General features: G+C 37.4%; 53 protein-coding genes and 1 tRNA gene (1 of these 54 only partly in view). 23 read left to right on the top strand and 31 right to left on the bottom strand.

The genetic code is table 11. The annotated features are described in order from the left end of the window. Nucleotides 1–205, bottom strand: partial view of a tetratricopeptide repeat-containing sensor histidine kinase gene (locus tag E4635_RS10230; RefSeq protein WP_135526569.1) — the 5' portion only. 1,613 nt of this gene lie to the left of the window's left edge; 205 of the gene's 1,818 nt are visible here — the first part of the coding sequence; the start codon lies at nt 203–205; its stop codon lies beyond the left edge, outside the window. Between the two features lie 150 nt (nt 206–355). On the opposite strand from E4635_RS10230, the gene E4635_RS10225 reads away from it, so the two are divergent. The 3 genes from E4635_RS10225 to E4635_RS10215 all read left to right on the top strand — a co-directional run bounded on the left by E4635_RS10225 (nt 356) and on the right by E4635_RS10215 (nt 4,691). After that, nucleotides 356–1,522, top strand: coding sequence for a vWA domain-containing protein (locus tag E4635_RS10225; RefSeq protein ID WP_135526567.1), 1,167 nt, complete (start codon nt 356–358; stop codon nt 1,520–1,522). A 69-nt stretch (nt 1,523–1,591) separates the two neighbouring features. Next, nucleotides 1,592–3,208, top strand: coding sequence for a DUF4139 domain-containing protein (locus E4635_RS10220; RefSeq protein WP_135526566.1), 1,617 nt, complete (start codon nt 1,592–1,594; stop codon nt 3,206–3,208). Nucleotides 3,209–3,323: 115 nt separating this feature from the next. Next, nucleotides 3,324–4,691 carry a PQQ-dependent sugar dehydrogenase gene (locus tag E4635_RS10215; protein ID WP_135526564.1) on the top strand — a complete coding sequence of 456 codons (1,368 nt, stop codon included), beginning with the start codon at nt 3,324–3,326 and terminating at the stop codon, nt 4,689–4,691. A gap of 5 nt (nt 4,692–4,696) precedes the next feature. Here the strand turns inward: E4635_RS10215 and E4635_RS10210 are convergent, their stop codons facing one another. The 3 genes from E4635_RS10210 to E4635_RS10200 all read right to left on the bottom strand — a co-directional run bounded on the left by E4635_RS10210 (nt 4,697) and on the right by E4635_RS10200 (nt 7,667). Beyond that, entirely contained in the window at nt 4,697–5,737 is a 1,041-nt protein-coding gene (locus E4635_RS10210) for an aldo/keto reductase (protein WP_135526563.1), read from the bottom strand. Between the two features lie 157 nt (nt 5,738–5,894). After that, nucleotides 5,895–6,860, bottom strand: coding sequence for an OmpA family protein (locus E4635_RS10205; RefSeq protein WP_135526561.1), 966 nt, complete (start codon nt 6,858–6,860; stop codon nt 5,895–5,897). 45 nt (nt 6,861–6,905) lie between these two features. Further along, on the bottom strand, nt 6,906–7,667 hold the full coding sequence (locus E4635_RS10200; RefSeq protein ID WP_135526560.1) for an exodeoxyribonuclease III: 762 nt from the start codon (nt 7,665–7,667) through the stop codon (nt 6,906–6,908). A 196-nt stretch (nt 7,668–7,863) separates the two neighbouring features. Between E4635_RS10200 and E4635_RS10195 the strand changes: the two genes are divergently transcribed. Next, complete coding sequence (locus E4635_RS10195) at nt 7,864–9,666, top strand: GNAT family N-acyltransferase (RefSeq protein ID WP_135526559.1); 1,803 nt, start codon at nt 7,864–7,866, stop codon at nt 9,664–9,666. Nucleotides 9,667–9,738: 72 nt separating this feature from the next. On the opposite strand, the gene E4635_RS10190 is transcribed toward E4635_RS10195, so the two are convergent. The 4 genes from E4635_RS10190 to E4635_RS10175 all read right to left on the bottom strand — a co-directional run bounded on the left by E4635_RS10190 (nt 9,739) and on the right by E4635_RS10175 (nt 11,993). Next, nucleotides 9,739–10,020, bottom strand: coding sequence for a TM2 domain-containing protein (locus E4635_RS10190; RefSeq protein ID WP_135526557.1), 282 nt, complete (start codon nt 10,018–10,020; stop codon nt 9,739–9,741). A 24-nt stretch (nt 10,021–10,044) separates the two neighbouring features. Continuing rightward, a complete protein-coding gene (locus tag E4635_RS10185; protein WP_135526555.1) occupies nt 10,045–10,413 on the bottom strand; it encodes a DUF805 domain-containing protein in 369 nt (122 codons plus the stop codon). 232 nt (nt 10,414–10,645) lie between these two features. Next, the gene (locus tag E4635_RS10180) at nt 10,646–11,047 is read right to left on the bottom strand and encodes a hypothetical protein (protein ID WP_135526554.1); all 402 of its coding nucleotides are present in this window, start codon (nt 11,045–11,047) and stop codon (nt 10,646–10,648) included. Further along, the gene (locus tag E4635_RS10175) at nt 11,040–11,993 is read right to left on the bottom strand and encodes a 2-hydroxyacid dehydrogenase (protein WP_135526552.1); all 954 of its coding nucleotides are present in this window, start codon (nt 11,991–11,993) and stop codon (nt 11,040–11,042) included. Before E4635_RS10175 ends, E4635_RS10180 begins: the two co-directional genes overlap by 8 nt. 89 nt (nt 11,994–12,082) lie before the next feature. Here E4635_RS10175 and E4635_RS15640 point away from each other — a divergent pair, with 89 nt between their 5' ends. Then, the gene (locus tag E4635_RS15640) at nt 12,083–12,256 is read left to right on the top strand and encodes an insulinase family protein (RefSeq protein ID WP_136937709.1); all 174 of its coding nucleotides are present in this window, start codon (nt 12,083–12,085) and stop codon (nt 12,254–12,256) included. Between the two features lie 28 nt (nt 12,257–12,284). On the opposite strand, the gene proC is transcribed toward E4635_RS15640, so the two are convergent. From proC to E4635_RS10130, 9 genes are all read right to left on the bottom strand, one after another. After that, nucleotides 12,285–13,061 (bottom strand): pyrroline-5-carboxylate reductase, encoded by a 777-nt coding sequence (gene proC / locus E4635_RS10170; protein WP_135526550.1) that lies wholly within the window; start codon nt 13,059–13,061, stop codon nt 12,285–12,287. 12 nt (nt 13,062–13,073) lie between these two features. Further along, nucleotides 13,074–14,423, bottom strand: a complete 1,350-nt coding sequence (mgtE, locus tag E4635_RS10165) for a magnesium transporter (RefSeq protein WP_135526549.1) — start codon at nt 14,421–14,423, stop codon at nt 13,074–13,076. Next, entirely contained in the window at nt 14,413–15,192 is a 780-nt protein-coding gene (gene rsmA / locus E4635_RS10160; protein ID WP_135526548.1) for a 16S rRNA (adenine(1518)-N(6)/adenine(1519)-N(6))-dimethyltransferase RsmA, read from the bottom strand. Before rsmA ends, mgtE begins: the two co-directional genes overlap by 11 nt. A 72-nt stretch (nt 15,193–15,264) precedes the next feature. Continuing rightward, nucleotides 15,265–15,576, bottom strand: a complete 312-nt coding sequence (locus tag E4635_RS10155) for a DUF4286 family protein (protein ID WP_135526546.1) — start codon at nt 15,574–15,576, stop codon at nt 15,265–15,267. A 55-nt stretch (nt 15,577–15,631) separates the two neighbouring features. Beyond that, nucleotides 15,632–17,410 (bottom strand): tetratricopeptide repeat protein, encoded by a 1,779-nt coding sequence (locus E4635_RS10150; RefSeq protein ID WP_135526545.1) that lies wholly within the window; start codon nt 17,408–17,410, stop codon nt 15,632–15,634. A gap of 74 nt (nt 17,411–17,484) precedes the next feature. Next, the gene (gene serS, locus E4635_RS10145; protein WP_135526543.1) at nt 17,485–18,756 is read right to left on the bottom strand and encodes a serine--tRNA ligase; all 1,272 of its coding nucleotides are present in this window, start codon (nt 18,754–18,756) and stop codon (nt 17,485–17,487) included. Between the two features lie 49 nt (nt 18,757–18,805). Beyond that, entirely contained in the window at nt 18,806–20,038 is a 1,233-nt protein-coding gene (locus E4635_RS10140; protein ID WP_246020746.1) for a hypothetical protein, read from the bottom strand. After that, nucleotides 20,035–20,475 carry a Rieske (2Fe-2S) protein gene (locus E4635_RS10135; RefSeq protein ID WP_135526542.1) on the bottom strand — a complete coding sequence of 147 codons (441 nt, stop codon included), beginning with the start codon at nt 20,473–20,475 and terminating at the stop codon, nt 20,035–20,037. The genes E4635_RS10140 and E4635_RS10135 overlap by 4 nt, the downstream gene beginning before the upstream one ends. Before the next feature lies 1 nt (nt 20,476). Further along, the gene (locus E4635_RS10130; protein ID WP_169630242.1) at nt 20,477–21,673 is read right to left on the bottom strand and encodes a di-heme oxidoredictase family protein; all 1,197 of its coding nucleotides are present in this window, start codon (nt 21,671–21,673) and stop codon (nt 20,477–20,479) included. Nucleotides 21,674–21,766: 93 nt separating this feature from the next. Between E4635_RS10130 and E4635_RS10125 the strand changes: the two genes are divergently transcribed. The 3 genes from E4635_RS10125 to E4635_RS10115 are packed head-to-tail and all read left to right on the top strand — an operon-like array spanning nt 21,767 to nt 24,727. Beyond that, a complete protein-coding gene (locus E4635_RS10125; RefSeq protein ID WP_135526541.1) occupies nt 21,767–23,638 on the top strand; it encodes an Nramp family divalent metal transporter in 1,872 nt (623 codons plus the stop codon). Between the two features lie 3 nt (nt 23,639–23,641). After that, nucleotides 23,642–24,298 carry a metal-dependent transcriptional regulator gene (locus E4635_RS10120; RefSeq protein ID WP_135526540.1) on the top strand — a complete coding sequence of 219 codons (657 nt, stop codon included), beginning with the start codon at nt 23,642–23,644 and terminating at the stop codon, nt 24,296–24,298. A gap of 33 nt (nt 24,299–24,331) precedes the next feature. After that, on the top strand, nt 24,332–24,727 hold the full coding sequence (locus tag E4635_RS10115; protein WP_135526538.1) for a hypothetical protein: 396 nt from the start codon (nt 24,332–24,334) through the stop codon (nt 24,725–24,727). 134 nt (nt 24,728–24,861) lie between these two features. Here the strand turns inward: E4635_RS10115 and E4635_RS10105 are convergent, their stop codons facing one another. From E4635_RS10105 to E4635_RS10090, 4 genes are all read right to left on the bottom strand, one after another. Next, a complete protein-coding gene (locus E4635_RS10105; RefSeq protein WP_135526534.1) occupies nt 24,862–25,683 on the bottom strand; it encodes a hypothetical protein in 822 nt (273 codons plus the stop codon). Between the two features lie 8 nt (nt 25,684–25,691). Further along, nucleotides 25,692–27,788: a ferrous iron transport protein B gene (feoB, locus tag E4635_RS10100; RefSeq protein ID WP_135526532.1), complete on the bottom strand. Its 2,097-nt coding sequence runs from the start codon at nt 27,786–27,788 to the stop codon at nt 25,692–25,694. A gap of 5 nt (nt 27,789–27,793) precedes the next feature. After that, complete coding sequence (locus E4635_RS10095) at nt 27,794–28,033, bottom strand: FeoA family protein (RefSeq protein WP_135526531.1); 240 nt, start codon at nt 28,031–28,033, stop codon at nt 27,794–27,796. 66 nt (nt 28,034–28,099) lie between these two features. After that, nucleotides 28,100–28,768, bottom strand: a complete 669-nt coding sequence (locus E4635_RS10090) for an SCO family protein (protein WP_169630241.1) — start codon at nt 28,766–28,768, stop codon at nt 28,100–28,102. A gap of 182 nt (nt 28,769–28,950) precedes the next feature. Between E4635_RS10090 and E4635_RS10085 the strand changes: the two genes are divergently transcribed. Next, nucleotides 28,951–31,008 carry a M13 family metallopeptidase gene (locus E4635_RS10085; protein ID WP_135526528.1) on the top strand — a complete coding sequence of 686 codons (2,058 nt, stop codon included), beginning with the start codon at nt 28,951–28,953 and terminating at the stop codon, nt 31,006–31,008. 42 nt (nt 31,009–31,050) lie between these two features. Here the strand turns inward: E4635_RS10085 and E4635_RS10080 are convergent, their stop codons facing one another. The 4 genes from E4635_RS10080 to E4635_RS10065 all read right to left on the bottom strand — a co-directional run bounded on the left by E4635_RS10080 (nt 31,051) and on the right by E4635_RS10065 (nt 33,705). Next, nucleotides 31,051–31,911, bottom strand: a complete 861-nt coding sequence (locus tag E4635_RS10080) for a DMT family transporter (protein WP_135526824.1) — start codon at nt 31,909–31,911, stop codon at nt 31,051–31,053. 64 nt (nt 31,912–31,975) lie between these two features. Continuing rightward, nucleotides 31,976–32,800 carry an NAD(P)H-binding protein gene (locus tag E4635_RS10075; RefSeq protein ID WP_135526527.1) on the bottom strand — a complete coding sequence of 275 codons (825 nt, stop codon included), beginning with the start codon at nt 32,798–32,800 and terminating at the stop codon, nt 31,976–31,978. Further along, complete coding sequence (locus tag E4635_RS10070; protein WP_135526525.1) at nt 32,800–33,147, bottom strand: hypothetical protein; 348 nt, start codon at nt 33,145–33,147, stop codon at nt 32,800–32,802. The genes E4635_RS10075 and E4635_RS10070 overlap by 1 nt, the downstream gene beginning before the upstream one ends. Nucleotides 33,148–33,150: 3 nt before the next feature. Continuing rightward, complete coding sequence (locus tag E4635_RS10065; protein ID WP_135526524.1) at nt 33,151–33,705, bottom strand: YfiT family bacillithiol transferase; 555 nt, start codon at nt 33,703–33,705, stop codon at nt 33,151–33,153. A 191-nt stretch (nt 33,706–33,896) separates the two neighbouring features. Between E4635_RS10065 and E4635_RS10060 the strand changes: the two genes are divergently transcribed. From E4635_RS10060 to E4635_RS10015, 10 genes are all read left to right on the top strand, one after another. After that, complete coding sequence (locus tag E4635_RS10060) at nt 33,897–34,226, top strand: single-stranded DNA-binding protein (RefSeq protein ID WP_135526523.1); 330 nt, start codon at nt 33,897–33,899, stop codon at nt 34,224–34,226. A 200-nt stretch (nt 34,227–34,426) separates the two neighbouring features. Next, a complete protein-coding gene (locus E4635_RS10055) occupies nt 34,427–36,364 on the top strand; it encodes a M1 family aminopeptidase (RefSeq protein ID WP_135526521.1) in 1,938 nt (645 codons plus the stop codon). Between the two features lie 77 nt (nt 36,365–36,441). After that, on the top strand, nt 36,442–37,794 hold the full coding sequence (gene rseP / locus E4635_RS10050; protein WP_135526520.1) for an RIP metalloprotease RseP: 1,353 nt from the start codon (nt 36,442–36,444) through the stop codon (nt 37,792–37,794). A gap of 133 nt (nt 37,795–37,927) precedes the next feature. After that, nucleotides 37,928–38,001 (top strand) — tRNA-Asn (locus E4635_RS10045). 91 nt (nt 38,002–38,092) lie between these two features. Then, nucleotides 38,093–38,923, top strand: coding sequence for a hypothetical protein (locus E4635_RS10040; RefSeq protein WP_135526518.1), 831 nt, complete (start codon nt 38,093–38,095; stop codon nt 38,921–38,923). 184 nt (nt 38,924–39,107) lie between these two features. Beyond that, nucleotides 39,108–39,395 carry a helix-turn-helix domain-containing protein gene (locus E4635_RS10035; protein WP_135526516.1) on the top strand — a complete coding sequence of 96 codons (288 nt, stop codon included), beginning with the start codon at nt 39,108–39,110 and terminating at the stop codon, nt 39,393–39,395. After that, the gene (locus tag E4635_RS10030) at nt 39,382–40,686 is read left to right on the top strand and encodes a DUF3987 domain-containing protein (RefSeq protein WP_135526515.1); all 1,305 of its coding nucleotides are present in this window, start codon (nt 39,382–39,384) and stop codon (nt 40,684–40,686) included. Before E4635_RS10035 ends, E4635_RS10030 begins: the two co-directional genes overlap by 14 nt. 79 nt (nt 40,687–40,765) lie before the next feature. Next, on the top strand, nt 40,766–41,977 hold the full coding sequence (locus E4635_RS10025) for a site-specific integrase (protein WP_135526513.1): 1,212 nt from the start codon (nt 40,766–40,768) through the stop codon (nt 41,975–41,977). 141 nt (nt 41,978–42,118) lie between these two features. Further along, nucleotides 42,119–42,985 carry an AAA family ATPase gene (locus E4635_RS10020; protein ID WP_135526512.1) on the top strand — a complete coding sequence of 289 codons (867 nt, stop codon included), beginning with the start codon at nt 42,119–42,121 and terminating at the stop codon, nt 42,983–42,985. Beyond that, a complete protein-coding gene (locus E4635_RS10015; protein WP_135526511.1) occupies nt 42,963–44,039 on the top strand; it encodes a DUF3871 family protein in 1,077 nt (358 codons plus the stop codon). The genes E4635_RS10020 and E4635_RS10015 overlap by 23 nt, the downstream gene beginning before the upstream one ends. 225 nt (nt 44,040–44,264) lie before the next feature. Here the strand turns inward: E4635_RS10015 and drt3b are convergent, their stop codons facing one another. The 5 genes from drt3b to E4635_RS09990 all read right to left on the bottom strand — a co-directional run bounded on the left by drt3b (nt 44,265) and on the right by E4635_RS09990 (nt 54,378). After that, nucleotides 44,265–46,415 carry an antiviral reverse transcriptase Drt3b gene (gene drt3b / locus E4635_RS10010; protein ID WP_135526510.1) on the bottom strand — a complete coding sequence of 717 codons (2,151 nt, stop codon included), beginning with the start codon at nt 46,413–46,415 and terminating at the stop codon, nt 44,265–44,267. Then, on the bottom strand, nt 46,408–47,880 hold the full coding sequence (gene drt3a / locus E4635_RS10005; protein ID WP_135526509.1) for an antiviral reverse transcriptase Drt3a: 1,473 nt from the start codon (nt 47,878–47,880) through the stop codon (nt 46,408–46,410). The genes drt3b and drt3a overlap by 8 nt, the downstream gene beginning before the upstream one ends. Nucleotides 47,881–47,967: 87 nt before the next feature. Further along, a complete protein-coding gene (locus E4635_RS10000) occupies nt 47,968–48,819 on the bottom strand; it encodes an HNH endonuclease (protein WP_135526508.1) in 852 nt (283 codons plus the stop codon). Between the two features lie 7 nt (nt 48,820–48,826). After that, nucleotides 48,827–50,479, bottom strand: coding sequence for an AAA family ATPase (locus tag E4635_RS09995; RefSeq protein WP_135526507.1), 1,653 nt, complete (start codon nt 50,477–50,479; stop codon nt 48,827–48,829). A 125-nt stretch (nt 50,480–50,604) separates the two neighbouring features. Continuing rightward, a complete protein-coding gene (locus E4635_RS09990; protein ID WP_135526506.1) occupies nt 50,605–54,378 on the bottom strand; it encodes an nSTAND3 domain-containing NTPase in 3,774 nt (1,257 codons plus the stop codon). A 508-nt stretch (nt 54,379–54,886) separates the two neighbouring features. Here E4635_RS09990 and E4635_RS09985 point away from each other — a divergent pair. After that, nucleotides 54,887–55,282, top strand: coding sequence for a hypothetical protein (locus E4635_RS09985; protein ID WP_135526505.1), 396 nt, complete (start codon nt 54,887–54,889; stop codon nt 55,280–55,282). Nucleotides 55,283–55,350: 68 nt separating this feature from the next. Next, complete coding sequence (locus E4635_RS09980) at nt 55,351–55,785, top strand: JAB domain-containing protein (protein WP_135526504.1); 435 nt, start codon at nt 55,351–55,353, stop codon at nt 55,783–55,785. A gap of 118 nt (nt 55,786–55,903) precedes the next feature. Here the strand turns inward: E4635_RS09980 and E4635_RS09975 are convergent, their stop codons facing one another. Further along, nucleotides 55,904–56,158: a helix-turn-helix domain-containing protein gene (locus E4635_RS09975; RefSeq protein ID WP_135526503.1), complete on the bottom strand. Its 255-nt coding sequence runs from the start codon at nt 56,156–56,158 to the stop codon at nt 55,904–55,906. A gap of 95 nt (nt 56,159–56,253) precedes the next feature. On the opposite strand from E4635_RS09975, the gene E4635_RS09970 reads away from it, so the two are divergent. Both E4635_RS09970 and E4635_RS09965 read left to right on the top strand, forming a co-directional pair. Then, nucleotides 56,254–56,688 (top strand): hypothetical protein, encoded by a 435-nt coding sequence (locus tag E4635_RS09970; RefSeq protein ID WP_135526502.1) that lies wholly within the window; start codon nt 56,254–56,256, stop codon nt 56,686–56,688. Nucleotides 56,689–56,941: 253 nt separating this feature from the next. Next, entirely contained in the window at nt 56,942–57,541 is a 600-nt protein-coding gene (locus E4635_RS09965; protein WP_135526501.1) for a hypothetical protein, read from the top strand. The last annotated feature ends 130 nt before the right edge of the window (nt 57,542–57,671 follow it).

Below are 57,671 nucleotides of genomic sequence, written 5' to 3'. Positions count from 1 at the left end.
TAAGTTCCTGGGCTAAAGCTTCGTAGTTTTTGGCAATTTTAGCATCATCATCAACATCCAACGACTTTTTCAGATCGTCTGCCGCCCTGACCATTTTACTGCTGGAAGCTTTTTTGCTTTTGATAAGAGTATCCTGTGCCATGGCTCCGCCCGAGAACAGCATCATCCCTAAAAAACCGCTAAAAAGTATTGATACTAAACGCATTTCATCTCTTGTATTTGATACTGTAAAGTAAATTAATTTAAAATCCTTTTCCTAATCGTTTCACCAAGTCAAAAACCCGTTTCACCCATTCTGCAAAAAACGGATGCCTGGTCTTGGTACTTTTGGAATGTAATCTTAAAACTGGAAATCATGAAAACATCACTTTTATTCACTACGGCATTATTAGCCACTTCTCTTTCCTTTGCCGCTTGCCACAATACCAAAAAACCAATGGCAGCAGCAGAAAACCTGGCCGTGAAACCGGAAAAAGACGGCAATACCAAAATCCAGGTGGCACTTTTATTGGATACTTCCAACAGCATGGACGGATTGATCGAACAGGCCAAATCACGCTTGTGGAATATTGTAAACACACTAACAACCTTAAAATACCAGGGCAAAACACCGGACATCGAAATTGGCTTGTACGAATACGGCAACGACGGCTTGTCATCCCAATCCAACTATATCCGCCAGGTGACCGCCCTGACTACTGATTTGGACCTGATTTCGGAAAAACTGTTTTCGCTAAGGACCAACGGCGGTTCGGAATACTGCGGGGCTGTTATTGCCGATGCTACAAAACAACTTTCCTGGGGCAAAGACAGTGCCAATATGAAACTGATATACATTGCCGGGAACGAAGCCTTCAACCAAGGCGGGATTAGTTACAAAGAAGCCATCAGCGATGCGCTGCACCATGATATTTTTGTCAATACTATTTTCTGTGGGGACAATCGCGAAGGGATTGATACTTTTTGGAAAGACGGTGCCGATGTAGGCAAAGGAAAATATTTCAACATTGATTCCAACCAGGCCGTTCAATATATCATAACGCCTTATGACGTGAGGATTTCGGAATGCAATACCAAAATCAATACAACCTATATCAGTTATGGAACCAAAGGATATGAGAAAAAAAGAAACCAGGAAGCACAGGACCAGAATGCGCAAGGCGTTTCTTCGGCTAATTATGCAGAACGCGCCGTGAGCAAATCGAAAGCAGCCTATAAAAACGACAGCTGGGACCTGGTTGACAAAATGAAAGACGATAAGGAAGCCATTTCTAAAATCAAACAAGAAGAATTGCCTTCGGAACTCAAAAACAAAAGCAAGGAAGAAATCAAAAAATACGTAGAACAGAAATCCAAAGAACGCGAAGCCATCCAAAAAGAAATCTCGGAACTGGCCAAAAAACGCCAGGATTATATTGATTCCGAAGCTAAAAAAACCAAAACACAAGACGATTTGGGCAAAGCCATCAATACTTCTATCATCGCTTTTGCAAAAGTAAAAGGATACACTGTCGAGAAATAAAATTAAGGCCTTTCCAACCATTTCGAGCCATTTGTACTCTAAAATACTAACAACATTAATGTACCCGTAATGAAAAATATCCTTCTTTTACTCTCTTTATTGGTTTCCGGCCTGGCTTTTGCCCAGAAACCGATTTTTACTTCGGCCAAGGTAAAAAGTGCCACCGTTTATTTCAGTGCTGCCGAATTGTCCCAAACGACTTCTGTAAACCTTCCTTCGGGCACCAGTGAAGTCGTGGTAAAAAACGTGGCCGATTACCTCAATGAAAATACCATCCAGATTGGCGCGCCTTCAACGGTGACTATTTTATCGGTCCAGTTTACCAACAATTATATTTCCGAATATGAAATCGATGAAAGCAATCCGATCATCAAAAAAGTACGGGACAGCATTGTCCTGGTCAAAGCTGCCATTTCGAAGGTAATCAATGAGCGGACTTCGCATTCCAAAACTATTGAACTGCTGGATAAAAACCAAAATGTGGCCGGGCAAAATTCAGGCCTTAACGTTTCGGAACTGATCAAACTGGTAGCGTATTACCAATCGAAAAGAACCGAACTGAGCGATAGTGTCAATGTGTTGTATGAACGGGAAAATAAACTCAATGAAAAACTCTCAAAACTCAATGCAAAGCTGGAAATCAATGCCAAAAAAGAAGAAAAAACCTCTACGGGGAAACTCATCCTGCAAGTCATGAACGAAGTGGCCGGAAGCGTCAACCTGGACATCAATTACGTGACCAATAATGCGACCTGGTCCCCTTTTTATGATTTGCGGGCGGAAAATGTAAAAGACCCTATCAACATGATGTACAAAGCGCAGGTCATGCAAAATACCGGGATTGACTGGAAAAAGATCAAGCTGACATTATCCTCCGGGAACCCGAACCAGAATAATCAGGCGCCGGTGTTAAGTTCTTGGTTTTTACGATATGGTTATGTGCCGAATTATGGTTACGACCAAAATGCAAGAATGAACGTGATACAATCTTTAGCAGAGAAAGCAGATGGTTACCAAGATAAAAAAGCCAAAGGGGAAGTCTCTTCTATTTCCGATTATACCACCATCCAGGAAAACCAGCTCAACGTTTCGTTTGATATTGACATTCCTTATGACATTCTATCCAACGGAAAAGTGCATAGTGTCGCCCTGAAGGAAATAAAATTACCGGCTTCGTACAAATATTACGCTGCTCCAAGGGTTGAGAAAGAAGCCTTTTTATTGGCCGAAATCAACGATTATTCCAAATATAATTTGTTGCCTGGCGAAGCCAATATTATTTTTGAAGGCTTGTATGTCGGGAAGACAACCATCAATCCGGGCCAGACTTCAGATACGCTGAATTTAAGTATGGGCCGTGATAAAAAAGTGTCTATCAAAAGGGAAAAGGTCGTGGAGAAATCAGGCACACGGTTTTTATCGTCCAAAAAAGAACAGACTTTTACCTATGATATTACGCTGCGGAATAATAAAAAGGAAACCATCCGGATGTTGCTCAAAGATCAGTACCCAATCAGTACAGATAAGGAAATCGAAGTCGAGCTCAAAGACAAGGACGGAGCCAAAGTAAATACGGAAACGGGCATCCTGACCTGGGAATTGGACCTTAAACCGAACGAAACCCGCAAAATCAGGATCAGTTACATTGTCAAATACCCAAAAAACAAGATCATCGGCAATTTATAACGCAAAAACCAGTCAAATGACTGGTTTTTTTATTTTTATAAAAATCAAATAGTTACATACTATTTTGTAATCATTTTTTTATAAATTTACGTACCAGATCAAAACCAACTAACCCATGAAAAAAATCCTATCCTTGCTAATCGCATTCCATTGCGGCTTATCATTTTCACAAACCATCGCCTTACAATCCTTTGCAACGGGATTCACCAGTCCGGTCGAAATTACCCATGCAGGAGACACCCGTTTGTTCGTTGTACAACAGGGAGGCCTCATTAGGATATTAAATACCAACGGAGCGATAAACGCAACCCCTTTCCTGAATCTTTCCGCCATCATAAGCTCCGGGGGCGAGCGCGGTTTGCTTGGTTTGGCTTTCCATCCCAATTATGCTGCCAACGGTTATTTTTATGTGAATTATACCAATCCCAGCGGAAATACTGTAATTGCACGCTATACTGTAGACAGCGGCAATCCTGATATTGCCAATCCTGCCAGTGCCACGATACTTTTAACAATTGCCCAGCCCTTCTCCAACCATAATGGCGGAAGCATCAAATTTGGCCCTGACGGTTACCTGTACATAGGAATGGGTGATGGCGGAAGTGCCGGCGATCCTGGAAACCGGGCTCAAAACATCGATGAGCTTTTGGGAAAAATACTCCGCATAGATGTCAATTCAGGCAGTCCTTACGGAATTCCGGCCGGGAACCCTTATGCCGGAGTGGCCGGAGCCGATGAAATCTGGGCGATAGGCGTACGGAATCCCTGGAAATTTTCTTTCAACCGCAATAATGGCGATTTATGGATTGCCGATGTCGGCCAGAATAATACCGAAGAAATAAACAAAGTAACGTCAACACAAGCGGGCCTCAATTATGGCTGGCGTTGCTATGAGGGCAATACCGCCTACAATACGACGGGCTGTGCCGCTATGGGAACCATGACTTTCCCGCTGGCAGTGGTAAGCCATGCAACAGGAGTATGCTCCATTACAGGAGGTTATGTGTACACAGGAAGTTTGTACCCTGGTTTTGCGGGGAAATATCTTTTTACCGATTACTGCAAGCCTCAAATCGGGCTGATGACTTCAGCAGGAGCCGTTACCTATTCGGCTTCATTTGCCGGCAATAATTTTACGACTTTCGGGGAAGATAAAAACGGGGAACTGTATGTGGCCGCCATCAATAACGGAACGATTTATAAAATTTACGATTCTTCGCTGAGCGTTTCCGAATTTGACAAAACCGGATTTACCATTTACCCAAATCCGGCTACATCAGAAGTTTTCATTCAAAAATCAAACGAAAATTATCCTACCGATGTGGAAGTTTTCGATATAAACGGGAAATTATTGCTCGCCAAAAAAACCGGAAACCTGGAAATCAATGCCATCAGTACAGAAACCTTACCGGCAGGCCTTTATCTTATGAACATCAGGACCAACCTAGGCGTTACTTTTACACATAAATTAGCCGTCGAATAGCTTGTTTACGGAGCAGGATTTGGTATCTTTTCCTGGATTTTATTGATTTCCGCCAAAACACTGTCTGTAAGCATCACGTCAAAAGCATTGATGTTTTCCTCCAATTGGTCCAAGTTCGTGGCTCCGATAATAGTCGAAGTGACAAACTTCTGGTGGTTTACGAAAGCCAGGGCCAGTTCGGTCAGGGTCAATCCGCAGTCATGCGCCAATTCCTGGTATAATTTAGTGACTTTGAAGCAATTGTCGTTGGTATAGCGAACAAAATTCGGGAACAATCCAAGGCGGGAATCCGGCTGGATACCATTAAGGTGCTTGCCGGTCAGGAATCCGAATCCAAGCGGGGAATACGCCATTAGCCCTACGTTTTCACGCATGCAAATTTCGGATAGCCCCACTTCAAATAACCGGTTCAGCAACGAATACGGGTTCTGGATGGTTGCAATTCTCGGAAGGTTGTGCTTTTCGCTTTCGCTGAGGAATTTCATCACGCCCCACGGATTTTCATTGGAAACACCAATATGTTTGATTTTCCCTTCTTTGATCAAACCCTCAAAAACAGTAAGGACTTCCAGGATATTGTCTTGCCAACGATTGTCAATTTCCGAAACACCGCGTTGCCCGAACATATTCATGACGCGTTCCGGCCAATGCATCTGGTACAGGTCAATATACTCGGTTTGCAGGTTTTTAAGGCTTAAATCTACGGCTTCATGAAGGCTTTTTTTAGTGAAATCCAACGGTTGGCGGATATAGGCCATACCACGGTTAGGGCCAGCGATTTTCGTTGCTACGACCAGGTTTTCCCGTTTACTTTTTCCGATTTTATGAATCCAGGAACCTATAAAACGTTCCGTGCTTCCAAAAATAGCCGCATTCCCGCCTATAGGGTACATTTCAGCGGTATCCAGAAAATTAATGCCTCTTTCCACGGCATAATCTAATTGGTAATGGGCTTCCGCTTCAGTGTTTTGGTTCCCGAAAGTCATTGTCCCGAGGCAGATCTTGCTAACTTTTAAATCGGTATTGGGTAAGGTGGTGTATTTCATTTTGTTATCCGTATTACTTCTTTTCCTGTACTGTTTTCAGTTTGGAAAGTGGCAAAGATACCTCGAAAGCGGCAAAATACAAAGCCGAATCCTTTCCAAAAGAAAAGACCCGGGATTTCTACGCCGGGCCTTCTGTTATTATGATACTGAACGGAATTTATATCTCGTTAAGCATTTTGGAAATTTCATCCAATTTAGGAGTCAGGATAATCTCGATACGACGGTTTTTCGCTTTTCCGTCCGGAGTATCATTGCTCATTAAAGGAGAATATTCACCACGGCCTGCCGCTGTTAAATTCTCTTTCTTCACTTTTGCATTGGAAGTCAGGATATTCACAATTGCCGTAGCACGTTTCGTAGACAGGTCCCAGTTGCTTTCAACGCCGCCGCCAATAACGCCGGTGATTTTGTCATTGTCTGTGTGCCCTTCGATCAAAACGGCAATATCCGGGTTGTCGCCCAATACTTTACCTACCAGGTCAACCGCTTTTTTACCTTCAGTACCAACTGTCCAGCTTCCGGATTCGAAAAGCAGTTTGTTTTCCATCGAAACGTATACTTTCCCGTCCTTATGTTGTACGGTAAGCCCTTTTCCTTCAAAGGCCTTAAGCGATTTCGAAAGCGTCTCTTTCAGTTTTTTCATAGAAGCTTCTTTGGCAGCAATAAGTCCTTCCAGTTCATTTACCCTGTCGGAACGGTCTTTCAAATCCGCTGATAATTTATTCAAACGGTCTTTTTCGGCCGCAAGCGCTTTTTCCTTCGCTTCTAATTGTGACAAAAGCTCCCTGTTTTTGTCCATATTGGCTTTTAAGGCTTCGTCGCTGTTTTTCTCCAGGGCATTATAGGAAGCCTGCAATGTTTTTAGATTATTGCTGGAAGCGGCATAATCCGCAGCCAGTTTGTCTCTTTCCGCTTTTAGCTTGTCCAGCTCCGATTTCAGGTTCCCGTTATCAGCCAGGAATTGGTTGTTGGCTGTTTTTAAGGAATCGTTCTGATCCGCCAATGAGTTGCGTTCTTTTTTCAAGGCCGCGAATTTTGTTTCTAAATCAGCATATATTTTTTTAGAAACACAAGATGTGGTCAGGGCCAAAGCCAATAAACCAAAAGAAATTCTTTTTATCATTTTTTGTGGTATTTACTATTATGTACTCGTATTTTGGGGTTCTTTTTATTCTATTTCAATTAAAACGGGGCAATGGTCCGAATGATTGGCATCGGGCAAAATAACCGCTCTTTTCATCCTGTGCTGCATCGGTTCCGAAACCAGGTTGTAATCGATCCTCCAACCCTTGTTATTCCCTCGGGCTCCGGCCCTGTAACTCCACCAGCTGTAATGGTGCGGATCTTTGTTGAAATGTCGGAAACTGTCAATGAACCCGCTTTTCATAAATCCGTCAAGCCATGCCCTTTCTTCCGGCAAAAACCCAGAAATCTTGGCATTCCTTACAGGATCGTGAATATCGATTGCCTGGTGGCAGATGTTGTAATCGCCGCAAATAATCAGGTGCGGGATTTCCATTTTAAGGATGTCGATATATTTCTGGAAATCATCCATAAACTTAAACTTATGGTCCAGCCTGTCAATATTGGTCCCGGAAGGCAAATATAGGCTCATTACCGAAAATCCGTCGAAATCGGCACGAAGCGTCCTTCCTTCATAATCCATATGGTCTATCCCCGAGCCAAAGACTACATTGTTGGGTTTTGTTTTGGATAAAATGGCCACGCCGCTATACCCTTTTTTTTGTGCCGAAAAATAATATTGGTACGGATAACCCGCTAATTCGATATCTTTAACCGGAATCTGGTCTTCTGTGGCTTTAATTTCCTGAAGGCAAATTATATCTGGATCAGCGCTTTGCAGCCATTGTAAAAATCCTTTGGTGATCGCTGCCCTGATTCCATTAACATTGTATGAAATAATTTTCATGGATTGAGAATCTTTTTTTTCAAAAGTATAGAAAAACGATGAAATAAAAACAAGAAATTTAATTATCTTGTAAAGGATTAGATATCAATGTTTTTTTCACCAGTCAAATACATTCGGGTAGCATTAACCAGAAAACTTTTCTTTAAGTTCCACAAGTTTTGTTATCTTTGTTTTTCGCATAAAATCAAAAAATTAAATGGGTTTAGTTACCGCTAAAGAAGTTGCAAAGGCTATAAATACCGACAAATATGGAGTTTTAGGGACTTTCTCGGGTTGGTTACTCATGAAAGTACTCCAGATTTCCACTCTCAACAAAATTTACGACAGGAACAAACATTTACAGGATGTGGAGTTCCTCAATTCGATATTGGATGAATTTCAGATAAAATTTGAAATCCCAGAAGAAGACTTAAAGCGTTTGCCTAAGGACGGCCCTTACATTACGGTTTCCAATCACCCGCTTGGAGGAATTGATGGGATCCTGCTCTTGAAATTAATGCTCGAAAGAGAGCCGAATTTCAAGATCATTGCCAATTTCCTTTTGCACCGCATTGAGCCGATGAAACCTTACATCATGCCGGTAAATCCTTTTGAGACCCATAAGGATGCGAAATCGAGCGTGATAGGCATTAAGGAAACCCTGCGCCATTTAAGCGACGGGAAACCTTTGGGAATGTTCCCGGCCGGAGAGGTTTCTACCTATAAAGATGGGAAGCTGGTTGTTGACAAACCTTGGGAAGAAGGTGCTATCAAAGTCATCCGAAAAGCACAGGTTCCAGTGGTACCGATTTATTTCCATGCTAAAAACAGCCGTCTTTTTTACCTTCTGTCCAAAATAAACGACACGCTCCGTACGGCAAAACTGCCTTCGGAATTACTCACTCAAAAAGACCGCGTAATCAAAGTCCGTATCGGGAAACCTATCTCGGTAGCAGAACAGAACGAGCACGAAACCATTGAGGCTTATTCCGAATTCCTGCGTAAAAAAACATACATGCTCGCCAATGCTTTTGAAAAAGAAACAAAATTATTGCCGACACCGAGCTTGAAACTGCCTAAAAACCCGAAACAGATCGTTACGGGAGCCAACCAGGAAAACATGGTGGCGGAAGTGGCGAAACTCCGTAAAAACGATGCCCGTTTGCTGCAAAGTAAAAATTACGAAGTGTTTTTCGCCGAAGCCAACCAGATCCCGAACATACTCCATGAAATAGGGCGCCTGCGCGAAATTACTTTTAGGGAAGTGGGCGAAGGCACCAACGAATCCATCGATATTGACAAATTTGACAAATATTACCATCACATGTTTTTATGGGATGAGGAAACCAAACAGATTGCCGGGGCATACCGCATGGGTCTGGGATCCGAAATATTCTCAAAATATGGCATTGACGGCTTTTACCTGCAGGACCTATTCCGTTTTGAGCCGGAATTGTACGATATGATGAGCAAATCCATCGAAATGGGGCGTGCCTTCATCATCAAGGAATACCAGCAAAAACCAATGCCGTTATTCCTGCTCTGGAAAGGGATCGTACACACAACATTGCGTTATCCGGAACATAAATTCCTGATTGGCGGGGTGAGTATCAGCAATCAGTTTTCCGATTTTTCGAAATCATTGATGATTGAATTCATGAAATCCAATTACTATGATCCGTATGTGGCGCAATACATCCATCCGAAAAAGGAATACAAAGTAAAACTGAAAGATGCCGACAAGGATTTTATCTTTAATGAAGCCGAGGCCGATTTGGTCAAATTCGATAAGATCATTGACGAAATAGAACCGGGAAGTTTGCGTTTGCCGGTCCTGATCAAAAAATACATCAAGCAGAACGCACGGGTTGTCGCTTTTAACGTCGATCCTTTGTTTAACAATGCCGTAGACGGTTTGATGTACATCCGCATTGCCGATTTGCCTGAAAGTACCGTAAAACCTGTAATGGAAGAATTCCAGGCAGAACTGGAGCGAAAACTTTCAGAAAAAGGAGAATAATAAAACTTTCCCTGATAAAAATAAAAAAAGCCGGTAATTGTTTACCGGCTTTTTATTTCTTATAACGATTCCTTAGAACCAACCTTTTTTTCCTACCTGATATGTCTGGAAAAACTCCTGGTCTGATTTGGTCAGGTAAATAATCCCTTCAATAAGCCCGATAATGCTGGTAATCGTCCCACAGCTGAATACTGTAATTACTAATGTTATGATTCCTTCGTTCGTGTAGCCCAAAAGGAATTTATGTATACCAAAAGGTCCTAAAAGTATAGCCAGTATACCGCAAGCTACTTTTTTATTGTCCTGCGGATAGGATTGTTGGTTCCATTCTTCGGTAGGTTTGGTTGTTTCCATTGTTGTTATTTATATTGTCTAAAATTATTCCTGGGTTTGTCCGATTTCGTTTATTTCAGTAAAACTGCCTCCTTTTGGATCTTCTCCGTAAGCATTTCTTCCCTTATCTCCATCTGTACAAGCCAAAATCAAGTTGTAAATAGGAATCAATACGAACCAGCCGCTTTTTCCAACATCATGCATTCTTCTTACAGCCACAGCAATACTAGGAACTAACACCGCTAATGAATAAAGCGTACCGATCAAAGGGAATTTAATCAGGCCACCGATAAATCCAAAAATAAAACTGATTATAATGTTCATAAGAAAAAACCACCAATACTCTGATCTTCTTGCTCTTCCATTAAAATTTGCATAATTTTCAAGAACTACTTTTTTGTACCATTCAATCATAATAAATAATTTTAGTTTTGTTTGTCTTACTCTTAAGGATTTTCAGTTACTCCTGCCTTTTTTTAATGAAAAAACAAAAACATGGATTTCAAATATAAATAATTTTTGTTTTTTTTAACAATAAATTGGTAAGAATTTTTAAAAGGAATAGTTATCCCCTGGCCACCAAAGGACTAAATCTTTATTTCATCCCGGCCACTAAACCGTAAAGCTGCCCCAATAGCCGCTTCTGCTATCCTTCTCTTTTGGTTGAAAAGAAGAAAGTAGTCGCCAACAGCAATACAATACCTTCCACGGTAAAGAAAAACAAATGATTGAATGCTTCTTGGGCAATATAACTGCATCCCATCCCGAAAACAATCAGTCCTATGGCTAACAGCAATCCTTGCATCCGGGCCAAATGATTCCCTTCTTTAATTGGTTTTGACAGAAAAATCATCCAAATTCCTGACAACAACATCATGATTGAGGAATACAGCCAGATCATCTGCATGCCTTGTGCGGCCGGTTCCCGGATTTCCCCTTTGGCGATGTGTTCCATCACGGCGGGCATTCCCAAAAAAGCGTGCGGGATAAATTGCAGGCAGGTCATTATCCCTACCAAAAGGGTCAAATAATAGGCTATCTTATTCATGGCTATAATATTTTAGGATTTTATCGACAATCGTTTGGGCTAATTTTTCCTTGCTTTCTACTGTCCATCCTGCAATATGAGGCGTCAGCAATACAGTATCGGCTTGGAGCAGGTATTCGAAGGCTTCCGGCTTTTCTCCCTCAAAAAGGGTTTCGAACGAGAGTTTTTCATATTCCAAAACATCCAGGCCGGCGCCCAGTATTTTTCCGGACCGCAAAGCATCAGCCAAATCGGCCGTCACCACATTTTTCCCTCTCGAGGTATTGATGAGCCAGAACGGTTTTGCAAAAGAAGCGATAAAACCAGCATCTACCATCTTATCCGTTTGAGGCGTCCATGGAATGTGAAGGCTCAGCACGTCAGCCTTTTGCTGCAACTCCTCAAGAGGAACCTGTCGTGCATTTCCATCTCCCACGCCTTCCAGGATATCATGGCAAAGTACCTCCACGTCAAAACCGCGCAGTTTTTTGGCAAACGATTTGCCCATGTTCCCATAACCAATAATCCCGACGGTTTTCCCGTCTAGCTCATGGCCCCGGTTGGATTCCCTGTTCCAATGGCCGGAACGTACTTCATTATCGGCTTTGTTGAGCTTGTTCATAAGCGAAAGCAATACTCCCAAAGCATGCTCACCTACAGCATTCCTGTTGCCTTCCGGAGCGGCAATAAGATGTACTCCTTTATGCAAGGCATACTCGCAATCGATGCTTTCCAAACCGGCACCCACCCGTGCAATAAACTGCAGGTTGGTGGCTTTGTCAAGGAATGTTTTGTCAATTTTAAAACGGCTGCGGATTACAATGCCCTGGTAATCGTTAATTTTAGCTTCGATAGCTTCTTTAGGAGAAGTGAAGTCTTCATAATTGCTAAAGCCTGCTTCCTGCAATTGCTCCCAAAGCAGCGGATGATTGCTGTCTATGTGGAGGATTTTGATGTCTTGGTTCAAGGTTTTTTGTATTGAAGTTCTTCCAAAGTTACAAAATTTGAATAAAAATCGAGAAGCAGCTATCATTCCATCCCAAAAACTACCTGCAGATGCTAATCCGGTTACTGCAATGTCTGTTTGAGCGCCTGCAAGTTCAGATGGAGCACCTGCAAGTTCTGTTCGAGCGCCTGCAAGTTCAGATGGAGCACCTGCAAGTTCTGTTCGAGCGCCTGCAACTTCAGATGGAGCACCTGCAAGTTCAGATGGAGCACCTGCAACTTTAGATTTCGTTACCGCTTTCCTTACTTGAATTTATTCTTTGATTTTTTGTAAAGACGTTTTGATTCCTTTGATTAGTGACGAACTGAAACCCTGGTGTTCCATTTCGTTAAGGCCCACAATCGTGCAGCCTTGCGGAGTCGTTACCCTGTCTATCAATTGTTCCGGATGGATTTTTTCTTCCAGAAGCATCCTGGCAGCTCCTTTGGCGGTTTGTGCCGCAATGGCAAGAGCGGTTTGGGAATCGAATCCGATCTCAATCCCGGCCTGCATGGAAGCCCGGATATAACGCAATGCATAAGCGGTTCCACAAGCGCCAAGTACTGTTGCGGCATCCATGAGTTTTTCTTCGATGACAGGCGCTGTACCCAATTGCTGGAATATTGAAATGACCTTTTGTGCGGCTTCCTTGTCTTTTCCTTCAAAGGCGATGCAAGTGGCCGATTCTCCAAACTGAATGGCGATATTGGGCATAATACGGACGATGGCATGGCTTATTCCAACTGCAGCACTGAGCGTTTCGACCGAAACACCGCTTACTGCAGAAGCAATGGTTTTTTGCTGGATTTTAGGGGCTATTTCCTGTAGGACAGATTCCACCTGGTACGGCTTAACTGTCAGGATGATGATATCCGCCTGTTCGATATCCTGTGTGTTATCGGAAGACACCTTGATGCCTTCTTCTTCCAGGTAGGCAATGGCTGCTGCATTCCTCCTGGTAAGGACAACCTGGTTTCCTATTGTGTATTTTGAAATGCCCAGGGCAATTGCCACCCCAAGATTTCCTCCGCCGATGATGTGTATGTTCATTTCGTAAAATTTCTAATATCCTAAAACCAATCTCGCAATCGTAAAATAAAGAATAATCCCGAAAACGTCATTGGTCGTAGTGATAAACGGCCCGGTCGCAATAGCTGGATCAATCTTATTCTTATGCAGGAACAAGGGGACCAAAGTGCCTAAAGTGGCTGCAAACAGGATCACTACGATAATGGAAATCGAAATGGCCAGCCCCACTTGGTATTGCTGGTACATTACGGAATGGTATAGTAAAAGGAATAAGGAAATGATGGTTCCCGAAATCATGGAAACGGTAATTTCCTTACTGAAATAATTACGGCTGAATTCTTTTATGGTGCCGTTTGCCAAACCCTGCACCACAATCGCCGATGCCTGAACCCCGATATTTCCCGCCGTAGCCGAAAGCAAGGGTACAAAAATAATTAAGGTGGAATATTTCTGGAAAGCCAGTTCGTTGTTCTTTAAGACAAAGGAAGCCACAATTTCAATGACCATTCCCATCAAAAGCCAGGGCAAACGCGCTTTGGTAAGTTCCAGGACACTGTCATTGGCTTCGACATCCTGGGTAATACCCGCTGCCAACTGGTAATCTTTGTCGGCTTCATCTTTAATTACATCAATAATATCATCAATGGTAATCCTGCCTACCAACCGTCCCATTTCATCTACGACAGGAATGGCTTCCAGGTCATATTTCTGCATGATCCGGGCCACTTCAACATCTTCGGCGTCTACATTGACCGAAGTTACTTTTTTGATGTAAATATCTGAAATCTGGGTTTTGGTCGAAGTAGTCAAAAGGTCTTTTAGCGACAACCTTCCTTTGAGCCTGCCTTCATCATCAATCACATAAATGGAATGCACCCTGGAAACGTTTTCAGCCTGTGCCCGCATTTCTTTCACGCAGGTGAGTACTGTCCAGTTTTCATTTACCTTCACAAGCTCTTTCCCCATAAGACCTCCCGCCGTATCTTCGTCATAGCGCAAAAGGTCTACAATGTCTTTGGCGTGTTCAAGGTCTTCCAGCTCAGAAATTACTTCCTCTTTTTTGGATTGTGAAAGTTCCGCGATAATATCGGCCGCATCATCGGTATCCAGCTCATCCAGCTCTTCTGCGATCTCTTTGGCAGATAATCTTTTCAGGATGTTTTCCCGTAAGTCATCTTCCAATTCCAGAAGGATTTCGGCCGTCATTTCAGAATCAAGCACCTTGAAAATATAGGTCGCTTCATCGAAATCAAGTTCATCGAGGATTTCGGCAATATCAGCATGATGCAGGTCATTCAACAAGACTTCCAATTGCTTGTCGTCCTTATTTTGAATAAGCTGCTCTAATTCCTGTATGAGGTCTTTGCTGATTTTAAACTCCATCGGCTGCGATTTTTTGAGTGAGTTCTATGAATTGTTCTACCGAAATTTGCTCCGGACGAAGGTCAAAGATACTATCTTCTCGCAAATTATCCGACAAATTGAGTGATTTTAAGCTATTCCGCATCGTTTTCCTGCGCTGGTTGAACGAAGTCTTGACCACAGTGAACAATAGCTTTTCATCACATGGCAAATGGTAATTTTCTTTCCTGATCATACGCATCACACCCGATTTTACTTTTGGCGGAGGATTGAATACATGCTCATCGACGGTAAAAAGATATTCGACATCATAAAATGCCTGCGCCAAAACGGATAGGATGCCGTACACTTTGCTTCCTTTTGGAGAACAGATCCTTTCCGCCACTTCTTTTTGGAACATTCCGGAAAATTCCGGGACCTGGTCTCGTAATTCCAGCGTCCTGAAGACAATCTGCGTGGAAATATTATATGGGAAATTCCCAATAATGGCAAAAGGTTCCTCTCCAAAAACTTCTTTGATATTGTATTTCAAAAAGTCTTTGGAAATGATTTTCCCTTCCAGTTTCGGATAATGCGCGTTGAGATAGTCTACAGATTCCGTATCGATTTCAATGACATAGGTTTCAATGGGTTTCTCCAATAAATATTTGGTCAACACACCCATTCCAGGCCCTATCTCCAATACTTTTTTATACTGATGCAATGTCAGTGAATCTGCAATATCTTTAGCAATGCTTTCATCATTCAAGAAATGCTGACCGAGATGCTTTTTGGCTTTTACTTTATCCATTTTGATTAGATTGTCGCGCCGGAGGGCCGGCACTGTGATGGAGGCTACGGAAATTCTTTCGCCCAAACTCTGTTAATGCTCTGAAACCAACTCCAATTCTGTCCGGAAAGCCAGCATTTTATCTGCAAAAAGCCGCAATCCTTCTTCCCTGAGGGCCGGTGCGTCTTCTTGGTAATACCGTTGCAGGGTTTCTTTGCTATCGGTTGTATATTGGACTGCATACGTGATGCCTCCCATTTCTTCATCCACCAGGACCCTTACCATCCTTGCCGATGAGAATTTGCCTGTTGCCAGGACATCCTTGATGTGTTTTTCCTGCATCCACTGCATCCACTGGTCGTGAACGCTTTCGTGTATATTAATGGTTACGTTGTAAATTATCATAGTATTGTGATTCTAAATTTTTGATTGCCGGCTGGCCAATAGGGATGCTTGCGTATTATAAATTGGCATCTCCCCGCAGTTTCCTGAAATTATTCCTGGCTTCCACAAAATAAATGCTGTCCGGATGGCTGAAAATTATTTTTTCATAATTGGCCTTGGCTTTTTCAACATCCTGCAAATCCCGGCGGTAAATTTCCGCAGCAAAGAAAAGGGCTTCGTCCAGGTAAATGCTCTCGGGGTGCTTGTCGATAATTTCCTGGAAATTGGCCAATGCCTGCACAAAATCATGCTCTTTTTCATACAGTTTCCCGATACGCAACAAGGTCACATCTTCAATGCTTTGCCCTTTATGTTGCTCTAAAACAGCTTTAAACTGCTGCATGGCTTCCTTGTCTTTATTCTGATAGGCCAAAAAATCTGCTTTTGAGAATTTTTTCAAGGCCACTTGGGTGGAATCTTCAACGGTATTGTCGCTGATTAGTAAAAAAAGTTCCATTGCATCGTTTGCAATAAGCTGCGAGGTAGACGATTTAAGGACTTTAAACTGTTTTTGCGCCCATTCGAAATCTCCTTTGAAATAACTTGCCTTGGCCATTTTAAGGCTTGCTTCATGGGCCACGGCATCATTTTCCAGATCGTCTTCCACCTGGGCATAATAAATAATGGCCTGATTGAATTTTTCGTCCAACAGCAGCACATCGGCCAGTTCGATCTTGACTTCCGCTTTCTGGTAATTGTTCAGGGGCAATTCCAGCGCCCTGGTCAGTATGGTTTTGGCCGAAGCCAGGTCTTTCAGGTAAAAAGCGTTAAAATGGGCCGTCAGGATCTGCAGGTTGAGCGAATAAGGCGAAATGCCATACTGTTTCAGCAGCAGCTCCAGTTTGGTTTTAATGGCCGGATATTCTTTGGCGGAAGCCTTGTCAATATCCATCGAAGCCAATTGGTAATGCGCCTGCATCTGCAATTCCAGGTCCTGTGTGTTGAGCAATATAAAATCCAGGATTTCCCGGGCTGTGTCATTCTCCTTATCGTCTATAGCCAGTTTGGCCAGGTTAATGATATTGTAGAAATTATCCGGGTTCCGCTTAAAAATTGCCTTTTCCTGGATGAATGCTTTTCCGTATTCTTTCTGCTGGACAAAAAACCAGCTCATAAACTGGTTCCAGAATAATTCCTGGTTTTTTTGGGTTCGGAGCAGCAGTGCTTTTTTTACATATTCCGTAAATGTTTTCTGGGAATCTTCCATCATAAAACGCACCAGCTGGTTTTGTACCATCGGCAGGTTTGTCGGGTTTGCGAAACTGTAATCCAGCAATTTGTCGGTCATTAGTTCGAGTTTCCCCAATTGGCCCTGAAGAAGCGCAATCTGATAGTCAAAATTAAGGTTCGGATTGCTTTTGATCCCTAAAGTATATGCCTGGATGGCTTGTTCGACCAATACCTTCTGTTCGAAATCGCGGGCAATGGTATAAACATTGTTCGGGTTTTCGGCTATTTTTTCCAGGGCTGCATTGTAATTGCTGTTGGCTTTGTCCTGTTTTTTCTGCAATTGGAAATTGTATCCCAATTCGATATACAAATTAGGCAATTTAGTCCTGGCAAGTTTGCTTTGGATGAGGGTTTCGGCCTTGTCAAACTGTTTCAATTGTTGGTAACACAATACCTGTTTTTGGAAATACTGGTAATTGTTCGGCTGGATCTTGATCAGGTCTTCATAGATCACAACAGCTTTGTCAAACTCTCCCCTGTCCAAATAATTTTGCGCCAGCTGTTCGTTTTGTGAAAAAACAAACATGGACCACAGCAAACCGATAAATAAGAAGAAGTTTTTCATTTCCCATAAAAAAACAATGTACTAATGTAACAATTTTATGCTTCATTAGTACATTGTAAAATGATAAGTTTGTCTTAATTTATAATATCAAAACCTGTATATTTCCGCAACACTTCCGGAATGACTATTCCTTCTGGCGTTTGGTAATTTTCCAAAATCCCGGCTAAGACTCTTGGCAAGGCCAAAGCACTTCCGTTTAGCGTGTGGGCCAGCTGGGTTTTGCCGTCTTTTCCTTTAAAACGCAATTTTAAGCGGTTTGCCTGGAAGGTTTCAAAATTAGATACGGAAGAAATTTCCAGCCAACGGTCCTGAGCTGTTGAGAACACTTCAAAATCATACGTTAGCGCAGAAGCAAATCCCATATCACCTCCGCAAAGGCGAAGGATCCTGTACGGCAATTTCAGTTCTTGCAGAAGGCCTTTTACATGCTCGACCATTCCATCTAAAGCTTCATGTGACTTTTCAGGATGCTCGATCCGTACAATTTCCACTTTGTCGAACTGATGCAAACGGTTCAAACCTCTTACGTGAGCACCCCAGGAACCTGCCTCACGACGGAAACAAGGTGTGTAACCCGTGCATAAAACCGGTAATTCGTTTTCCTGCAAAATCACATCCCTGAAGATATTGGTCACCGGGACTTCTGCCGTCGGTATTAAATATAAATCGTCTTTGGCATCGTGGTACATTTGCCCTTCCTTGTCCGGCAACTGGCCTGTACCGTATGCTGAAGCTTCGTTTACCAAATGAGGCACCTGGTATTCTTTGTAACCTGCATCTGTATTTTTATCTAAGAAATAAGAAATAAGCGCGCGCTGTAATTTTGCGCCTTTTCCCTTGTAAACCGGAAATCCCGGTGCTGTTATTTTAGTACCCAGTTCGAAATCTACAATGTCGTATTTTTTGATCAGTTCCCAATGCGGAAGGGCACCTTCATGCAATTTAGGCACGTCGCCTTCTTCGAAAATAGTTACGTTCTCTTCCGGTGTTTTCCCAATTGGGACAATATCTGCCGGAAGGTTAGGCAATTTGTAGAGTTCTAAAGTTAATTCTTCGGAAACCGCATGCAGGGCTTCTGAAAGTTCCTTGCTTTTTTCCCGGAACTGTGCTGATTTTTCCTTAAGGATTTCGGCTTTGGCCTTCTCCCCTTTTTTCATCAGCTCACCCACGTCCTTGGATAGCTTATTAGATTCGGCCAAAATATTGTCTAATTCTACTTGGGTTGCCCGACGTTTTTCGTCTAATGCGACAACTGTCCCCACCAAGGCCGTAACGTCAAGATTCCTCTTTGCCAAAGCTTTGATCACTTTTTCCTGGTTTTCTCTAATAAATGCTATTTGTAACATGGCTTAATTTTTATAAGGAGGCAAATTTAATAATATTTGCTTTAGAAACTTAAAAATAAGTCGAAATTCCTAAATTGAAGCCATCTGTGATTGCCGGCGGATTCCCGAAAATATCCCGCTGTTTTTGAAAACGGTAATTCAGCCTGAAAACGGTCTGTGCAGTTGGCCTAAAACTGATGGCTGGCATGATACTCCAGATATCTTCGCCTATATTGCCGCCCGTTTCGGCAAACTTGCCTACATTCCAGTCTACATATTCCAGCCTGCAGGCCACATTTAATACGGCATTATCCCATCCGAGGATCGTTTGGCGCACGACAGGCTGCACGATATCTATGAAACCGCCGTATTGCTTGTTCCCGAATTGTTGTGTGTAGGTGCTGGGAACATCTACTTTTATCCAGGCAAATTCTGTGGTAATAAAGGTCTTGATTTTGGGCAATGTCGTATTGAAATCTAAAGCAAAAACACTTACCCGGCGCTTTTTGTCTAAAATAATCCCGTCTTCCTGGAATTTGTTGTAAATCCCTCCCATGTAAGAAATTCCCAATTCTCCGATTTTAGTATTCCTAACGGCTAATTTCCCTGTAAACAAAGGCTCTCCACTATTTATCTCTTCAAAACGTTCCGGATTTTCCTTGGCGGCCGGAAGAAAAGTCTTGTTTTCGGTATTTTCAATGATGGAATTGTCGAAACTTCCCGAAAGATACGCTTCATAACCCACCATCCAGTCCTTGTGGTATTTTTTTCCGAAAAGCCCGGCACCCGCATTGCTAAAGGTTCCCGGCAGCATTTGTGTGGCCGAAATAGGACGGTCTGTAAATTCCCATTTGGGGCCGTCGTGGTTTTGGTTGAAGGAACCGATCGGATTGAGGATGATCCCAGCCCGGAAGTTTACCAAAGGATGGAATTCGACATCAACAGAGGCAAATTCGACAGCGATTTCCTTTCCGCCGTCTTCAAATTCAATTTCACTTAAAAATTTAACCCGCTTGCTAATGGCCGATGACATAAAAACAGACAGCCGGCGTGCCTGGAACTGGTGTCCTTCGGAAATGCCATCAGTAGTCAGGTGCTGCCAGTTCGCTTCCAGGTAACCACCGATAGCAATAGGTGTTTTATTGATATTTAAGGCCGGACGGGTATAAACCGCATCCATATTTAAGGTTTTGAGCGTGTCTTTCGGGATTCGTTTGAGTAGGCTCGGGTCAATTTGTGCTTTGGCATTTATATGGAAAAGAAAAGGGATAGCAGCTAAAAGATGCGTAAAAGTCAATCTCATTTTAAAGATATTTTTAATGTATTGTTTTCGATAATGATTGGGAAACTTCTTAAATCTCCCTGTGCCGGGCCCGATTCGGCTATGCCTTTGTTGCTGAATTCACTTCCGTGGGCCGCACATTGCAGTTTATCACCGAAAACCTGCAGCTCCGCTCCTTGATGCGTGCATTTCATCAGCAAAGCCGAATAGTCCGATGCGGTATGCCTGTACACGCAAATCGGGTATTGCAATATCTCGTTTTGGATGATGATGTATTTTTTGTAATTGGTTTTTCCTTCTGATTTGATTTCAAAATCAACCATTGGCACCAAAATATCTGACCCTTTTATTTCCCTGGACAGCACTTGGGAAGAAGAACAGCTTTCTAGCATTGAAATCCCCACAAGCCCTGCCAAACATCCGAATCCGCAGGTTTTTAAAAACTCTTTCCTGTTCATATTATAACGATTTTAAGAATTTGATTACTGCATTTTTGTCGCTTTGGGACAAATTATTGAAAGCCGTCCTGCTGTTGGTTGCTTCGCCCCCATGCATGGAAATGGCTTCTTCGATGCTTCTGGCCCTTCCGTCGTGCAGTAAAAAATAATTTCCTCCCTGCGAATTTTCCGAAAGCCCCAATCCCCATAACGGCGGGGTTTTCCATTCGTATGTTTTAGCGATTCCTTCCGTATAACCGTCATCAAGTCCGCTGCCCATATCATGCAAAAGAAGATCGGAATAAGGCGAAAATGTTTTAAAAGACAATCCGCTGATAGGAGAATAGCCCGTGCTCAATTGCGGTGTATGGCAACCGGCACAATTGATCTGGCTGAATACTGCTTTTCCCCGGATCACTTCTGCATCATTTTGGTTGCGCTGTACCGGTGCTTTTAATGTTTTGAGGTAAAACACGACATCATTCACTTTGCTTGTGGCTATTTCCGGATCAATTTCTTCATGGGTATAAACATCGATCGGATTGTACATCGAAGTGATCCCCATATCCTGATTGTAGGCATTTACCGTTTGGTGCAATAAATTGAAGGCGGCTCCTTTTTTTCCGAAACGGCCTACATATCTACCGCCTTGGGAAACAGCACCTGTATCATCAATATAAGAAGGCATCGAAACCCAGTTTGGTACTCCCGAAATACCGTCTCCATTCAAATCGTTAGGATCGGCCATAGCCAAAATAGTGGCATCGGTAACATATTGCACAAACCCCAAACCGGTATTGGCAGGCGGCATGAATTTTGAAAAAGTGGCTCCAGAAGGAATTTGCTCCGGCAAAAATCCGGGCAATGCTTTGTTTTGCAGTTGCGGGCCGCCTTGGTCCAGGAACAAATTGCCCCTCTCGTCAATCTGGCCAAAACGGGTCAACGTCGTAAACGGATGCCCTTTCCCATCCCCGGCATGGCAACTGATACAGCTGGTTGATACAAAAGTGGACCCTAAACCGGTTTCACGGGTAAAAACTTCATTAAAAGCAGCGTCGCCTTTTAAGAAGCGTGCTAATTCTTCAGGAGATAAACCCTCAATTGTCCCGTCCAGGATTTCATCATCATTAGGTACATCTACATACGAAGGCTCGCAGGAAACCAGCAACCCAACAGACAGGATTAGAGTTATATATACAATTGATTTTAAGATTTTCATTCGTGTAATTTAAATTTTAGACAAAACTAAAAAATATATTCATACGCGGCAAAAAAAATTAAGTATATTTGCCGTAATTAATTTTTGGCAACTATGAGTAAATCGTTAGAAGAAGTACACCAATCGGTTTCAGCACAAAATAAAACCACGATTTTCAGGAAATTACTGGCTTTTTTCGGCCCTGCTTATTTAGTAAGCGTAGGTTATATGGATCCCGGGAACTGGGCAACCGACCTGGCTGGCGGAAGCCAATTCGGGTATAGCCTGATTTGGGTATTGTTAATGAGCAATATCATGGCCTTGTTGCTTCAGAGCTTGAGTGCGAGGCTTGGAATCGTAACCCAGCGGGACCTGGCGCAGGCTTCGCGAGAAACGTATTCGCCTTTTATCAATTATATCTTGTATTTCCTGGCCGAAATTGCCATTGCCGCCTGCGACCTGGCCGAAGTTTTGGGTATGGCGATTGGGTTGAACCTTCTTTTTGACATTTCGCTTATCCAAGGGGTGGCCATTACGGTTTTAGATACATTCTTATTATTGTTCCTGATCAACAAAGGCATCCGGAAAATGGAGGCTTTTATTATTTCGCTGGTGCTGATTGTAGGGATTTCGTTTATTTTTGAAATGATTTTCGCGCAGCCTGAAATGGGCAAAGTCATGACCGGGCTCATTCCTATCTTACCGAATGACACGGCCTTGTATATCGCCATCGGAATCATCGGGGCCACCGTAATGCCGCATAATTTGTACCTGCATTCTTCTTTGGTACAAACCCGGAAATTCGACCGGAGCAAAACCGGTATCAAACAGGCACTGAAATACAATTTTATCGATTCGACCATAGCTTTAAATTTTGCTTTTTTCGTAAATGCCGCCATCCTTATTTTAGCTGCAGCCACATTCCATAAAAACGGTTATTTTGAAGTGGCGGAAATCCAGGACGCCCACAGGTTGCTCGCTCCGTTGCTAGGGACAAAATGGGCGCCTATTTTATTTGCAGTGGCTTTAATTGCGGCCGGGCAAAGTTCAACCGTAACAGGCACGCTTGCCGGGCAGATCATCATGGAAGGTTACCTGAACCTGCGCATCCAGCCATGGGTCCGCCGGATCATTACCCGTTTGATTGCTATTGTACCAGCCGTTATCGTCATTTATGTTTTTGGCGAAAGCGTTACCGGCAAAATGCTGATTTTGAGCCAGGTAATCCTAAGTCTGCAATTGGGTTTTGCAATCATCCCGCTGATTCATTTTGTAAGCGATAAGACTAAGATGAAAGGATTCCATATCAGCACGACCACACAGGTTGCGGCCTGGATTATTGCCATTATCATTGTTTCTTTAAATGCAAAATTGGTGTATTCTGAAATTGCCGGGCTTCTGGAGAGTTCCGAGAATCCTCTCGTTTTATGGCTCACCGTCGTCCCGCTGGCTGTTAGCTTCCTGGTTCTATTGCTGTATATTGTATTCAAGCCATTTATCTCCAAAGGAAAAGCAGCAACCTTAAACCATTCGCCACATCATTTGAAGCTGCAATTTTCGCCATCGGGCGTGGAAAGCAAAAAAAACATCGCTATTGCTGTTGATTTTTCGGGTGCCGATGAAATTGCCCTGAACAATGCTTTCGAACTAGGCGGAAAAGAAGCAAAATACACCCTGATCCATGTGGTGGAAACCATCGGAGCCATGATTTATGGTGATGATATTGACGATTGCGAAACCACTATCGATGAAAAATTACTGGAAGAATACAAAACCATGCTTTCGGAAAAAGGATTTAAGGTAGAAACAAAACTGGGGTTTGGGAAACCTACGGCCATCATCCCGCAGATCATCAATGAAGGCACATTCGATATCCTTGTGATGGGAACGCACGGCCATACGGGCTTAAAAGATTTGCTTTTTGGGACTACAGTCGATAAATTGCGCCATAAAATCTCGATTCCTTTATTTATTGTAAAAAAATAAGCCATGACTTTTTCCGAAGAAAATTACCTGAAAACCATTTACCACCTGACCAATCTGCTGGATTCGGAAATCAGTACCAATGCCATTGCCGAAAGAATGGAAACCAAAGCGTCTTCGGTAACCGATATGCTTAAGAAACTTTCAGAAAAAGACCTGGTCCACTATAAAAAATACCAGGGCGTTTCCCTGACGGACAAAGGAATGCATTCGGCAAAAATGATTGTGAGGAAACACCGTTTATGGGAAGTTTTTTTAGTGGACAAATTGGATTTCCCGTGGGATGAAGTGCATGATATTGCCGAACAGCTCGAACATATCAAATCTGAAAAACTGATCAACAAACTGGATGAATACCTGAATTTCCCTACCGAAGACCCGCACGGAGACCCAATTCCCAATGCCAACGGACAGATTGTTACTATAGAAAAGCAATTGCTTTCGGAACTTACCGAAAACCAGACCGGAATTTGCGTAGGGGTGAAAGACACTTCTTCGGAATTTTTGAAATACCTGGACAAACAAGGGATTGCTTTAGGGTCGAAAATTGAAATCCTTTCTAAAGAAAGTTTCGATTTATCGCTTAAAATAAAGGTGGAAACAAAGGATTTTACCATCTCCAACAAAATCGCAGCCAATCTTTTTGTAAAAAAGTCCAAATAAAACAGTACTTTAGAGGGATTCAAATGTGACCCGATGAAAAAACTATCTTTCGGTTTTTGCAGCCTGCTGCTTTTGCTCTGCAGCTGTTCCGTACAGAAAAACAATACCCAAATCGATCAGAAACCGGATTCCCGCCCCGGAAAAGAAATTGTACTGGTAAAAGTGCTGGACGACTCCCGGTGCCCGGAAAGAGTGCAGTGCATTTGGGCCGGTGAGGTTACTTTTGCCGTGGCAGCGTATGAAGATTTGAAAATGGTCGAACAGGTTCAGTTTACCTTAAACCAAAACACCCACAAGGAAATAAACGACTGGTTTATGAAGCACTTGCCGGCCGGGTCCAAAGACCTGAAAGAAATCAGTGTTTTGCCGTATCCCAAAGAAGGTGTGGCAGTCAAGCCCGAAGATTATTATATCCAATTGATTTATTAACCGCAGCCGCAATCTGAATCACCGCAGTTTTTTTTGGATTTCTTTTTTTTGACAAAGAATTTCCGGTACAGAAAATAAACTGCAACCCCTAATAACGAAAAAGCGATAATTTCCTGAATGATCATTTTACAAAGTTATAAATAAATACCTCCGCCCAGGCTGATAAAATTATAAGTGGGCGTTGCTATTTTCAGGTGTTCGAAACCTGCTGTGAAAAAACATTTCTTCTTGTGGAGTTTTCCTTCTATTTCAAATGCATTGACCGGCTGTTGGTTGATGGCACTCCATTTTGCACTTCCCGAAAAACTAAAATTCTTGGTCATGAAATAAGACGCCGAAAGCCCATACGAAAAGCCGCCTTTTTTTACTTCGTTCCCTACATAAGAAGCGCCCAGGCTCCAGCCCAAGTCAAATTTCCCCATGCGGACCCTGTCATAACAGAAATTAAAATGAAACAGGGACAAACCGTTGTTGGTATCGTCAATCCTGTTGATCTCGGCAATTTGCCTAAAATCCGCCTGTAAGTAAAAATACTGGAAAGGCCTGATTTTTAAATTCATATGGTTCCCAAACAAATCGTTATTGCTATAGAGGAATTTATCTTCAAAGTCCAACCGGAACACCTTTTTTTCAGCAATGCTGTCGGAATTATTATAATTCCCGGATTGTTCCTTGTAAAAAGGATATCTGGAAAGGGAATTATACAAATGGTCTTCCTGATTGTAATCGCCAATCAATCCGTATTTAAAAACCCCTAGCCCAATGTTTACGAATACATCAACCAAAACTTCGGTATCAACATCCGAGTCCGAACCTGAGTTTGAAGATCTGGAATTTGTTGCTGCCGGTTTTGAAGAAGACGACGACAACTCATTTTTGGATTTTTCGGTTTTGTTCTGGCCGTAAAACGAAGTGCCAAACGCAAACAGCAAAAGCAAGCAGAAGTTCTTTTTCATTCCTTGGTTTAATTTTTCAAAATCTGATAGGCAATCAGTGCTACCGTATACGCAAATCCGCTCATGAAGACCAACTGGATTGCCGGCCATTTCCAGGAATTGGTTTCTTTTTTGGTCACGGCCAAAGTACTCATACATTGCATCGCAAAAGCATAAAACAGCAATAAGGAAACTCCGGAAGCTAAATTGAATAGCTTTTCTCCCGTTACCGGATGCACTTCCGCAGACAATTTGTTGCGTATAGTCGTGTCCTGGTCGTCCGAATCCTGAATACTGTAAATGGTTGCCAAAGTCCCTACGAATACTTCTCTTGCCGCAAAAGAAGAAACGATGGCGATCCCTATTTTCCAATCATAACCCAGCGGCGAAATAACCGGTTCTATCGATTTCCCAATCAAGCCGATATAGGAGTTTTCCAGTTTATAAGAAGCGATTTTACCTTCAATATTGGTCCCTGAAACATTTTCTTTGGCAACGATCTGTTCGGCGTTTTTAAAATTTTCCCCTGGTCCGTATGAAGCCAGGAACCACAATACGATAGAAATGGCTAAAATCATTTTCCCGGCACCAAAAACAAAAGATTTCGTTTTTTCGACCACATTGATCGCCACATTTTTGATCATCGGTAATTTATAATTGGGCATTTCTACCACAAAATAGGTTTTAGATTGAATTTTTAAAACCTTGTGAAGCACCCAGGCAGAAAACAAAGCCATTCCAAAGCCCAGCAAATACAACAGCATTAATGTCAGCCCTTGCAAATTGAAGATCCCAAAAAGCCTTTTGTTCGGGATTACCAATGAAATAATGATTGCGTACACCGGCAAACGGGCAGAACAGGTAGTAAAAGGCGTCACCAAAATCGTAATCAGCCTTTCTTTCCAGTTTTCAATATTACGCGTGGCCATAATAGCCGGAATGGCGCAGGCTGTCCCTGAAATAAGAGGTACGACACTTTTTCCGGACAAGCCAAATTTACGCATCGTTTTGTCCATCAGGAAAACGACACGGCTCATATAACCGCTTTCTTCCAATATGGATATGAACAGGAACAGGAAGGCAATTTGCGGGATGAAAATAACAATCCCTCCCAATCCCGGGATGATTCCCTGTACGATCAGGTTGGTTAAAATCCCGGCCGGCAAAACCGATTCCGCCCAGGAACTTAAAGAAGCAAATGAGGTATCGATAAAATCCATCGGGATATTGGACCAATCAAAGATAGATTGGAAAATTACCATCAGGATCAGGAAGAAAACCACATACCCGAAAACTTTATGGATCAGTATCCTGTCGAGTTTGCTGCGCAGGTCTTTGGCAGAAGCCAAATCGATGGTTTGCCCTTCTTTGAGCACATTATTGATAAACTGATAGCGTTTGATGGTTTCTTTCTGCTGCAGCCTTTTTAAATCGTCTTTCGACTTGGCAAAAGAAGAATTGTGCAGTTCGTTCCGGTTCAGGTTGGCAAAATTGACATCCTGTGTGATCACCAGCCATAATTTATAAAGAGGCTGATTCGGGAAGGCTTTGCGCAAACTGTCAAAATAAGCCACATCAATGCTGGAAGCGTTTAACGAAGGCTCGGTAGTGATGTTCTTGTAATTGACGATCAGGTTTTTCAACTCTTCGATACCTTCTCCCTTGCGGGAACTGATTAAGGCAATTTTGGTCTTGAGTTGTTTTTCCAGATAAGGAATATCGAGTGAAATCCCTTTGTAACTCATCCTGTCTGACATATTGATGACCAGGATGGTCGGGATTTCGAGGTCTTTTATTTGGGTAAACAGCAGTAGGTTCCGCTTGAGGTTTTCCACTTCGGTCACCACAATGGCAACATCCGGATAATCCTTGTCGTTTTTGTTCAATAACAGTTCGATGACCACGTTTTCATCAAGGGAACTGGCATTCAGGCTATAGGTCCCGGGCAAATCCAGGATGGTGGCTTTAAGGTTTGAGGCTAATTTGCAAACGCCCACTTTTTTTTCCACCGTGATCCCGGGATAATTCCCTACCTGCTGGTTGAGCCCTGTAAGTTGGTTGAAAACAGATGTTTTTCCTGTATTTGGATTCCCGATCAAGGCAATATTGATATTCCCAACTTTCATTAATTTTAGCTTTTTGAGTTAGGAATTTCCACCTGGATGGCTGAAGCCGTTTCCAAGCGGATGGCAAGGTAAGAGTCGTTTACATTCAAATACAAAGGATCCCCAAAAGGGGCAACCTGCAGCAATTGCACTTCATTCCCGGGCAAACAGCCCATTTCCAATAATTTTAACGGAATCAGATCGATATTAAAATCATCAATAATCCCCTTCTGCCCTATTTGTAATTGCGCTAAACTAACTTTCACTTATTTAGATTGAATTAAGATTGCAAAATTAGCCATAAAAAATGACAAACCTAATTTTCCGAAAGATTAATGATTTTCACAAAGAAAGTTAATGTCTTCCAAGAGCTTTTTCACTTCTTCCAACTTTGTCCCGTCATAAAAACCTCTTACTCTTCTTTTTTGGTCGACCAAAACAAAATTTTCGGTGTGTACCATGTCGTAAAGTTCTTCCGGTTTTCCTGTTTTTACGGCCAGGTACGATTTGCGGGCGATGTAGTAAATGTCTTTTTTGTTGCCCGTTACCAGGTTCCATTTGGCATCAATCACTCCTTTGCTTTTAGCGTAGGCTTTCAAAACCGAAACACTGTCAATTTCCGGGGTAACCGAATGCGAAAGCAGCATGACCTTCGGATTGTTCTTGATGTGTTCCTGGAGCCAGGCCATGTTGTTGGTCATCATCGGGCAGATGCTTTGGCAGGTAGTGAAGAAGAAATCAGCCACATACACCTTTCCTTCATAATCTTTTTGCGTAATGGTTTTCCCGTTTTGGTTGGTAAAGGCAAAATCTGCAATTACATGGTTGTTTGCCACATACTGTATGGTCGTGTCCACCAATTCCGGATTTACCATTGACGGCGTGTAGATTGGCAAGGATTTGGCCGGTTTCAAAACCATGTAAAAAGACGTAATGATAACAACCGATAATATAGAAAGTACGATGAAGAGGATTTTAAACCTTTTTAGAAAAGTCAACATAACCATTTATTTTTGCAAAGGTACAATTACAATCCCAAAAATGAGAAAAAGCACAGGAATACAAAATGTTAAAAAAAAATTTCTGGTTCCTTATATTTATAAATTTGGCAAATCGTTGTAACATTTTCAATTTTCAGGACACATATATTCTTAAACCAAAACGCAATAAAACGATACTAACAATGAAAAAGAACATTATAACAGCAGGTTCGCTGGCTGTCTTTTCGCTTTTCAGCTTGACAGTGACGGCCCAACAGGCAAAGAAAAATCCGGGGATCAACCTGGATTTGATGGATAAATCCGTAAAACCCGGCGATGATTTCTTCCGGTTTGTAAACGGAACATGGTTTGACAAAACACAAATCCCGGCAGACCGCGTGCGTTGGGGAAGTTTTGACGAACTGCGCCAAAATACGGATAACGATGCATTGGCCATTTTAAAAGAAGCCGCAGCCAATAAAAACCTGGATCCAAAATCAGACCAGGCAAAAGCAGTGAATGTCTACAAAACCTACATGGATACCATTTCCAGGAACAAGCTGGGCATCACGCCATTAAAACCTTACCTGGCTAAAATCAATGCGGTAAAAAACATCCAGGACGTCAACAAACTGCTGATGGAAATCGAAGCAGACGGCGGCGGTTTAGGATTTTACGGAGTTGGAATCGGCCCTGATGCCAAAAACAGCAACCGCAATGTAGTTAATATCGGAACCGGAAGCTTAGGTTTGCCTGACAGGGATTATTATGTTTCCGACGAAAAAGATTCAAAAGAAAAACGCGAAAAATATGTGGCGCACGTAGCCCGTATGTTCCAATTTTTAGGGGAAACTCCGGCTGAAGCCAAAAGCCATGCCGATAAAGTACTCGCATTGGAAATTGAAATGGCAAAACCAAGACTGGACAGGGTAGAACGCCGCGACCGTAGGAAAACCTACAATCCGATGACAGTAGCCGATTTGCAAAAATTGACTCCTTCTGTAAACTGGAATACTTATTTAAACGGTGTTGGAATTGGGAAAATCGATTCTCTTATCGTGTCCCAGCCAAAATACATGACTGCCTTGGAAGATATTTTCAAAGCAAACAAAATCGAGGACTGGAAAGCGTATATGCGTTGGACATTGCTGAACCAATCTTCTGATATCTTAACTACCGACATCGAAAAAGCCAGCTGGGATTTTTACAGCAAGACCTTGCAAGGTGCCTTGAAACAACGTCCAAGGGAAGAAAGAGCCTTACAGGTTGTAAACGGAACCGTTGGTGAGGCTTTAGGGAAATTATACGTAGAGAAAAAATTCCCGGCTGAAGCCAAAGCCAAAGCCAAAGCCATGATCGAAAACGTATTTTTGGCCTTTGAAAACCGGATCAACAATTTGGCCTGGATGACTCCAGAAACCAGAAAGGGAGCTATCGATAAATTACGAAAATCGACAATCAAAATCGGTTATCCTGATAAATGGAAAGACTATTCCAAATTAGAAATCAAAGGAACAGCGCAAGGCGGTACCTATTTCGAAAACATGAAAAACGTATCCAAATGGGATTTTGCCAAAGATCTTGAAGACCTGAAAAAACCGGTAGATAAAACACGTTGGGGCATGTCTCCGCAAACGGTAAACGCATATTACAACCCTTCTTACAACGAAATTGTTTTCCCTGCAGCTATCCTGCAACCGCCTTTTTATGATTATAAAGCGGACGATGCTGTAAATTATGGTGGAATCGGAGCGGTAATCGGTCATGAAATCTCTCATGGTTTTGACGATTCCGGCGCCCGTTACAATGCTGAAGGAAACTTGGTAAACTGGTGGACCGATGCTGATTTAAAACAATTCACGACATTGGGTGATGCTTTTGCGGCACAATACAGTGCTTTGGAACCACTTCCTGGAACATTTGTAGACGGTAAATTTACCTTAGGTGAAAACATTGGTGACCTTGGTGGAATCAACTCTGCTTATGACGGATTGCAAATTGCCTTGAGAAAAAACGGAAGCCCTGGATTAATCGACGGATATACTCCTGAGCAGCGTTTCTTTATTTCATGGGGAACAATCTGGCGTTCAAAAATGAGGGATGAAGCTATCAAGAATCAAGTAAAAACAGATCCTCATACTCCTGGAATGTACCGTGCTTATGTGCCTTTATTGAATGTAGATGCATTCTACCAGGCCTTCGGAATCAAAGAAGGAGACAAATTATACGTAAAACCGGAAAAAAGGGTGAAAATCTGGTAATCTTGGTTTCAACAATTAAAAAGGCGCAGTTTGCGCCTTTTTTTATTTCTTCCGAATAGATTTATTGACCAAATATACGCCCAGCAATGTCACGCTTCCGCCGGTTATGATCATTACCGTCAGCGGTTCATTGAAAATAACCGAACCCAGGATCACCGCCACGATCGGATTGATATATGCATACACACTGCTCACTTCGGCCGGCAAATGCTGCAAGGCATAAATAAAGGCTATAAATGTAAATACCGAACCGAAAACCACCAAATAGGCAATGGCCCACCAGGACCCGGCAGGAATCTGGGCCAAATTGATCGAAGTCCCTGTGGCTCCGGTATACGCAAATAATAAAATACTGGAAATCAGCATTTGGAGCCCCAAACTAAAATACGGGTTAAAACTCGCCGCCTTTTTCTTCGTATACATACTTCCGAATGCCCAGGTAAGGGTAGCAATGACAGATAACAGGATCCCAAAGCGGAAATCCGGTTTCAGGAAATCGGCCAGGTAATCATAAAAAACCAGGCAAACTCCTGCAAAACTGATCAATAAACCTACTATTGCCCCTTTAGAAAGCCTTTCTCCCTTAAAAAAACTGATAACCACGATCCATAAAGGGAAAACCGCGCCGATAATAGCGCCAAGACCGCTGGAAATGTATTTCACTCCCCAGGTGCTGAGCCCGTTGCTCAAAACAAAATTCAGGATGCTCAGTATTAAAATGGTTTTCCATTGCTTGCCTTTCGGCCAAGGTGTTTTTTTGTATTGGAAAAAAGCAATGTAAATGGCGGCTCCGATAAACTGGCGGATGGCTGCCAATTGCAACGCCGGCATGTGCTTTACCCCTTCTTTCGAAGCCAGCCAGGTGGTTCCCCAAAAAAAACTGACCCAACACAATGCCAGCATGGGAAGGCCGATCGATTCGAGCCTGTTTTTGGTAGCATGGTGCAGTTTTGAGATTTTAGACACGTTATAATTGAGGTTTAATGAATGAATACCCTAAAACCTTCTCTGTCTTCTCTCCTGAAATCCATTTTCCCACCGAAGGTTTGTCAAAGGCAAAAGTAGGCAAAGCCAAATTCATTTGCATGGCTTTCTCGGTATAAAAAACGGAACGCTCCGGATGAAAGGGAGCAACCGCATTGAAAACTTCGCCAAAACAGTCTTTTTCAATAATGTTCAGGATAATCCCGATGCAATCCTCCAAATGGATCATATTGATGGGAGATTCGGGGTTTTCGAGGTTTTCTTTTCCGGCCAAATGTTTTACCGGATGCCTGTCTTTCCCGATAAGCCCTCCAAACCGAAGCACGGTCGTTTTGAAATTAAAATTCTCCTGCAGTATTTTTTCAGCGGCCAAAAGCTGCCTGCCGCTTTCCGTTGCGGGTTTGGGAAGCGTCGTTTCGGTCACGGCCGAATTGTCTTCGGCGTAGACCGAAATGGAACTTATAAAAAGCACTTTTGCAAGGCCTGATTTTTCGATATAAGGGACCAGGTTTTTTATTTTGGCTGTAAAATCGTCTTTGTTTTCGCTCCTTAATTTGGGCGGGATATCTATAATCAAAACATCCGATCCGGCGAGGAATTCCTTCATCTGCCCGACTATTGATTCCTTTTCGGCGGCTATCAAAAAAGGGCTGATGCCTCCAGCTGCCAAAACCGGGATTTTCTCTTGTGAAGTTGTCGATCCTTTTACCGAAAACCCTTCTGCAATGAATTTTTCTGCCAAGGGCAAACCCAGCCAGCCGCAACCCAAAATAGAAATCCGGGTGTTTTTTTTCTCTTCTCTTGCCATCAGTTATCTTTCTTTACCAATACAAATCCGTCATTTTCGATAGCCATATACCCCTGATCGTATAAAAAATAATACGTGTTCCCGGTCTTGGTTTGATAAATCGAAGTGAAAAAATCAAAATCGAAGCCTTTTCCCAACAATTTAGTCCGCGAAGTTTTTGCCTTTCCTTCAGGATTCAGTTCAGAAAGGATGCGGTAATTCTTGCGCAGTTTGTTGTTAATGTTGCGCATTAAATTCGTGCTATCCTTGTTTATTTTGTTATTATACGCATTGCGGCAACCGTCGCTGCAAAACTTTTTGTCTTCACGGCCCATGATTTTTTCGCCGCATTCCAAACATTGCTTCATACCTTACAGATTAAAAGTTCCTTTGTGCGACAAGGCCTGCCCAATGTGTGCCAAGTGATGCCTGCAATGCCAATCGTAAATCCCGAGGCTTTCTTTTATCGAAAACAAACGTTGGTGCTCCGGATGGAAATACATTTTGTCCCAATCGGACCCGGAAAGGCTCTCCAATAGCCGTGACCAACGCGCATGGACTCCTTCGATAATGCTAAGGGAGGCTTCGAGGTCATCGTCCTGTCCATCGGGAAGATTTGCCCAAAGCGATTCTTCATAAGGCCTTATGGTAGGGGCATTTTCAGTCAGTGTGAGTTTTAAACGGATAATACTGTTCATGTGGCTGTCGGCCAAATGGTGGACAACCTGCTTAATAGACCAGCCTTCGGGGCGGTATTTCCAGTTGCGTTCCTCTAACGAAAGCCCTGCGGTCAGGCTGCTCAATTGTTGCGGAAATTCTTTAATGGTAGCTTTCCATTGCACCAAATTTTCTTGGGTCACTTCCAAATGGTTGTCGAAATGGCCAATCGGGAATTTCAATTTTTCTATGTTTATGTCGTTTTGCATCTTTTGGTTTTTTAGTGCGAATCCTTCAAATATACTGAATTATTTTCCATTTACAAACGGTTACAAACAATTACAATCGAAAGTAAACGTATAATTACCGGATAAAATAACCTGCCTGCCGCAACTTTGCCTTACCGGAATCAAAAACCCGGGATCTTTTATAAACAGTAACATTTAAATTTTTACACGCCATGAATGCCATGAGAAACAAAGTACAATTAATCGGCCACGTAGGACAGGAGCCGGAAGTAAAAACAATCAACACTAAAAAAGTAGCCAATATTACCCTCGCTACCAATGATTTTTATTACAACGAAAAAGGAGAAAAGGTAGAACAAACCGAATGGCACCGGCTGACTGCTTGGGGCAAAACCGCAGAAATCATCGAAAAATTCGTAGCCAAGGGAAAAGAGATCGCCATTGAAGGAAAATTGACCCACAGAAGCTATGATGACAAAGACGGTATCAAACGTTACGCCACCGAAGTTGTGGTTCATGAAGTCCTGTTATTGAGCAAATAAACTACCCAAAACCGGGCCTTGTCCATTGCGCCAGGGCCTGTTTTGAAACTATTATTTCAATGAAACAAAGTGCAGGTTTTTTTCTTCTTCGGAAATTAATCAAACTCCTCTTATGAATTTGATCATTTTATAACATTTTAACGTTTATCCGTTAAAATACCATTGCTAAATTGTTATTTTTGGGAAAAATTTTCAACCCCATGAAAAAAATTACATACCTGCTGGTTTTCCTTTCGGCCCAAATAAGCTTTTGCCAAACGGACACCGAACATGATAAAATGGTCGAAGCTGAAATGAAATCGGCATCGGAGATGATGGCTGTAGCTGTAAATCCGAACACGCAAAATTATGATGTAACCTACAGCAAGCTGGAATTTACGGTAAATCCTAGCGTACTGAATGTTTCAGGGAAAGTTACCACTACGTTCAAGGCTTTGTCCAATATGAATACGGTTGTTTTCGATTTTTACAAAAAAGCATCCGGGGCCTTTACGATTTCTTCGGTAAAAAAAGACGGGGCTTCGCTGGCATTTTCCCACAACAGCACACACGAACTGGTTATCACGTTACCCGCTACGCTTACCGCAGGGAATTCGGCCACAATAGAAATCATTTACAGTGGGGTACCATCAACGCTAGAAGGTGCTTTCACCATTGGCTCGCATAACGGGAATCCTGTTTTGTGGACGCTTTCCGAACCTTTTGGCGCACGGGATTGGTGGCCTTGCAAACAAGATCTGAACGACAAAATAGACAACGGCATAGATGTTTACATTACCGCACCTTCGCAATATGTAAGTGTCGCAAATGGTATTGAACCTGAAGCACCGATAATCGTTGGCGCAAATAAAACCACGCATTTCCGGCATGGCTACCCTATTGCTGCTTATTTAGTGGCCATTGCCGTGACCAATTACCAGATTTTCAACCAACAGGGCGGCTTGGGAACGGCACAAAGCCCTTTTTTCCCGATCGTAAATTACATTTATCCGGAGGAATCTGCCACGACGCAAGCGAGTTTGGCGGTCACACCGGATATTATCAATTTCTACGAAACAAAATTCGGCCCCTATCCTTACCGAAATGAAAAATACGGCCATGCCCGCGCCAATTTGAGCGGCGGGATGGAGCATACGACAGTTTCATTTATGCAAAGCTGGTCCCGTGGATTAATTGCGCACGAAATGGGCCATCAGTGGTTTGGGGACAAAGTTACCTGTGGTTCCTGGAAAGATATCTGGCTAAACGAGGGCATAACGGAATACCTGTCCGGCCTTGTCGTGGAACAATTTGACGGACCAAGCGGTTTTGTGAGCTGGAAAGATGGAAAATCACTCAATGTGACTTCCGTTGCCAACGGAGCGGTTTACCTGACAGATGTGGAAGCGACAAATGTAGGAAGGATTTTCAGCAATAGGCTTACGTACAACAAAGGAGCCATGGTCACCCACATGCTGCGGTTCAAATTAGGAGATACAAATTTTTTCCAAGGGCTTCGTGATTACCTGAATGATCCAACCTTATCGTATGCTTATGCCGTCACACCTCAGTTCCAGGCACATCTGGAAACGGTTTTCGGAAGCAGCCTTCAGGAATTTTTCAATGATTGGGTTTACGGCCAGGGCTACCCTACTTATACCATCAATGCCCATAATTCGGCGCCAGGACAAGCTACAATCCAGATCAGCCAAACGCAGTCCGACCCGTCGGTATCTTTTTTCGAAATGCCGGTACCGGTAAGGTTAACCGGTGGCGCAGGGCAACAATTGGATGTGATCCTGAACAATACGGCTGATGCCCAAAGTTTTGTAGTCAACGTTCCTTTTGTGGTTACCGGAGTAGAATTCGACCCGAACAAAGACATCATTTCACGCAATAATACGGCGACATTGGGAATGGAAAATTTCAATCCTGAAGGAGCCATACAGTTATATCCGAATCCTGTTGCCGATGTCCTGACCATCAGTATCCCTGAAAGCTTTACCCTGGAAAAAGTGGTTTTATTCAATGCTTTGGGCCAAAAATCTTTGGAAACAAACCAGCTTGAGATTCCTGTTTCCCAACTGGCTCCGGGCATCTATGTTGCTGCTTTCGAAACTTCTAATGGTACTTTTCATAAAAAAATTATAAAAAAATAGTCAAATTATGATTCAGGCGTAAAAAGTAAGGTGAAAACCTTACTTTTGCTTTTTATACAAATTACTAAAATCAAAAAATGGATACTTTAATTCAAATAGGCCAAATCATATTTATACTTTCCGTTCTTGTAATCCTTCATGAATTCGGTCATTATATCCCAGCAAAATTATTCAAGGTTAGGGTTGAAAAATTCTACTTGTTTATGGATGCCGGGTTTTCCCTTTTCAAAAAGAAAATCAAGGATACGGAATGGGGAATCGGATGGTTGCCTATTGGCGGTTATGTGAAACTTTCCGGGATGATTGACGAAAGTATGGATAGCGAGCAAATGGCACAACCGGCACAACCGTGGGAATTCCGTTCCAAACCGGCTTGGCAGCGATTGATCATCATGCTTGGCGGTATTACCGTAAACATTTTATTGGCCTGGTTTTTATACACGATGATTTATACCTATTACGGGCAAAAATACGTCTCCACGAACGAATTGCAGAAAAACGGTTTGGCTTTTGGCGAAGTCGGCCAATCTGTAGGGTTTAAGAACGGGGACAAAATAATTTCCGTAGATGGCAAATTCCAGGAGAAATTCAACCGAATGGTCATTGACATCCTTTTAGGGGATAAAGTGGTCGTGGAAAGAAACGGGAAACAAGAAACATTGGTCCTGACCGACGAACATAAAAAAGAAATCCTGACCAAGGAAGGGCGAAACTTCATTGAGCCAAGGCTGGACAGCATTATCGTAGATTCTGTGATAAAAGGATCCAAAGCAAATCAGGCAGGATTGCTTAAAGGAGACCAGATTGTGGCGCTGAATGGCGTTAAAGTGGCTTATTTTGATGAATTGACTACCGAAATCAACAAGCATAAAAACGACTCTGTAAAAGTAAGTATTGTACGGAATGATGCTCCTATGACGCTCAATGCCGCTACAGACAAAGAAGGAAAATTAGGATTTTACAACAAACACCTGACTAAAGATGACCTGAAAAAGAGGTTTGAAACTGTAAACCACTTGACTTTCCTGCAAGCTATTCCTGTGGCAGTGGAAGAATCATACACGCAATTCATCTACAACATCAAGCAATTCAAACTATTGCTGAAACCAAAAACAGGCGCTTACAAGCAAGTTAAGAGCCCGATTGGTATCACAAGGCAATTGCCTACAGAATGGAACTGGGAATTTATCTGGGGTTTTACCGCTATCTTTTCGATAGGCCTGGCCTTTATGAATTTGCTTCCTATCCCTGGGCTTGATGGCGGCCATGCCATTTTTACCATTGCCGAGATGGTTACCGGAAAAACATTAAGTGTAAAAGCTGCAGAAAGAGTCCAAACTGTCGGAATGATTATCTTGCTGAGTTTAATGGCTTTAACTTTCGGTAAGGATATTTACGAATGGATCCTGGATGCGATTTCGAAAAAATAATTAAAAAAAGTGCGGAATTTATTTGTACAATCTAAAAAAGCACTTATATTTGCACTCGCAAAAACGGTGTAACACCTGCCTGATTTCAGGAAAGCGCAAAAATTAAAGTTCTTATATAACTAAACATACAGTTTCCTCCTTAGCTCAGTTGGTTAGAGCATCTGACTGTTAATCAGAGGGTCCTTGGTTCGAGCCCAAGAGGGGGAGCTTTTAAGAGAAAGCCTTTACAGCAATGTAGAGGCTTTTTTGTTTTTACGTCTGAAACATATCTGAAACATTTTCTATTTTTGTAATTAATATGGAAAATTACAAATTCAGCATTCTCTCTAACCTTCAAAATATTTTAACTTTTAAAAACGTTGAGTTATTAAAAGAATCGTTTATTGTAAAAAGTATTAGAAACGAAGAACAACCAACAAACCTAAATTCAGAGTTTGGAATAATTGAATATTATGATTCTTATAAAGAAGATTTCATAGTTCTGAATTTTGAAAATCAATTAAAAGAGTTATTGTGGGAAGAAACCCAAATATGTAAAAGCTCCATAGACACATCTTTAATATTATTAAATTCTATAGATAAGAAGAAATTTATTGAATACATCAAGGCTACAATAAGCTACATAGAAAACAGTGAAAGTAAATTGCTTCAGAAATTCCCCGTTTGCAAAAAACCATTTGAAGAAATTATTTTATATCTAAACGAAAAGTATAAAATCAATTTTGATACAAACATCTCTCCTAAAATTAACGAATCTTTATTTAAGATTAAATCAGGTATTTCAAAAAGCCAGTTAATCAAACTCTACGACATTACAATTAAATATGAAATAATTGATGATGAATCAATTTCAGAAGAAACTTTCATTTCAGTTTTTATTGATAAGGAAACTGATGAGAAAATTGTATTTAATTCTAAAAATGGATTAACAATGAAGTATCTCGAAACAATAAGCTCCTTGTTCGATAATCTGACAGGTAAGTCAATTGAAAATTCAAGTAGATTTTATACAAAAGGTAAAACATTAATTTCTCAAAGCAATTATAACAAAGCAAAAAAAGAAATCTCTGAAAAGGAAGGCAAAATACTATCTTCCTTTATTAAAGATTTTGACCTTATATTCAAGTAGGAAAATCTTACTCTTTACCTTACTCCTTTCTTACACTTTTAAAAAAAACCATTTTAACCAAATTATATTTGCAAAATTAATTTTTGCAAAAATTCAAGCGTTTTCTTTTATACCAATTCAATGGTATTGTAATCAGCAGATTATTGCTGATTGAGTTTTCTTTTAATAATTAAATTATAAGAACATGGAAAAAGGCACTTTAAAAAGAAGTGATGAATTCCACAGTGCGGTATTGTTACCCCAAAAGGAAATCATGAGTTTTAATGAAGCTGTTAGGTATTTAGATGTATCAAAATCATTTTTATACAAACTGACTTCAACAAATAAAATTAGTTTTTCAAAACCAAATAATAAGCTTATCTATTTTTTAAGACTTGATTTGGATAATTGGATGCTTCAAAACAGAAATGAAAGCATCGGAGTTTTACAAGAAGATTTAACCAATTATCTAAATAGAAATGGACACAGTTGAAAAAAACCTTGTTATTCTTAAAAATGAATACATCCCAGAGCTAGTTTATAGAAATTTACCAGAAGTATTAAAAAACATTACAAGCCCATTTTCTGAAAGAGAAAGAGATATTGTATTACTTTCATCTTTAGGTGTATTAAGTTCAGCCATTCCCAATGTGTTTGGCATTTATGATGGTGATAAAATCTACCCTAATTTATTTGTGCTTATTGTAGCTCCACCAGCTTCTGGAAAAGGAGTAATGAATTTTTCTAGAATATTAGTACAAAAGATTCATACCAAGATTTTAGATGACAGCAAACTGAATCATTCTATTTGTCAAGACCAGAAAAAGAAAGACAAGGAGAAAAATCATATCGAATGTCCTCAGCTTGAATTGAAAATCATTCCTGCAAATATCAGTACAGCAGAAATGTATTCGTATCTAAACGTTTCAAAAAATGGAGTTTTAATTATCGAATCAGAAGCCGATACTCTTTCCAATATGCTTAAAAACGATTGGTCAAACTACAGTGATTTATTAAGGAAGGCATTTCAGCATGAAAGTGTATCATTAAGTAGACAAATTGACAATAGGTATATTGAAATAAATGAACCTAAAATATCTCTGGTCATAAGTGGAACACCTGACCAACTTCAACCATTGATAAAGTCGAAAGAAAATGGTTTATTCAGTAGATTTTTAATATACTCTTTTGATGAAATTTCTAGTTTCAAAAATGTATTCGCACAACAAGCGTATAATTATAAAGATATATTTGAAAAATCAGGAAATGTTATCTACAATCTTTATGGAAAATTGTTTCAGTTGAAAGACGAATTAGAGTTCAAGCTAACTGAGAACCAATATAAAAGATTTCTCAAAGATTTTACATTTATTCACGAAGACATCTTAAAAAATCATAGTCATAATGTAATTCCGAACTTGAACAGACATGGTTTAATGATGTTCAGATTGTGTATGATACTTACCATTTTAAGAAATGAAAGTGATATTACAAATAAATCCACATTAATCTGTTCCAATAGAGATTTTATAATTGCTTTAAAAATAATTAAAGTTGTTTTGAAACATGCAATTATAAACTATAATTCACTAAATGATGGTGGCTTATCAGACCAGGATGAAGAAATATTATTTTCATTAAAGCAGAGCTTTACCAGGAAAGAAGCAATCGAAATTGGGGAAAAGCATAATATCCCACAAAGAACGATTGACGATAAACTTAAACAATGGCAAAGGAAAAAAGCCATCAAAAAAGTGGAGCAAGGTAAATACAAAAGATTATAATATGTAAGGATGTAATTCCTGCAAAACATGTAAAAACTACCCCAAATCTGGGGTAGTTTAATCAAATAATATACACAAAATGAGAAATACAAGTATAAAAATTATATTGCAAAACAAACCAAACAATGAGGGTTTGTCATCAGTTGCATTAAGAATAACCAAAAACAGAAAGAAGAAAGAAATAGGACTGGGATTTAAATGTCACTTAGATGAATTTGAAAATGGACAATTTACAAAGAAGCACAAGTTGCATAAAAAAAGAAATCTAATCTTATCTGAGCAAATTTTAAAAGCTCTTTCAATTATTGACAACTTTGAAGCCAATAAAATAAACTTTACACTAATAGAATTTGAAAACAAGTTTATAGGCAAAACAAAAGATGATGTGTTTGTTTTTGATTTTTTTGATGAAATAATAAACGATGAAATAAAATCAGGAAAAACTGGTAATGCCAGAGTTTATACAGACACTAAAAATTCAATGTTGAAATTTACTAATACCAGGAATCTAAGGTTTAATGATATTACCGTAACTTTTTTAGAAAAGTATGAAGTCCATTTAAGAGAAAGAGGCAACAATGATGGTGGAATTGCTGTCAAAATGAGGCAAATAAGAGCATTGTATAATGATGCACTCAACAGAGAAATTGCAAAAGAAGAATTCTATCCATTCAAAAAGTATAAAATTTCGAAATTAAAAGGTAAAGCAACCAAAAGGGCATTAACAATTGATGAAGTCAAAAAGTTTCTAAAAATAAATATTTCGGAATACCCACATTTGCAAAATTCATTCAACTATTTCATCTTTTCTTATTATTGCAGAGGAATGAATTTCATTGATTTAATGAAGCTTAAATGGTCTAACGTACAAGGAGAAAATATTTTCTACACAAGAAGCAAAACCAACAGGCAATTTGTAATAAAAGTTCTTGACCCTGTGAGTAAAGTATTGGATTATTATAAAAACATAAGGGCTAATTCAAAGCACATTTTTCCAATAGTCATAAATGAAAATATGACACCTACTCAATTAGAAAATAGGAAATTGAAAACATTAAAAAAATTCAATAAAGATTTAAAAGAGTTAGCCAAAATAGCTGAAATTAATAGCAACATAACTAGCTATGTTATTAGGCATTCGTATGCTACAAATATGAAATTTTTGGGAGTGTCATCTGATATTATTTCCCAATCGATGGGGCATTCAAATGTAGAAATCACACAATCTTATTTAAAAGATTTTGAGAATGATATATTAGATAGTGAAAATAAAAAATTATTAAATCTATGACAAAAAATCAATAACATTTAAATGGCTAGAATAGTATTCAAATTATTTACCTAAGGGTTAATTTCAGATTGAAATTAACCCTTTTTCATTTAAAATATTTAGTGCTTCAGAAAAATATTAACCAATTAATAATTAAAATTTATGCAACTAAGACAATCAGAAAGGAAAAAAGCTAAAATAAAAATGGCTCTTCAAGGAAGTGCGGGTTCAGGTAAAACAATGAGTGCTTTACTACTTGCTAATGGTTTAACAAATGGAAATTTGAGCAAAGTAGCTGTAATAGACAGTGAAAATGGAAGTGCTGATTTATATGCTCATTTAGGTCAATATAATGTACTAACATTAACTCCGCCCTTTACACCAGAAAATTATATTAAGGCAATTGAAGTCTGTGAAAAAGCAGGAATGGAAGTTATCATTATTGATTCCATTTCCCAATCATGGGAGGAACTATTGGATTATCATTCAAGTTTAGCAGGGAATAGCTTTACCAATTGGGCAAAAGTAACACCAAGACAAAATGCTTTTATTGATAAAATTTTACAGGCTGACGCTCATGTTATTGCAACAATGAGAACTAAACAAGATTATGTGCTGAATCAAAAAGATGGAAAATTTATACCTGAAAAAGTAGGATTAAAAGCAGTCCAAAGGAATGATTTAGATTACGAATTTACTTTGGTCTTTGATGTCGATATAAAGCACTATGCAGTATCAAGTAAAGACAGGACAGGTTTGTTTATGGGCAAACCAGAATTTATAATCAATACTCATACAGGTAAAAAGATTTTAGAATGGTGTAATAGTGGAACTAATCTACAAGATGCCAGAGGGAAAATCAAAGATGCCAAAACACTTGACGAATTGAAAGTGCTTTATATCCAATACAGCAATTGGAGAGAATTATTGGAATATGATTTTAAACTTCAAAAAGACACTATTAACTCAAAAGAATTATTGTTAAACCCTAAAGCATTTAGTACAAATGGAAGCGCTACTCACCTTTGAATCTGGAATTAATCAGAATAATTATACTTTGCAGCCTGTAAGGCAAGTACCAGTAATAGAACATGCAAATAATAACATTGCAAATCCTGGTACTTTAGAAATTCCAAACAGTATCATATCAATTGTGAAACAATTTCCAAATAGACCTTTTATCGAAGCTAATACACAAGAAGTCCTTTTGTCTAATTTGAAAAATGATTGTGTTATCCCGGTTTTTAGTAAAGATAATGAAAGAACTATTTCGCATCAGGAGTTTATAGAAATTGCTCAAGATTGTGTTTCAAAAGTATTTCCACATCACAGTTTTGATAAACCAGAAATCAGGGTAAGTCACCAAATCAAAGGTAGAGTACCTGAAGCAATTCATAAAAAAGTAAGTGATTTATTAGACCATGAAAAGACACAATATTTTGAAAGAATGGCTTTCATTATTAGAATTCCAAGTATTGTAGATGCTATTAATGGGAATGAAATTGCTCTTACAATTGGCGGAGTCAGAAGTTATAATTTGGAAAATCTGTACAACAAAAAATCCTTTGAAAAATTCAAATTCTTTATTGGCTTTCAAAATAAGGTTTGCTGCAATTTATGTGTTTGGAGCGATGGCTTTATTGATGATATGAAAGTTACTTCTTATCAAGAATTACAATCCAAGATATTAGCAGTCATTCAAAACTACAATGCTGAAAAGCATTTGTTAGAAATGAAAAAATTATCTCAACATTCTTTAACAGAGCATCAATTTGCACAATTAATTGGTAGAACAAGATTATATCAACATTTACCAAAGAATGAAAAATCTCTAATCCCAAATTTAAACTTTACAGATGGTCATATTAATTCCATTGTTAAAGATTATTATGAGGATGCTAGTTTTAGCAGAAATGCGCAGGGTGATGTAAACTTATGGAATGTATATAATCTCTTTACACAAGCCAATAAAAGCAGTTACATTGATACTTTCCTTGACAGAAATGTGAATGCTTTTGATTTTACTCAAGGTATTCAAAAAACACTAATTGGTAATGGAGATTACCGTTGGTTTTTGAGTTGAGAAATTCCCAGCCTAAAATGGCTGGGATATTTTAAAAATTATCTAAAAATTAATGAATAAAAAATCAAAAAAAGTAGCTTGCATCTCCTCCAGCTACTTTGTTAAACCTCTTTTACAGAGTTGTGCCAAATACAAGTGTGTGAATCTTTAGACAATAAATTATCTTTGGATTCTAGAATATAATAATTACTTATTACAAACTGGAGATTGGTGTTGGCAATATTTTTAAGAGTAAACTTCTTGACTCCTTTTATGTTCTAGTTCTTTTGCTAAATTAAATCTTTCCCATTTAGTAAACCAATACTTAATATGTTTTTTATGAAAATAAATTATTCTCCTTGCTGCTAAAAGTTCTCCTTTAGTTGTATAATTTTTGTATAAAGCAAATATCTTAATTTTATAGATATCTTCAATAAATGGGCAAGCTAGTAAATCTAATATTAGATGAGTTAACTCAGATGATTTACTTCTTTTTTCAATAGGAAAATTTTTTATGTAATTTTCAATGTAGTCCAATAAAGCAACTCTTAATTTTGGATATTTTTTTGAATGTCCTAAATAAAAAACAAGAACAACTATTGAAAAATAATTTAATTTCCCATCAGGAATTTTGTTGGCTTTAATACCAATAAATTTTTCTAAACTAATTTCTGGAATTCTAAATTCTTTATCTAATTCCCTGATTACAGTTAGAAGATATAGAGTTTCTATTTGTGCATATTCTGTAATTGAATTCTTTTTAATTATTAAGCTTGATTCATCCAATATTTTTTTGAAAATCCTATTTCTATTATTTGAATTGATTAAAAACTTTTTATCAGACTTATCTTTTAATTTATAAAAAGTAAGGATTTTTGATAAGATATGACATGTCTTAATAGTAGAATTTACTCGTGGAGAAACTGAATATATAAAAAAAACAAAATCAATAAAACTAACCAAATGAGTTGTTAAAGAATCTTCAACTTTATTTAATTTATTTATAACTGATTTATCTGAGATTTCATTTGATTTAATTTTACCAAGATAAGGAAGATATACATTTTCAAAATTAACAAGGTTTCTTTCTATTATACTGTTCAATAGAGCCAAACTGTAATTCAATACATCTTTGTAATCTACAGATGATTCTTTAATCAAAATTTTATATTGAGTAATTAAATTATCTGGATTAAAATAAAAAGAAAATTTGTGATTCAGAATTTCAATATCTTCATTATTCCCTTCTTTTTGGTTTTCATTTTTATCTAATTCTTTTATTGAAAATCTTGGATTTTCAGAAAACAATTTATTGATTTTTTCTTTAGCAATTGTAATTTCAGTTATGATTGGCTTACTATACTCTTTTGATTTAGAATTATTTATTGATAACTTGTATTCTTTAAGTTCATGTTTAAGTATCCTTAAAATTTCATTTTTTAAAATTTCATCATCACAAAATAAAAAATAGTCATCTACATATCTATAAATTTCATAATCTATCTTGTTTTTATATCCCTTCTCTAATTTACCTACTTTGTCTTCAACTGTTTTATCAATTCTTTGTAGAATAATTTCAGCAAATATTCTCGAAAATTCAGGACCAATCAAAATGCCATTTGTTTCTCCATAATTGGCATTTTGAATAAATTTATCAAATATCCCAGAAAAGTTTTTCTTTGATTCTTCAACATTTTCTTTTACAGCATCTAAACCTAAAACAGCCCAAGAAATAGAATGAGTATAAATGGTGTCAAAACATTTTGCTATATCAAATTTAAAAAGGAAATTATATTTTTTCTCTGCTCTATGGTATCTATAGTCTTCATAAAACTTATAAATATTAGTGTATTTCTTATAAGAGAAAAAAGTTTTTAAATTTTCATATTCTTTGCCACTTAATTCTAAAAAGTCATTTTCATCACCTTTATTTAATTGATGTAATTTATCATTAAAAAAAGTGAACTTGGCAATATCTACTGGTTTTCGAACACTAAAATTACTGATTGAACATGAATACAAAATTGATTCTTTAAAATCATCATAGAACTTAATAAGTTTTAATTGATTTATTGGGTGAATTACCGCTAACTCTCTAAAATCATTTTCCTTATGTGTAATTCTATATGCAAAAGGAATCTTTCTAAACTTATAATCTTGTTCATTATTATAGTCATGGTGAAATAAGATTTTTAAAATTTCTTCAAATACTATTTTCTCTTGACCATTTAAATTATTTTCAAAATTAACTTTCTCATTATCAAGAAAAATATTAAAATTAACTAAAAATCTATAGAAGTATCTGTTTGAAAAAGTTATTGGCACTTCATAAGGCAATACATCAGAAAGTATAGCTCTTTCTTTAGGGTATCGAATATATCTTTTCTTCTTACTCATTCTTCCAAATTGATTTAATTACTTCAAATTTATTTGTAGCCCTTTTATATTTAATATTATAATAAGATTGCTCCTTCTGATTAAACTTAAAAGAAAAAAAGTGGTTTTCCTTATTATTAAAACCTTCCTTAAAACAAAATTTTGATTTAAAAAAATCAATCAATCTAGCTTTGTCAATACCTATATTTATGGGTGGACTTATCCTATTAAATTTATTATACATTCTAGCATTTAAAGTATTTAAACTATTGAATTCTGAATTATTCAATTTCAACATTTGGTTTGTATAAAAGATTCCAGCTTTTATATTTTTTTTATTATGGTTTAGATGATAATTACCTATTAGAAATTTCAACCTATCTATCAGCATCTTTCTTGCTTTTTTTTCATCATACTTACAATCATTATTGTATGTTTCAATAGATAGCTCTATTCTGCTTACATATCTTTTTAATTTATCATCAGATAATTCAATTTTAGTATCATAATTTTGATTAATTATAAATTTATAACCTAAAAATGTTAATTTTTGTTGTTTTGATAAAGGTTTTTCCAGTAGTTCATAAGGAAATGTTTTTGATGGTGTACCATCACTTCCATCTTTAATTTCTAACTGATGATTATTTATTATTTCTTTTATTTCACTTTGATAGTCTCTTCTTTGGCTTTTAGTTTTTGGTGAAAATATTACAATAATATCATCAACATATCTGGCATAATAGATAATATCTGGCAAAGATTTTATTTGACTATCAATGTCCCTCATATACAATTCAGACAGATAGGCACTTACACCAAGCCCTCTAGGGATTCCTTTCTTTGGTGCCATTTCAGTAACATCTTTAATTCTTTCAAATTCAAAGAACAATCTTTTTAAAAGTTTTTTTGAGAGAGGAGATAGTAAAGTATTATTTTCAATTTTTTCAAAAAGCTTACCTTGAGGGATTGATTCATAAAATTTTTTAACATCAGTTCTTATAATCACTTTTGGAAAACCATCAGAAATTAAATTATAGACTTGTTTAATTATTTTATTTCTATCAGCTTGAATAACATTAAATGTTTTATTTAAATTTCTTTGAAGTTGTTTAATTGAAAAAAAAGAAACTCCATCTTTATTTGTTGTATATATTTTATTTTGTTTATCATATTTAATATCAAAAACAAATGGGCTTTCTTCATCATTAACAATATCAGAATATTCAGAAAACAAGTTGTTTCTAATCTCTTCTTTTGCTTTATTAATATCATCAAATCTTTTTGCAAATCCCTCTAATTCTTCCTGTGAAAGTTTATTATCAGCTTTAGAGTTTTTTAGAGTAATTTTTTCATCTAAAACCACTTTGAACTCATCATGCTTGTCAAAATAAGCTTGATTTAAATGCCTTTTCTTTATAATACCTTTCCTGTTTTCTTTTAAGAAAATTAGATTAAAATTTGAATTTGAAAATGACTGGTCTAACATTTGCTTTTTGAATTAAATTGCCCAAACAATTACTTTTAATTGAATCATATGATTTAGATGCTTACTAATTTTTATATATTCAATTATTTATTGTGGATATAATTTGTTTAAAATTGCTTTAAATCCTCCGCCACAAAAATCTTCACAATTTGCAAGTGAAAAAAGAAAAACGGTTCTCCAGTCATTGATTCCAAAAATTCTTTTATTTGTATCATGTTGACTAATTAAAAGTTCTTTAAGCTTATCTGTATTATTATCGCCATAAGCATCTTCTATCATTGAGGCAATACTACTTAAATAAACATTGCATTCTTTTACTAATCTTCCGTTTAAATTTATTCTGCCAATTTGAAAACTTAATTGTTTGAAACGAAGTTCAGATATCCCAACTTCGTTAATTTTAAATTTAACACTTAATGCATCATCATTAATAGTAATATCAGCTAGAAGTAAAGGTGAATCAGGAAATTCATCAAAATAAACATGGGTAAATCTTTCTTCTATTTTTTCACCAGTAATAGTTCGTTTCTTATTATTACACTTATGACAAAGAGGAATTAAATTACTTACATAAACAGCTATAGCTTTATAAATTGACCTTGGTAAGTGGTGGTCTAATTCATCTGCATCTGAAATTCCGCAATAGGGACATCTTGTTACCGATAGAAGTATTCTTGATCTTAAGCTATAAAGCCTATTATTTTCTTGAGTTTCATCATATGCATTATATATAGCATCATTTGTTGCTGATTTTAAAATATCGCTTTTAAATTTATCATTTGCAACACCTTTTAAATCTTCATATTCTTTATAAATTACTTCTAATTTTTTTTCTTCTTCAAGTTCTAATTCATATTTAAAGGCTCCATTTTTATATGTTAAAGCTATTTTTAATTCCTCGAGAGCAATTTTAATATCGGGAGCTTTTACTTTTCTCATCTATAATTTAATTATTTAATTGGGATAATACGTATGCTCTAGCTTGAAAACTTAGTTGACCTCCAAATAATGCTTCAATTTTTTCTAAACCTTCTTTTGAATTTTTTGCAGTAGAACCACTAATAACACTATCTAATTCAGCATGATAATCTGTTAAATCTGAAGACAAACCAAATATATGTGATGTAATTATTCCTATATTTTCTCCAAAAGTCTGAATTTCTGGGTTCAGAACGTTAATCATATTTCCTTCTCTTCTCACTATAAAAACATGTTTACTTAATGTTTCTTGTAGTACAACAGGAGAATGAGTTGATAATATCATAAAAGAATTTTTATTGTTTAATATATATCTCATGCTTTTCATAAGAACAGCTAATAAAGGAGGGTGTAAATGAGTTTCAGGTTCATCAAATAAAATCAAACTTCTATTTTCAATATGCTTAATAATATTGGCTAATGAATGTAACACGAATTTATGCCCAGTGCTTAGTTCTGAAAAAATCTTTATTAATTCATTTTCTTGTATCGGATGAGAAATTACACGAATGAAGTGAAGGGATGACTCTTCGGAAAGAATTTGGATTACCCTTAATAACATAGTAGATTTTTCAGAGTCACTAAATATGATTTTCAGAGCTTCTATGAATTCTTTTTTTAATGAATTAATTGGTTTTAAAAAATTGTCGGCGTGTTTATCATTTAAAATATCTTCCATTCTTAACAATCCATTTTCTTCGGGAATAATTGTTTCAATAGATTTTTCAAGTTCTTTAGTAATATCTCTAACCCCACAATATATATATCTTCCAATCCCTCTTTGTATATCTTTTGAAATTTGCTCTTTTTCTTTTAACCTAATACCTGGAACTTGAAAAGCGTCAAAAGCACTGTAAGAAAGACTAATTATCCTTGGAAAACCAAGACCTTTAGGTTCAATGGTTGCTACTGCTTTTAGATAGTCTCTGTCGCTAGCTGAAGCAAAAACAATTCTTGAAATTTTAGAGAGTAACGTTGTTTTTCCTGAACCATTTTTTCCTATTATCACCGCTATTCTATTTGGTAAAAACTGATCAAATCCATCTTCATCAGGGTACTTCGGAGAATCAAAATCAAATTCTATAAAATCAGTCATTTCTTTTGTTTTGAATTTAAATTTTAAATCCTTATTGTCAGGTAAAGCATCAAATTCTCGTGAAATTAAAATTGGAGCAAGTTTAAAAATATCATCATTAAAATCAAAATGCCTCATTAATGAAATATTGAATGCTTCTACATCTCTGAATTCATCAACAATATCGGGTCTAAATATAATATCATTTATGGAACTCAATAATTGATCCTGGAGTGGCTTGTCAATATGAGCTAGTCTATCATAGTAATCCAAAGACTGACCTAAAGAACAATACTCTGAATTTAAAGTATCAAATTCGTCAGAAGAGTGTAAATATCCTTTGTTGATTTCTTGTTCTTTTTTTAATATTTTGACACCTCCTATAAGCTTTGATTCTCCATCTTCGGTATATTTTGAAGATAAGTGAAGATGGAAATAAGTATAATATGAATAATCATTCCAATTATCCTCTTCAAGATAAAAAACAGAATCTTGATAATGATTTGGAATTTGATTATTAGCCCACTTTATTACTTTTATAAACATAATTCATTATTTTAATTACTTATTTTCAGCTCTATTTGCAAAAATATTTCTGTTTTTTTAGTATTTCTCTAAATAAACAAATAATCTATAGACGAAACAATACGTATTTATACCTAATTTTTAATTCAATCCATATATCCTTTAAAATCTCTTTTTTGCTCATTTTCTATGTCTTTTTTTAACCATATAATCTTTTGTTCTAAATATTTTATATGATTTACATAGTCTAAAATATTAGGCATAGTTTTAATCATTGAAGAAATCTCATTGCAAAAATCAATTTCTTTTTGAATATAGGGAACTCTACTACCAACAGTAACTTCAGATTTCTCTAACCAGATATCGTTGAACCTTTCAAAATCTTTATTTAAAAGCAAAAATTGCTTTAAAAAATTAATAAATTTATCTTGAAATCTATATAGCAAAACATTCATCATCATAATAGTTCTTTGGTTATCCTTAAAACAAGTGTTAATGAAATCAGCTATATATTCATAAACTTTTGAGAGAATTTCATCATTGTTTTTATCAAAAGTAAAGAGAACAGCTGAGGGATGTTCCATATTAGAATAGATGGGTGCTTTCTTTATGATAATATCTAAAGCTTTATCAACTATTTCCTTATAATTTGGTAAAGACCAAATGCAGTCGAGTTTAAAATGTTCGAATCGAAATGACAAATAGTCCATATCTACAACCTTTTGTTCTAGATATTCAATAAAGAAATTGCTGTCTAAATTCATTACCGCTTCAAGCTCTTTTCCATCATAATCAAAATGATTATCACTCTTTTTTAATAATATGAAAGCTAGTTTGAGTAAGTGCACATGATTTGAAAAATAGATAGCGGAATCTCTACAAAAATGATGTCCTAGACCATATCTTTGTATTACTGGTTTGTGTAGTATAATTTCAGTCAAATAAGAAATTATATTATGCTGCTTAATTCCATTTTCACGACTAGACTTTTTGTAATTATTGAATTCAGAATCAAATTTTAAATAGTCTGTCAATCTGTGTATGAATAATTGATCATTGCTTTTAAAAGTTTGAATTAAAAGTTTTAAAAATTTTATATTTATCTGATTTTCTGGAAGACATTCTAAAAGCGTAATAATACAGGAAGTTTTGTCTCGAAAATCAGATTTATCAATCAACGTTAGCAATTCTTTACCACTTAGAATGTTATTATTTATAATAAAATAGATAATCCGTGGCTGAAACTGGAATGAAAACTTATTGTTGAAAGTAAGAGTTAGTGCTTTCTTTATTTCGTTTTTTCCTTTACTAGCAATTCCGATAAAAATTTCTGATAATCCACCTTCTATTTCCCAAGTATCTCTCCCTTGTTGTTGGAAAAACAATGAGTTTATTGAATAAAGTAAGGACTCAATTTCATTCCATGGTTTAGGTTTAATGTAGTCCTGAATTTTTTGACGCTTTTCCTCTTCTCTTTCTTGCCAAGACTTTCCGTTTTTATCTTCAAGGACATCTGTTTTTAACAATTTTGAGAGATTGATAATATCTGAATTGATAAATTGATTCCATTTGTCAGGAATTGTATTTTCCAATCCCACAATTTTTTTCGACAATCGGTTTACAAATTTGCAATGAGAGTATTGTTCTGGAGAGAGTTTGTCTGAAATTAATCTTTCATAAATTGGGAATTCATCAATATAGATTTGTTTATCAATCTTCCCTCCAGGGAGAACAATTTTATTTAATATTTTTTCTGTCTGCTCTCTATCGTGCTCAAATAGAATATATAAACCATCGAATATTTTTGCCCTTAATTCTACTAACTGTGGAGAATAATATAGATTAAAATTTACTATATTAATAGAAATACCTTTTGAACCAAATTCTGTGAAATGCCATCCTAATAAAGTTTCTCCAATATTTAAAAAAGTGCCATTTGCAATTTCTTTGTGTAGAGAGGAGCGATTTTCAGTTGACAATATGTCTAAGATAATATTTTGTCTTTCGTATCCATTGTGTAGGTCTTCAACTTTGTAACTGACATGGTCATGTACAAATTTTAAAAATTCAGGTAACCTCTGAGGTTGTTTTGCAACCAATTCAATAGATAACTCAATCGCTGGTTTTAAAAGTTCATTCGGATGATTCCAAAAGTTAATTAATAAATCAAAATATTTAGAAGCCTTTGTATGGTCATTGTGTACATAAGAAAATTTAAGTTCTTCAGATATGCATTCTGTGGTCAATCCATCAATCCATTTTTTCAAGTAAAGCAAAGTGTCGTAACCTTTATAAAACCAAAACAAAGTATAAAAGGAATATAGCTTTTCATTAGTTTCTTCACTAGAAATAATGTTTTGCAAATGAGGCATTACAAGGTCTTTAATATGATGATAACCAAAAGTATTATTCACATCTACTAATGTATTTTTAATTCTTGATGGATATTTTTCAATGAAAGTAGAAATCCAATCTGAATATATTATGCTTGCTGAGTTATTATCAATAAAACATTTGTAAAAAGCATAAGTAGCGAGTACCTGATCAGAAATTTTTACTATTTCATTGGAGTGTACATCCAATACCTCATGTCTATGCAACTCAAGGATGATAACCCATAGTTCATTCCAATCAATATCAAAGTTATTTTTTAATGTTGTTTTGAGATCAGTATTATTTCTGTCTAAAGAACCAAAAAAGGAAACTATAGCAAGAGTTTTAAATACAATTGGTCTTGTAAATACGTCAATTTCATCTGCTATTTTTTCAAAATACTTTTCATACAACAATATTGGACTATTCAAATAATTAGTTTCAGAATCTGGAGTTACTGAATATGTTGCCATTAGTGCAACCCTCGCATTACCTTTGGACAGTTCAACTATTTTCTTTCTTATATCATAGTAATGCTGAAGATTTGGCAAAGTTGTGACAATTATTTTTTCAATATCTTCATCTTTTAATTTTTCAATTGTAACTTCCTTATAAACAAAGTCTTTTAATTGCTGAGAAACCAAATGCTTAACATAATCTCTTGAAGTGATTACGACTTTGAGTTTGTTGGCTTTAGGCTTCTGAATAAAATTTAGTAAATAAATTAAGTTTTGCACAGATTTATTCGCATCATCAAAAAGAATAATGTAATCCTTTCCGTTTTGAAATAAATGCACAAAGTCATCCCAAAGAGGTACCGCTGAACTTTGAATGACTATTGGGATGTAATTTTCTTTGGAATCCTCTAAGATTTTTACTGCTAATTTGGATTTACCAACTCCAGCTGGACCTGATAATAATAGAATATCAACATTCTCGATGTGTTCAAGGGATTCTTTAAGTTCATTTTCTCTTACAACAAAATCATTTGTTAAAGAAGGCTGCAACCCTTTAGTCGTCTTAACTAAGAAATCAGGTAGATTATATATTTCTCCTTTAATAATTTCAACTCCTAGATATTGCTCCGATAAACCAGGAAAATCATAGATATGCATGGGTAAATTTTGTATATCTAAAACTTCTAGGTCAGTTTCGGAATTATATTCTTTAACTTTCTTTTTCAATCTACTATACTCATCAGCATCAATTTTATCAGTACACGCCAATATTACTTTTTTAACATCTTCTTTTTTTATACTAGTTTTTACTTCATCAAAGCAATGCTCAATATCTTTTTCTAATTTACCGATAAATGTCTTAACTCCGTCAAGCTTGTCTTTTGTCGTACATTCTACAAAAACATATTTGTCACCTTCTACAAAAAATGAATCAGGTGCACCTTTACTTGTTTTCTCCTTTGCAACAACAGCCCCTGGCGCTCCAATAAACGTATACCCTTGTATGTGTAATAAGTGATTTATAAGATCTTGGAAACGTGCTTGATTAATAGCAGTTAAGGCAGATTCAATTTGTTTTATAAAATTCATGGCAACAACATTAATAGTGTTTTTAAAAACTTTTAAATTAGTCAATTTCTTACAACTAAAATTTTTTTTCTAAAAAAATTCAAAAGCTCAATCCACCCTATATAAACCCACCCTCAGTCATTTCAAAATCAACCACCCCCGACCAATTCATATCAAGGTATATTTTTGCACCAGGAATAAAATAGTGCTAAAAAATTCACTGCTTCAAACCTGAAATCTATTGTTTTGAAAATTGATTGTTAAAGTTGCAGTTCATTTTGAAATGAATACTTTAAAAAATAACCAAACAAATTTGTTTCTGGTGAATTTTTATGATTGTAATTCTGCTCAAGTATTGAATATGATATTTCAGTTTCTGAAAATTTAATTACAACCACCACCCTAAAAACCCCCACTCATTTAGAGCAATGATAATCATTGCGCCAAAAATTATGCACTCAATACTCAAGGTGATAGCTGAGTTAGCGGTAATATCATTTGGTAAATCTCAATTCAAAAACTCAAAAAAATGGTAACAATTATCAACTTTAAAGAAAGACAAACTGAGGATGGAAAAATATTCTTTGTTTTAGAAGCTCAAGGTGGTATCGAAATGATACAAAGCAAAGCAACGGGCAACTTTTATGCCACTACTAAAAAAGCATTTATTCTGGCAACATTTGATGAAGTAACATGCAAAGCCCTTATCGGAACTCAAATGCAAGGAGAAATTACTAAAGAAGAATGCGATCCTTATGAATATATCAATAAGGACACTGGAGAGGTTATTATGCTGTCGCATAGATATGTTTATGCCCAAGAAACAACAGATAGCAAAAGACCATACGAACTATCTCACGAGAATTTCAAACCAGCCTTTGAAAACTTCTCGAAGAATAATAAGCAAGAATTAAAACATGCTTAACAAATTAAGAATTAACCTATTCTATATTATAATTGAATATAGAATAGGTTTTTAAATATATCATTATTATGAAAGTAGCCGAAATTAAAGTTTCCTATTCTACCAATCAGACAGATAAAATTAAACTGACAAATTGTAAAGAAACTTTTGAGTTTATTTTATCCAAATGGAATTTGGACATCATTGAATTTCAAGAAGAGTGTAAAATTATTTTAGTCAATAGATCAAATTGTGTATTAGGCATCTATCAACTTTCAAAAGGAGGGATTTCAGGAACAGTAGTAGATATTAGAATTATTTTAAGTGTTGCTCTAAAATGTAATGCCTCTGGTATTATTTTAGTACATAATCATCCAAGTGGAAATATGAAACCAAGTGAAACTGATATTAAAATCACTAGAAAATTAAAAGATGCATGTGAGTTGTTAGATATTAGTTTAATAGATCATGTTATTATTTCTAAGTACAATTACTTTAGTTTCACAGAAGATAATCTACTATAACCTTTCTAATTTCTGGTGTTTTAAAACATCTAAGAATGTGACTGTGCCTAATATTGGCTATTTGGAGTTTCTTTCCAATAACTAATTTAAACATAGATTATTATTAATAGCGAAAACTTTATTCTTGAAGAGGTTTGAAGTTTAATAATTCCGAGGCATCAACGTTAAGTTTTAATGAAATCGAGTACAAGACAAATGCAGATGGATTTATATTTCCAGCTTCAATTCTATTCATATTTGACCTTTCAAACTCACACAAGTTGGCTAATTCAGTTTGAGATAAATTTCTTTCTTCTCTTAACTGTCTTATTCTTTTACCAACCAATATTTGAAATTCCTTTTTAGTCAAAACTCTTGAAAAATTACTCTTCAAAAGTTGTACTATTAATTAATTTTACTGTTATCGGATTGGTTAACAATGTATATTTGTAAAACAAAAATGTTCAATTGAATTAATCTATTTAAAGTATGAAATACAATATTTTTTTAAAGTTAGTTTTTATAACTATCTTTTTTATGGGCAGTAATGTTTATTCACAAGTGTTTTTTGTAGATAAAACAGAAGTTTTGACAGACAAGGATGCTAATAGATGGAGTCCAACAACAGAAAATGTTTTTTTAGAAGCAATTAATTTTATTCCGGGTGGAAGCATTGAAATAACATTTTTAGGCGGAGAAAACATTCTAATTTACAAATCAGAAATAACCATAAGAAAGGATGAAAAAGGCTATACGGTTTATAAATTCTCACCACCATTTAAAAGAGGTACAGAATCTGAAATAGAAGTATTCGTAATCGACCATAAACCAGCATTTGCGTTAGGTTATGTTGTCGGTTGGCACGTTTCAAATCCTCAAATCATGGATTTTTACAAACTTATATTTAAACAAACAGGACTATAAATTAAACTAAAAATATGACCAAAATAATATTCCTAATATTCATAATCCCTATTTTATTACTTGTAACAATTTTGTTATCATTGGTATTAGGAAGTGCTGTACGATATATGAATGAAGGCTCAAGTTTTAAAAGCCCAATGGATAGTAACAAACCAATAGGGTTAATGTTTAAAAACAAAGAATTCTATAAAACTTTTATAACCGGATTTTTTGTGTTTTTTTCATTACTAACAATTGCAAAATATTTAAGGGAATGGTAGAGAAAATAAAGCTCTCATATCAAGAATTAATATCATTAAGAAAAAACTCATTTTATACTTTTCCCGTATTGAATTGGTGGTTACTAAAATATGATGATTTATACAAATCATTGAAAAACTCTCAAGAAACTATATGCAGAAGTTGCGAAGCATTAGAAAAACAAAATTTACCTTATGATTGTTTACTTTCTCCCAGTTATTGTGTAAAAACCAAAATGGAGAATATATTTATAAAACATTATGAGAATTTAGACTATTTTACTCAACTTCATAAGTATGAAAAAATGTGTTTAAGTGCGATTGAGGTATATTATATAACACCAGAAGGAAATAATAATATAAGGCAATGGTTAATTCATAACTATGAACTTTGGAAAGAAAACGTTTTTGAGTTTGGAGTATTTCATTTAGATACTGATGGTGGATTGATTGAACTGATGAAGTTCGATAATCCAAATTTCTCAAACCTTGATTTTACAATTTTGGTAGAAAGAAGAAATTTTAAAAGTATAGAGGAATTTCTAAAAATATATTCAACTTACTTTTTTGAAAAGAAATTATATCCTGAAAAATTAAAATTTACAGAATGCTAAAATTACATGTTTTGCAACTTTTACATCCTTACATAAATAATAATTACTTTTGAAACTCTCTGAAACATACCTGAAACATTTTATTTATAATCTGAAACGATATGCAAATAAATGAAAACTAAAAAACAAT

The sequence above is a fragment of the Flavobacterium humi genome (assembly GCF_004745595.1).
Taxonomy (GTDB): Bacteria; Bacteroidota; Bacteroidia; order Flavobacteriales; family Flavobacteriaceae; genus Flavobacterium; species Flavobacterium humi.
This window is presented reverse-complemented; position numbering and strand designations above follow the sequence as displayed.

What these genes read in the sequence shown, in the direction of transcription:
- proC (WP_135526550.1), bottom strand. Translation starts at nt 13,061, where the DNA reads ATGAACATACACATCATCGGCGGAGGAAATCTTGGGGTGGCAATTGCC.
- E4635_RS10035 (WP_135526516.1), top strand. Translation starts at nt 39,108, where the DNA reads ATGGAAAAAGGCACTTTAAAAAGAAGTGATGAATTCCACAGTGCGGTA.
- E4635_RS10140 (WP_246020746.1), bottom strand. Translation starts at nt 20,038, where the DNA reads ATGAGATTGACTTTTACGCATCTTTTAGCTGCTATCCCTTTTCTTTTC.
- E4635_RS10125 (WP_135526541.1), top strand. Translation starts at nt 21,767, where the DNA reads ATGAGTAAATCGTTAGAAGAAGTACACCAATCGGTTTCAGCACAAAAT.
- E4635_RS10075 (WP_135526527.1), bottom strand. Translation starts at nt 32,800, where the DNA reads ATGGCAAGAGAAGAGAAAAAAAACACCCGGATTTCTATTTTGGGTTGC.
- E4635_RS10205 (WP_135526561.1), bottom strand. Translation starts at nt 6,860, where the DNA reads ATGATAAAAAGAATTTCTTTTGGTTTATTGGCTTTGGCCCTGACCACA.
- E4635_RS10055 (WP_135526521.1), top strand. Translation starts at nt 34,427, where the DNA reads ATGAAAAAAATTACATACCTGCTGGTTTTCCTTTCGGCCCAAATAAGC.
- E4635_RS10040 (WP_135526518.1), top strand. Translation starts at nt 38,093, where the DNA reads ATGGAAAATTACAAATTCAGCATTCTCTCTAACCTTCAAAATATTTTA.
- E4635_RS10070 (WP_135526525.1), bottom strand. Translation starts at nt 33,147, where the DNA reads ATGAAGCAATGTTTGGAATGCGGCGAAAAAATCATGGGCCGTGAAGAC.
- rseP (WP_135526520.1), top strand. Translation starts at nt 36,442, where the DNA reads ATGGATACTTTAATTCAAATAGGCCAAATCATATTTATACTTTCCGTT.
- E4635_RS10130 (WP_169630242.1), bottom strand. Translation starts at nt 21,673, where the DNA reads ATGAAAATCTTAAAATCAATTGTATATATAACTCTAATCCTGTCTGTT.
- E4635_RS10155 (WP_135526546.1), bottom strand. Translation starts at nt 15,576, where the DNA reads ATGATAATTTACAACGTAACCATTAATATACACGAAAGCGTTCACGAC.
- E4635_RS10210 (WP_135526563.1), bottom strand. Translation starts at nt 5,737, where the DNA reads ATGAAATACACCACCTTACCCAATACCGATTTAAAAGTTAGCAAGATC.
- E4635_RS09995 (WP_135526507.1), bottom strand. Translation starts at nt 50,479, where the DNA reads ATGTTTATAAAAGTAATAAAGTGGGCTAATAATCAAATTCCAAATCAT.
- E4635_RS10185 (WP_135526555.1), bottom strand. Translation starts at nt 10,413, where the DNA reads ATGATTGAATGGTACAAAAAAGTAGTTCTTGAAAATTATGCAAATTTT.
- E4635_RS10060 (WP_135526523.1), top strand. Translation starts at nt 33,897, where the DNA reads ATGAATGCCATGAGAAACAAAGTACAATTAATCGGCCACGTAGGACAG.
- E4635_RS10220 (WP_135526566.1), top strand. Translation starts at nt 1,592, where the DNA reads ATGAAAAATATCCTTCTTTTACTCTCTTTATTGGTTTCCGGCCTGGCT.
- E4635_RS10135 (WP_135526542.1), bottom strand. Translation starts at nt 20,475, where the DNA reads ATGAACAGGAAAGAGTTTTTAAAAACCTGCGGATTCGGATGTTTGGCA.
- E4635_RS10085 (WP_135526528.1), top strand. Translation starts at nt 28,951, where the DNA reads ATGAAAAAGAACATTATAACAGCAGGTTCGCTGGCTGTCTTTTCGCTT.
- E4635_RS10015 (WP_135526511.1), top strand. Translation starts at nt 42,963, where the DNA reads ATGGAAGCGCTACTCACCTTTGAATCTGGAATTAATCAGAATAATTAT.
- E4635_RS10190 (WP_135526557.1), bottom strand. Translation starts at nt 10,020, where the DNA reads ATGGAAACAACCAAACCTACCGAAGAATGGAACCAACAATCCTATCCG.
- E4635_RS15640 (WP_136937709.1), top strand. Translation starts at nt 12,083, where the DNA reads ATGCTAATCCGGTTACTGCAATGTCTGTTTGAGCGCCTGCAAGTTCAG.
- mgtE (WP_135526549.1), bottom strand. Translation starts at nt 14,423, where the DNA reads ATGGAGTTTAAAATCAGCAAAGACCTCATACAGGAATTAGAGCAGCTT.
- E4635_RS10105 (WP_135526534.1), bottom strand. Translation starts at nt 25,683, where the DNA reads ATGAAAAAGAACTTCTGCTTGCTTTTGCTGTTTGCGTTTGGCACTTCG.
- E4635_RS10150 (WP_135526545.1), bottom strand. Translation starts at nt 17,410, where the DNA reads ATGAAAAACTTCTTCTTATTTATCGGTTTGCTGTGGTCCATGTTTGTT.
- drt3a (WP_135526509.1), bottom strand. Translation starts at nt 47,880, where the DNA reads ATGTTAGACCAGTCATTTTCAAATTCAAATTTTAATCTAATTTTCTTA.
- E4635_RS10090 (WP_169630241.1), bottom strand. Translation starts at nt 28,768, where the DNA reads ATGTTGACTTTTCTAAAAAGGTTTAAAATCCTCTTCATCGTACTTTCT.
- E4635_RS10120 (WP_135526540.1), top strand. Translation starts at nt 23,642, where the DNA reads ATGACTTTTTCCGAAGAAAATTACCTGAAAACCATTTACCACCTGACC.
- feoB (WP_135526532.1), bottom strand. Translation starts at nt 27,788, where the DNA reads ATGAAAGTTGGGAATATCAATATTGCCTTGATCGGGAATCCAAATACA.
- E4635_RS10025 (WP_135526513.1), top strand. Translation starts at nt 40,766, where the DNA reads ATGAGAAATACAAGTATAAAAATTATATTGCAAAACAAACCAAACAAT.
- E4635_RS10115 (WP_135526538.1), top strand. Translation starts at nt 24,332, where the DNA reads ATGAAAAAACTATCTTTCGGTTTTTGCAGCCTGCTGCTTTTGCTCTGC.
- E4635_RS09965 (WP_135526501.1), top strand. Translation starts at nt 56,942, where the DNA reads ATGGTAGAGAAAATAAAGCTCTCATATCAAGAATTAATATCATTAAGA.
- E4635_RS10030 (WP_135526515.1), top strand. Translation starts at nt 39,382, where the DNA reads ATGGACACAGTTGAAAAAAACCTTGTTATTCTTAAAAATGAATACATC.
- E4635_RS10080 (WP_135526824.1), bottom strand. Translation starts at nt 31,911, where the DNA reads ATGCTGGCATTGTGTTGGGTCAGTTTTTTTTGGGGAACCACCTGGCTG.
- E4635_RS10215 (WP_135526564.1), top strand. Translation starts at nt 3,324, where the DNA reads ATGAAAAAAATCCTATCCTTGCTAATCGCATTCCATTGCGGCTTATCA.
- E4635_RS10200 (WP_135526560.1), bottom strand. Translation starts at nt 7,667, where the DNA reads ATGAAAATTATTTCATACAATGTTAATGGAATCAGGGCAGCGATCACC.
- E4635_RS10065 (WP_135526524.1), bottom strand. Translation starts at nt 33,705, where the DNA reads ATGCAAAACGACATAAACATAGAAAAATTGAAATTCCCGATTGGCCAT.
- E4635_RS10195 (WP_135526559.1), top strand. Translation starts at nt 7,864, where the DNA reads ATGGGTTTAGTTACCGCTAAAGAAGTTGCAAAGGCTATAAATACCGAC.
- E4635_RS09985 (WP_135526505.1), top strand. Translation starts at nt 54,887, where the DNA reads ATGGTAACAATTATCAACTTTAAAGAAAGACAAACTGAGGATGGAAAA.
- serS (WP_135526543.1), bottom strand. Translation starts at nt 18,756, where the DNA reads ATGTTACAAATAGCATTTATTAGAGAAAACCAGGAAAAAGTGATCAAA.
- E4635_RS10225 (WP_135526567.1), top strand. Translation starts at nt 356, where the DNA reads ATGAAAACATCACTTTTATTCACTACGGCATTATTAGCCACTTCTCTT.
- E4635_RS10020 (WP_135526512.1), top strand. Translation starts at nt 42,119, where the DNA reads ATGCAACTAAGACAATCAGAAAGGAAAAAAGCTAAAATAAAAATGGCT.
- E4635_RS09990 (WP_135526506.1), bottom strand. Translation starts at nt 54,378, where the DNA reads ATGAATTTTATAAAACAAATTGAATCTGCCTTAACTGCTATTAATCAA.
- E4635_RS09970 (WP_135526502.1), top strand. Translation starts at nt 56,254, where the DNA reads ATGAAATACAATATTTTTTTAAAGTTAGTTTTTATAACTATCTTTTTT.
- E4635_RS10000 (WP_135526508.1), bottom strand. Translation starts at nt 48,819, where the DNA reads ATGAGAAAAGTAAAAGCTCCCGATATTAAAATTGCTCTCGAGGAATTA.
- rsmA (WP_135526548.1), bottom strand. Translation starts at nt 15,192, where the DNA reads ATGGATAAAGTAAAAGCCAAAAAGCATCTCGGTCAGCATTTCTTGAAT.
- E4635_RS09980 (WP_135526504.1), top strand. Translation starts at nt 55,351, where the DNA reads ATGAAAGTAGCCGAAATTAAAGTTTCCTATTCTACCAATCAGACAGAT.
- drt3b (WP_135526510.1), bottom strand. Translation starts at nt 46,415, where the DNA reads ATGAGTAAGAAGAAAAGATATATTCGATACCCTAAAGAAAGAGCTATA.
- E4635_RS10180 (WP_135526554.1), bottom strand. Translation starts at nt 11,047, where the DNA reads ATGAATAAGATAGCCTATTATTTGACCCTTTTGGTAGGGATAATGACC.